General features: G+C 74.4%; 45 protein-coding genes, 2 tRNA genes and 1 riboswitch. Of the genes, 19 read left to right on the forward strand and 28 right to left on the reverse strand.

Translation table 11 applies throughout. The features are described 5' to 3' along the window. The 4 genes from ACTSKS_RS09700 to ACTSKS_RS09715 all read left to right on the forward strand — a co-directional run. A partial coding sequence (locus ACTSKS_RS09700; protein ID WP_442927497.1) for an Nramp family divalent metal transporter occupies positions 1-734 on the forward strand: 734 nt, incomplete at its 5' end. Positions 735-952: 218 nt separating this feature from the next. Further along, a riboswitch (glycine riboswitch) is annotated at positions 953-1,069 on the forward strand. 162 nt (positions 1,070-1,231) lie between these two features. Further along, a complete protein-coding gene (gcvP, locus tag ACTSKS_RS09705; RefSeq protein WP_442927498.1) occupies positions 1,232-4,168 on the forward strand; it encodes an aminomethyl-transferring glycine dehydrogenase in 2,937 nt (978 codons plus the stop codon). Positions 4,169-4,181: 13 nt separating this feature from the next. After that, positions 4,182-5,348: a glycine cleavage system aminomethyltransferase GcvT gene (gcvT, locus tag ACTSKS_RS09710; protein WP_100056587.1), complete on the forward strand. Its 1,167-nt coding sequence runs from the start codon at positions 4,182-4,184 to the stop codon at positions 5,346-5,348. A 117-nt stretch (positions 5,349-5,465) separates the two neighbouring features. Continuing rightward, the gene (locus ACTSKS_RS09715; protein ID WP_002856692.1) at positions 5,466-6,299 is read left to right on the forward strand and encodes a thermonuclease family protein; all 834 of its coding nucleotides are present in this window, start codon (positions 5,466-5,468) and stop codon (positions 6,297-6,299) included. An 11-nt stretch (positions 6,300-6,310) separates the two neighbouring features. Here the strand turns inward: ACTSKS_RS09715 and ACTSKS_RS09720 are convergent, their stop codons facing one another. Then, positions 6,311-6,994, reverse strand: coding sequence for a response regulator (locus tag ACTSKS_RS09720; RefSeq protein WP_002856693.1), 684 nt, complete (start codon positions 6,992-6,994; stop codon positions 6,311-6,313). A gap of 151 nt (positions 6,995-7,145) precedes the next feature. Between ACTSKS_RS09720 and ACTSKS_RS09725 the strand changes: the two genes are divergently transcribed. Together ACTSKS_RS09725 and ACTSKS_RS09730 are read left to right on the forward strand one after the other, a co-directional pair. Continuing rightward, entirely contained in the window at positions 7,146-7,319 is a 174-nt protein-coding gene (locus tag ACTSKS_RS09725) for a hypothetical protein (protein WP_002856694.1), read from the forward strand. Between the two features lie 21 nt (positions 7,320-7,340). Beyond that, positions 7,341-8,600 (forward strand): sensor histidine kinase, encoded by a 1,260-nt coding sequence (locus ACTSKS_RS09730; RefSeq protein WP_095353573.1) that lies wholly within the window; start codon positions 7,341-7,343, stop codon positions 8,598-8,600. Between the two features lie 250 nt (positions 8,601-8,850). On the opposite strand, the gene ACTSKS_RS09735 is transcribed toward ACTSKS_RS09730, so the two are convergent. The 3 genes from ACTSKS_RS09735 to ACTSKS_RS09745 all read right to left on the reverse strand — a co-directional run bounded on the left by ACTSKS_RS09735 (position 8,851) and on the right by ACTSKS_RS09745 (position 11,384). Next, the gene (locus ACTSKS_RS09735) at positions 8,851-9,336 is read right to left on the reverse strand and encodes a hypothetical protein (protein WP_020624818.1); all 486 of its coding nucleotides are present in this window, start codon (positions 9,334-9,336) and stop codon (positions 8,851-8,853) included. Positions 9,337-9,426: 90 nt separating this feature from the next. Next, on the reverse strand, positions 9,427-10,482 hold the full coding sequence (locus tag ACTSKS_RS09740) for a hypothetical protein (RefSeq protein ID WP_041102815.1): 1,056 nt from the start codon (positions 10,480-10,482) through the stop codon (positions 9,427-9,429). Between the two features lie 56 nt (positions 10,483-10,538). Further along, positions 10,539-11,384 (reverse strand): hydroxymethylpyrimidine/phosphomethylpyrimidine kinase, encoded by an 846-nt coding sequence (locus ACTSKS_RS09745; RefSeq protein WP_119217559.1) that lies wholly within the window; start codon positions 11,382-11,384, stop codon positions 10,539-10,541. 130 nt (positions 11,385-11,514) lie between these two features. Here ACTSKS_RS09745 and ACTSKS_RS09750 point away from each other — a divergent pair, with 130 nt between their 5' ends. The 3 genes from ACTSKS_RS09750 to ACTSKS_RS09760 all read left to right on the forward strand — a co-directional run bounded on the left by ACTSKS_RS09750 (position 11,515) and on the right by ACTSKS_RS09760 (position 13,034). Beyond that, on the forward strand, positions 11,515-11,979 hold the full coding sequence (locus tag ACTSKS_RS09750) for a DUF4126 domain-containing protein (protein WP_216880297.1): 465 nt from the start codon (positions 11,515-11,517) through the stop codon (positions 11,977-11,979). Continuing rightward, positions 11,976-12,299, forward strand: a complete 324-nt coding sequence (locus ACTSKS_RS09755; RefSeq protein ID WP_010079505.1) for a putative quinol monooxygenase — start codon at positions 11,976-11,978, stop codon at positions 12,297-12,299. The genes ACTSKS_RS09750 and ACTSKS_RS09755 overlap by 4 nt, the downstream gene beginning before the upstream one ends. Positions 12,300-12,398: 99 nt before the next feature. Next, positions 12,399-13,034: a GNAT family N-acetyltransferase gene (locus ACTSKS_RS09760; RefSeq protein ID WP_002856702.1), complete on the forward strand. Its 636-nt coding sequence runs from the start codon at positions 12,399-12,401 to the stop codon at positions 13,032-13,034. 10 nt (positions 13,035-13,044) lie between these two features. Here the strand turns inward: ACTSKS_RS09760 and ACTSKS_RS09765 are convergent, their stop codons facing one another. After that, positions 13,045-13,650 (reverse strand): TetR/AcrR family transcriptional regulator, encoded by a 606-nt coding sequence (locus ACTSKS_RS09765; protein WP_036341145.1) that lies wholly within the window; start codon positions 13,648-13,650, stop codon positions 13,045-13,047. Positions 13,651-13,776: 126 nt separating this feature from the next. On the opposite strand from ACTSKS_RS09765, the gene ACTSKS_RS09770 reads away from it, so the two are divergent. Continuing rightward, positions 13,777-14,991: an acyl-CoA dehydrogenase family protein gene (locus ACTSKS_RS09770; RefSeq protein ID WP_442927499.1), complete on the forward strand. Its 1,215-nt coding sequence runs from the start codon at positions 13,777-13,779 to the stop codon at positions 14,989-14,991. Positions 14,992-15,091: 100 nt separating this feature from the next. Here the strand turns inward: ACTSKS_RS09770 and ACTSKS_RS09775 are convergent, their stop codons facing one another. The 8 genes from ACTSKS_RS09775 to ACTSKS_RS09810 form a co-directional block, all read right to left on the reverse strand. Continuing rightward, positions 15,092-16,033 carry an endonuclease domain-containing protein gene (locus tag ACTSKS_RS09775; RefSeq protein ID WP_442927500.1) on the reverse strand — a complete coding sequence of 314 codons (942 nt, stop codon included), beginning with the start codon at positions 16,031-16,033 and terminating at the stop codon, positions 15,092-15,094. A gap of 247 nt (positions 16,034-16,280) precedes the next feature. Next, complete coding sequence (gene tgt / locus ACTSKS_RS09780; RefSeq protein WP_442927501.1) at positions 16,281-17,624, reverse strand: tRNA guanosine(34) transglycosylase Tgt; 1,344 nt, start codon at positions 17,622-17,624, stop codon at positions 16,281-16,283. 41 nt (positions 17,625-17,665) lie between these two features. Beyond that, positions 17,666-18,625 carry an ornithine cyclodeaminase family protein gene (locus ACTSKS_RS09785; protein ID WP_442927502.1) on the reverse strand — a complete coding sequence of 320 codons (960 nt, stop codon included), beginning with the start codon at positions 18,623-18,625 and terminating at the stop codon, positions 17,666-17,668. A gap of 30 nt (positions 18,626-18,655) precedes the next feature. Next, a complete protein-coding gene (locus tag ACTSKS_RS09790) occupies positions 18,656-19,450 on the reverse strand; it encodes a glutamine amidotransferase (RefSeq protein ID WP_115165427.1) in 795 nt (264 codons plus the stop codon). Between the two features lie 74 nt (positions 19,451-19,524). Beyond that, the gene (locus ACTSKS_RS09795) at positions 19,525-20,097 is read right to left on the reverse strand and encodes a GNAT family N-acetyltransferase (protein WP_442927503.1); all 573 of its coding nucleotides are present in this window, start codon (positions 20,095-20,097) and stop codon (positions 19,525-19,527) included. Between the two features lie 117 nt (positions 20,098-20,214). Continuing rightward, entirely contained in the window at positions 20,215-21,114 is a 900-nt protein-coding gene (locus tag ACTSKS_RS09800; RefSeq protein ID WP_225941407.1) for a DUF6707 family protein, read from the reverse strand. Between the two features lie 2 nt (positions 21,115-21,116). Then, positions 21,117-21,656: an NUDIX hydrolase family protein gene (locus ACTSKS_RS09805; protein ID WP_036316089.1), complete on the reverse strand. Its 540-nt coding sequence runs from the start codon at positions 21,654-21,656 to the stop codon at positions 21,117-21,119. 56 nt (positions 21,657-21,712) lie between these two features. Next, on the reverse strand, positions 21,713-22,840 hold the full coding sequence (locus tag ACTSKS_RS09810; protein WP_036339859.1) for an NADH:flavin oxidoreductase/NADH oxidase: 1,128 nt from the start codon (positions 22,838-22,840) through the stop codon (positions 21,713-21,715). Between the two features lie 123 nt (positions 22,841-22,963). Here ACTSKS_RS09810 and ACTSKS_RS09815 point away from each other — a divergent pair, with 123 nt between their 5' ends. After that, entirely contained in the window at positions 22,964-23,287 is a 324-nt protein-coding gene (locus ACTSKS_RS09815) for a hypothetical protein (RefSeq protein ID WP_101966093.1), read from the forward strand. Positions 23,288-23,299: 12 nt separating this feature from the next. Here ACTSKS_RS09815 and ACTSKS_RS09820 read toward each other — a convergent pair whose 3' ends face one another. The 8 genes from ACTSKS_RS09820 to ACTSKS_RS09855 form a co-directional block, all read right to left on the reverse strand. Next, positions 23,300-25,636, reverse strand: coding sequence for a hypothetical protein (locus ACTSKS_RS09820; RefSeq protein ID WP_442927504.1), 2,337 nt, complete (start codon positions 25,634-25,636; stop codon positions 23,300-23,302). Between the two features lie 2 nt (positions 25,637-25,638). Further along, complete coding sequence (locus ACTSKS_RS09825) at positions 25,639-26,244, reverse strand: DedA family protein (protein ID WP_060775810.1); 606 nt, start codon at positions 26,242-26,244, stop codon at positions 25,639-25,641. After that, complete coding sequence (locus tag ACTSKS_RS09830; protein WP_442927505.1) at positions 26,241-27,287, reverse strand: pseudouridine synthase; 1,047 nt, start codon at positions 27,285-27,287, stop codon at positions 26,241-26,243. The genes ACTSKS_RS09825 and ACTSKS_RS09830 overlap by 4 nt, the downstream gene beginning before the upstream one ends. Positions 27,288-27,333: 46 nt before the next feature. Beyond that, the gene (locus tag ACTSKS_RS09835) at positions 27,334-28,584 is read right to left on the reverse strand and encodes a glucose-1-phosphate adenylyltransferase family protein (protein WP_442927506.1); all 1,251 of its coding nucleotides are present in this window, start codon (positions 28,582-28,584) and stop codon (positions 27,334-27,336) included. A 76-nt stretch (positions 28,585-28,660) separates the two neighbouring features. After that, a complete protein-coding gene (locus tag ACTSKS_RS09840) occupies positions 28,661-29,578 on the reverse strand; it encodes a DNA-formamidopyrimidine glycosylase family protein (RefSeq protein WP_442927507.1) in 918 nt (305 codons plus the stop codon). Positions 29,579-29,592: 14 nt separating this feature from the next. Next, the gene (locus tag ACTSKS_RS09845; RefSeq protein ID WP_442927508.1) at positions 29,593-30,105 is read right to left on the reverse strand and encodes a VOC family protein; all 513 of its coding nucleotides are present in this window, start codon (positions 30,103-30,105) and stop codon (positions 29,593-29,595) included. Between the two features lie 135 nt (positions 30,106-30,240). Further along, positions 30,241-35,295, reverse strand: coding sequence for an ATP-dependent helicase (locus tag ACTSKS_RS09850; protein WP_442927509.1), 5,055 nt, complete (start codon positions 35,293-35,295; stop codon positions 30,241-30,243). Continuing rightward, positions 35,292-35,750: a 23S rRNA (pseudouridine(1915)-N(3))-methyltransferase RlmH gene (locus ACTSKS_RS09855; protein ID WP_174232859.1), complete on the reverse strand. Its 459-nt coding sequence runs from the start codon at positions 35,748-35,750 to the stop codon at positions 35,292-35,294. Before ACTSKS_RS09855 ends, ACTSKS_RS09850 begins: the two co-directional genes overlap by 4 nt. 105 nt (positions 35,751-35,855) lie before the next feature. On the opposite strand from ACTSKS_RS09855, the gene ACTSKS_RS09860 reads away from it, so the two are divergent. Continuing rightward, positions 35,856-36,944: a CocE/NonD family hydrolase gene (locus ACTSKS_RS09860; RefSeq protein ID WP_442927510.1), complete on the forward strand. Its 1,089-nt coding sequence runs from the start codon at positions 35,856-35,858 to the stop codon at positions 36,942-36,944. Between the two features lie 66 nt (positions 36,945-37,010). Here the strand turns inward: ACTSKS_RS09860 and ACTSKS_RS09865 are convergent. Beyond that, a tRNA-Ser gene (locus ACTSKS_RS09865) sits at positions 37,011-37,101 on the reverse strand. Between the two features lie 74 nt (positions 37,102-37,175). Next, positions 37,176-37,682, reverse strand: coding sequence for a tRNA adenosine(34) deaminase TadA (gene tadA, locus ACTSKS_RS09870; RefSeq protein ID WP_442927511.1), 507 nt, complete (start codon positions 37,680-37,682; stop codon positions 37,176-37,178). 83 nt (positions 37,683-37,765) lie between these two features. On the opposite strand from tadA, the gene upp reads away from it, so the two are divergent. From upp to ACTSKS_RS09885, 3 genes are all read left to right on the forward strand, one after another. Further along, positions 37,766-38,401 carry a uracil phosphoribosyltransferase gene (gene upp, locus ACTSKS_RS09875; protein ID WP_010079486.1) on the forward strand — a complete coding sequence of 212 codons (636 nt, stop codon included), beginning with the start codon at positions 37,766-37,768 and terminating at the stop codon, positions 38,399-38,401. Positions 38,402-38,875: 474 nt separating this feature from the next. Then, positions 38,876-39,664 (forward strand): winged helix-turn-helix domain-containing protein, encoded by a 789-nt coding sequence (locus ACTSKS_RS09880; RefSeq protein ID WP_036316068.1) that lies wholly within the window; start codon positions 38,876-38,878, stop codon positions 39,662-39,664. Positions 39,665-39,734: 70 nt separating this feature from the next. After that, complete coding sequence (locus tag ACTSKS_RS09885) at positions 39,735-40,259, forward strand: SixA phosphatase family protein (protein ID WP_002854135.1); 525 nt, start codon at positions 39,735-39,737, stop codon at positions 40,257-40,259. 79 nt (positions 40,260-40,338) lie between these two features. Here the strand turns inward: ACTSKS_RS09885 and ACTSKS_RS09890 are convergent. Beyond that, a tRNA-Arg gene (locus ACTSKS_RS09890) sits at positions 40,339-40,412 on the reverse strand. Between the two features lie 244 nt (positions 40,413-40,656). On the opposite strand from ACTSKS_RS09890, the gene ACTSKS_RS09895 reads away from it, so the two are divergent. After that, entirely contained in the window at positions 40,657-42,501 is a 1,845-nt protein-coding gene (locus ACTSKS_RS09895; protein ID WP_442927512.1) for a phosphoenolpyruvate carboxykinase (GTP), read from the forward strand. A gap of 67 nt (positions 42,502-42,568) precedes the next feature. Here ACTSKS_RS09895 and ACTSKS_RS09900 read toward each other — a convergent pair whose 3' ends face one another. After that, complete coding sequence (locus ACTSKS_RS09900) at positions 42,569-43,759, reverse strand: globin domain-containing protein (protein WP_442927513.1); 1,191 nt, start codon at positions 43,757-43,759, stop codon at positions 42,569-42,571. 94 nt (positions 43,760-43,853) lie between these two features. Then, complete coding sequence (locus ACTSKS_RS09905; RefSeq protein WP_002858036.1) at positions 43,854-44,312, reverse strand: RrF2 family transcriptional regulator; 459 nt, start codon at positions 44,310-44,312, stop codon at positions 43,854-43,856. Positions 44,313-44,383: 71 nt separating this feature from the next. Between ACTSKS_RS09905 and ACTSKS_RS09910 the strand changes: the two genes are divergently transcribed. Then, the gene (locus tag ACTSKS_RS09910) at positions 44,384-46,579 is read left to right on the forward strand and encodes a RecQ family ATP-dependent DNA helicase (RefSeq protein WP_442927514.1); all 2,196 of its coding nucleotides are present in this window, start codon (positions 44,384-44,386) and stop codon (positions 46,577-46,579) included. A 10-nt stretch (positions 46,580-46,589) separates the two neighbouring features. Here the strand turns inward: ACTSKS_RS09910 and ACTSKS_RS09915 are convergent, their stop codons facing one another. Further along, entirely contained in the window at positions 46,590-48,065 is a 1,476-nt protein-coding gene (locus ACTSKS_RS09915; protein ID WP_170748172.1) for a phosphomannomutase/phosphoglucomutase, read from the reverse strand. 141 nt (positions 48,066-48,206) lie between these two features. Between ACTSKS_RS09915 and ACTSKS_RS09920 the strand changes: the two genes are divergently transcribed. After that, the gene (locus ACTSKS_RS09920; protein WP_256748653.1) at positions 48,207-49,358 is read left to right on the forward strand and encodes an MFS transporter; all 1,152 of its coding nucleotides are present in this window, start codon (positions 48,207-48,209) and stop codon (positions 49,356-49,358) included. Between the two features lie 45 nt (positions 49,359-49,403). Here the strand turns inward: ACTSKS_RS09920 and ACTSKS_RS09925 are convergent, their stop codons facing one another. Next, a complete protein-coding gene (locus ACTSKS_RS09925; protein WP_217564868.1) occupies positions 49,404-50,768 on the reverse strand; it encodes a hypothetical protein in 1,365 nt (454 codons plus the stop codon). Between the two features lie 195 nt (positions 50,769-50,963). Between ACTSKS_RS09925 and ACTSKS_RS09930 the strand changes: the two genes are divergently transcribed. Beyond that, positions 50,964-51,815, forward strand: a complete 852-nt coding sequence (locus ACTSKS_RS09930; protein ID WP_036316053.1) for a hypothetical protein — start codon at positions 50,964-50,966, stop codon at positions 51,813-51,815. Positions 51,816-51,921: the final 106 nt, after the last annotated feature.

Here is a 51,921-nt window from a genome sequence, read left to right on the forward strand (position 1 = left end):
TTCAGCCTCCGATCGGCGACCTCTTGATGGGCATGTTCATTCCCCGGCTGCCACCCGGCACGGCGTTGCTGGCGGTCGCACTGATCGGGACCACCGTGGTCCCTTACAACCTCTTCCTGCACGCGAGTTTGGTGCAGGAGAAATGGGGGCCGGGTCTGGATTCGCGGGAATGTCTCCGAGCGGCGAGAACGGACACGGCGGTGTCGATCTCCGTCGGAGGTGTAATCACTCTGGCCGTGATGGCGACGGCGTTCGGTGGGATGTACGTCAAGGGCATGCAGGCCGAGACCGGTCGGGACCTCGCCTCCGCCCTGGAACCCCTCCTCGGGGACGCGGCTGGCTGGGTGTTCGCGGCGGGCATGTTCGCGGCCGGGTTCACGTCCGCCGTAGCTGGCCCGCTCGGCGCGGCGTACGCGATTGCCGGCACACTGGGCCAGGACACCGATCTGCGCAGCGTCCCTGCTCGCATCGTGTGGGGCGCAGTCCTTGCGATCGGTGCCCTCATTGCCCTGACGGGAACGAATCCCACGGAGGTCATCGTCATCGCACAGGCGGCGAACGGGCTTCTCCTGCCCATCGTGGCCGTATTCCTGATGGTCGTGATGAACAGTCGTCGGCTGATGGGCTCGCATCGGAACGGCCCACTGGCCAACGCCCTGGGAGGGCTTGTCTGTCTTGTCGTCATCGGGCTCGCGGTTTACCAGCTGGGCGGGCTTGCCGGGCTGTGGGATTGAGGCCCGGCGATGACGCGCGCCGCCGAATGACGTCCCTTACCGACTGTCGTGAGCCGACGGCATGCGACTGAGTCATTCCTCCCGTCACCCGTTTCCTGAACGAAAGCGCTTCGACACGCCGCCGTTTCATCAACGAAAGACCTCGACACGCCCCGTCCGGCCCCTCCCGGTCGCCCTGTGACGCGGCCTACACGTGTGGGATACTGGCGGCACGCCGCATGCCCCGCGCGGGAGAGCGTCGGCGCGCGTCCTGCCCCGGCCGGCCGCGTGAGCAGGCCGCCGAAGGAGCAAACCCTCCCCGGGAATCTCTCAGGCATCCGTACCGCGTGGGGTCAGGCGCTCTGGAAAGCGTCTCACTCCGCCGCGCCCGCGTCCGGACCGAGACCACCGACGGTGCAAGCCGCCCACCCGGGCGTCGGAAACTCTCAGGTCCATGACAGAGCGGGGAGGAGCAGACCCACGCCGTGACCACGGCAGGATCCCCCCGGAGGTACCCCGTGACCAGCCCCCAGACCACCGAGAGCACGACCGCGCTGCCCCACGAGCGCGTCGAGCCCAAGGACGCCGCCTCGGCCCCCTTCGTGGCCCGCCACATCGGCCCGCGCCCCGCGGACGTCGAGCTCATGCTGCAGACCCTGGGCTACGACTCGCTCGAGGCCCTCGTGGACACCGCCGTCCCCGCCGGCATCCGCCAGCCGAAGCCCCTCGAGCTGCCCGCCCCGCTGACCGAGTCCGCGGTCCTGGAGCAGCTGCGCGAGATCGCCGGCCGCAACGTCATGAAGACCCAGATGATCGGGCAGGGCTTCTCGGACACCGTCACCCCGGGCGTCATCCTCCGCAAGGTGCTGGAGAACCCGGCCTGGTACACGGCCTACACGCCGTACCAGCCGGAGATCTCCCAGGGCCGCCTCGAGGCCCTCCTGAACTACCAGACGATGGTCCAGGACCTCACCGGCCTGGACATCGCCAACGCCTCCCTGCTGGACGAGGCCTCCGCCGCCGCCGAGGCCGTGCTCCTCATGCACCGTGCCAACCGTCGCAGGACCGACGGCGTCACCCTCCTCGACGCGGACCTCTTCCCGCAGACCCTCTCCGTGGTGCGCCTGCGTGCCGAGGCCGTGGGCATCGACGTGCGCGTGGCCGACCTCTCCGCAGGCATCCCGGAGGACGTCCGCGCCGAGGTCGAGGAGAAGGGCCTGTGCGGCGTCGTGCTGCAGCAGCCCGGCGACTCCGGCCGCATCCACGACCACGCCGCCGTCATCGCGCAGGCCAAGGAGGCCGGCGCCCTCGTGACCGTCGCCGCGGACATCCTCTCCCTCGCCCTGATCACCCCGCCCGGGGAGCAGGGCGCGGACATCGCCGTCGGCTCCACGCAGCGCTTCGGCGTGCCCCTGTTCTTCGGCGGCCCCCACGCCGCCTACATGGCCGTGAAGGAGGGCCTGCAGCGCAGCATGCCGGGCCGCCTCGTGGGCGTCTCCCACGACGACGCCGGCAAGCCCGCCTACCGCCTCGCCCTCCAGACGCGCGAACAGCACATCCGGCGCGAGAAGGCCACCTCCAACATCTGCACCGCCCAGGCGCTGCTCGCGATCGTCGCCTCGATGTACGCCGTCTACCACGGCCCCCAGGGCATCGCCCGCATCGCCCGCCACGCCCACGCCCAGGCCGTCCGCCTGGCGGAGGCGCTGCGGGCCGGCGGCGTCGAGGTCGCCGAGGAGCACTTCTTCGACACGATCACCGTCCGCGTGCCCGGCCGGGCCGAGCAGGTCCTGCAGGCCGCCGAGGAGAACGGCGTGAACCTGCGCCTGGTGGACGCGGACACCCTGCGGATCGCAGCCGATGAGACCACCGTCGACGCCGACCTCGTGGCCGTCCTGACGGCGTTCGGCCTGGACGCGGGCTCCCTGCCGGCCTCCGCGCACGAGGGCGCCGTGGCCACCCCGGCCGTGCCGGAGTCGCTGCGCCGCTCCTCCGCGTTCATGACGCACCCGGTGTTCAACACCCACCACTCGGAGACGAAGATGCTGCGCTACCTGCGCCGCCTCTCCGGCTACGACCTGGCGCTGGACCGCACCATGATCCCGCTGGGCTCGTGCACCATGAAGCTCAATGCCACCGCGGAGATGGAGGCCATCTCCTGGCCCGAGTTCTGCTCCATCCACCCGTTCGCGCCCGACCACCAGACCGAGGGCTGGCGGTTCCTGATCGCGGACCTCGAGGCCAAGCTCGCCGAGATCACCGGCTACGCGGGCGTCTCGGTGGCCCCGAACGCCGGCTCGCAGGGCGAGTTCGCGGGCCTGTGGGCCATCCGCCAGTACCACCTGGCCCGCGGTGAGGGTGAGCGGGACATCTGCCTGATCCCGGCCTCCGCCCACGGCACCAACGCGGCCTCGGCCGTGCTGGCGGGGCTGAAGGTCGTCGTCGTCGCCACCGCCGACGACGGCACGATCGACGCCGCCGACCTGGACGCCAAGATCGCGGCGAACGAGGGCCGCATCGCGGCCATCATGATCACCTACCCCTCCACGCACGGCGTCTACGACGCCGACGTCAAGGAGGTCTGCGCCACGGTGCACGCCGCGGGCGGCCAGGTGTACATCGACGGCGCCAACCTCAACGCGCTCGTGGGCCTGGCCCAGCCGGGCGAGTTCGGCGGAGACGTCTCCCACCTGAACCTGCACAAGACGTTCTGCATCCCGCACGGCGGCGGGGGCCCGGGCGTGGGCCCCGTGGCGGTGGGCGAGCACCTCGTGCCGTACCTGCCCTCCCGCGAGGCCCTGATGACCGCGGCCCCGCACGGCTCGGCCGGCGTGCTGCCCATCTCCTGGGCCTACATCCACCTGATGGGCGCCGAGGGCCTGCGCTCCGCCACCGCGCACGCGCTGCTGGGCGCCAACTACATCTCCCGCCGCCTCGCGCCCCTCTACCCGACGCTGTACACGGGCAACGACGGCCTCGTGGCGCACGAGTGCATCCTCGACCTGCGCGAGCTCACGGCCCGCACGGGCGTGACCGCCGAGGACGTGTGCAAGCGCCTCATCGACTACGGGTTCCACGCCCCCACCCTGGCGTTCCCCGTGGCCGGCACGCTCATGGTGGAGCCCACCGAGTCCGAGGACCTCGAGGAGATCGAGCGGTTCATCGAGGCCATGGAGGCCATCCACGCCGAGATCACCGCCGTCACCCCGGAGACCGTGGCGGACTCCGTCCTGCGTCGCGCCCCGCACACCCTCAACGTCCTGATGGCCGACGAGTGGGATCGCCCCTACTCGCGCGCCCAGGCGGGCACGCCGGTGCCGAGCCTGCGTCTGGACAAGTACCTGCCGCCGGTGGGCCGCATCGACGGCGCCTACGGCGATCGCAACCTCGTGTGCTCGTGCCCGCCGCCCGAGGCGTTCGAGGGCGCCGTGGCCGACACCGCCGACGAGGACTGAGAGGATCACCCCCATGAGCGATTCGACGCGCAACTCCCCGCTGCACCCGGTCCACGAGGCCGCGGGCGCCACGTTCACGGACTTCGGCGGCTGGAACATGCCCCTGAAGTACGGCTCCGAGCTGGCCGAGCACAAGGCCGTGCGCACCTCCGCCGGCCTGTTCGACCTCTCCCACATGGGCGAGATCCGGGTCACCGGCCCGGAGGCCGGGGCCATGCTGGACCACGCCCTCTCGAGCGTGCTCTCCACGTTGAAGCCCGGCCGCGCCAAGTACGCCCTGTGCCTGACGGACGCCGGCACCGTCCTCGACGACACGATCGTCTACCGGATGGACGACGGCGAGGCCGGCTCCGAGCCCGACTACCTGGTGGTGCCCAACGCTGGCAACATCGCCGCGGTCCACACCGCGCTGAACCAGCGGGCCTCGGGCTGGGACGCCGTCGTCGAGGACGAGTCCTCGACCACCGCCCTCGTGGCCGTGCAGGGCCCGCAGGCCGAGAGGATCCTCGCCCGGGCCATGCCGGAGGCCGCGGCGCAGCTGGCCGAGCTGAAGTACTACGGCCACCTGACCCTGACCGTGCCCACGGACGCCGGTGACGTCATCGCCGTCGTCGCCCGCACCGGCTACACCGGTGAGGACGGCTTCGAGCTGTTCCTGCCCGCCGCCTCCACCGCCGAGGCCGGCGACCGCGGCTCCGCCGTGTGGAACACGATGCTCTCGGCCGCGGACGAGGCGGGCGTGGAGCTGACGCTGTGCGGGCTCGCCTCGCGGGACTCGCTGCGCCTCGAGGCGGGCATGCCGCTCTACGGCAACGAGCTGGACACCGGGCACCAGCCGCACGCCTCTGGCGTCGGCTTCGCGGTGCCCGCGAGCAAGGAGGCCGACTTCGTCGGACGATCCGCGCTGGTCGGCAGGGACGACGTCGAGGAGGTCCTCGTGGGGCTGCAGGGCGCGGGTCGGCGTGCCGCCCGGCACGGTTACGCCGTGCTGGACGAGTCCGGCGAGCGGGTGGGCGAGGTGACCTCGGGCGCCCCCAGCCCGACCCTCGGACACCCCATCGCCCTGGCCCGTGTCCGCCGCGACGTGGCCGCCGAGGGCACGTCCCTGCAGGTGGACCTGCGCGGCCGCGGCGAGCCGTTCACCGTGGTGGCCACGCCGTTCTACCGCCGGGAGCGCTGAGCCCGACGCAGCCGTCCCTCGGCCCGCCGCTCGGCGGTCCCGGGGCCCTTCGCTAGACTCGGGCTCCGGGCCGTCGTCGCGGCCCCCCGTCCCGCCGTCCACCTGCAGGAAGTCCGCATGACTCACGTCGCCGCCCGTGCCCGGGTCCCCCTGAAGGGGCTGCTGGTCTTCCTCGCCGTCGCCGCCGTCCTGCTCCTGCTGGGCATCGTCACCGTCCTCCGCGGCGTGGCCGCCGACGCCGCCCGCGTGGACATCGTCACCGTGCTGGACGGCAACACCGTGGTGGTGAACCAAGGCGGCACCGAGCGGACCGTGGTCCTCGCCGGCGTCACGAGCGCGGGCCGCAACCCCGAGGGCCTCAAGGTCGGCCCCAACCTCTGCATGGGGGAGGAGTCCTACGCCTGGCTGCGTGATCGGCTCCCGCAGGGGGCGACCGCGAGCATGACCACCTCGGACGAGGGCGCGCCCGAGGGGATGGAGAGCGCGGTCATCTCGATCGGCGGCGGCACCGTCAACGTGGCCATGGCGGAGGCCGGCATGGCCGCCCCCACGGAGGTCGCCGTCGGCAAGCGCCTGGCGGAGGAGATCGCCCAGGCCAATCAGGAGGCCGTGGGTCGCGGCGTGGGGCTCTACGACATCGAGGAGCCCTGCACGTACCAGAACCGGCTCTACGAGGCCCAGTTCGCCCTGGAGCAGATCCCGGAGGACGCGGAGGCGTCCCTGACGAAGATCGACGAGCGAGCGGTGGAGTACGCGGCCGGCCTGGACCAGGTGCGCCTGGTGCAGCAGGAGATCCGGGCCCTCGACCCGGAGAACGGCACGTTCGCCGACCTCGCCTACGGGCCGGCCAAGGAGTCGCTCCTGGCCGAGGCGGACCCGGTGGTGGAGCACGGGATGCAAGTCCTGAAGGACCTCAACACGCGGCGCAACGAGATCGCGGCCCGTGGCTGACCCCGCCGCGCTCAGTCCAGGGCGAGGGTGACGAGCCCGAGCTGGGCCGCCCGGATGATCAGCTGGACGCGGTCGCGGACCTCCAGCTTGGCCATGATCCGCGTGAGGTTGGCCTTGACCGTGGACTCGGAGACGAAGAGGTTCGCGGCGATCTCCGGGTTCGACTGACCCCTGGCCAGCAGCCGCAGCACGCCCAGCTCCCGCTCGGTGAGGTCGGAGCCGTCGGGGCTGCCGGGCTGCACCGAGGTGGGGCCCACCGTCGGCCGGTCCCGCTCGATCGAGGCGAGCAGCTTGGTCGCCACGGCGGGGGAGAGCACGGACTCGCCGCGATGGACGGCCTGAATGGCGCCCAGGATGGCCGGCGGCTCCGCGTCCTTGAGGAGGTAGCCGCCCGCTCCGGCGCGCAGGGCCGGCACGAGGTAGTCCTCGGACGTGAACGTGGTGATCGCCAGGACCCGGATCGCGGGGTGGGTGTCCTTGATCCGGCGTGTGGCCTCCACCCCGTCCATCAGGGGCATCTGCATGTCCATCAGGACCACGTCCGGCTCGATGGCGGCGCACGCCTCCACGGCTTCGACGCCGTTGGCGACCACACCCACGCAGGTCATGCCGGGGGCAGAGTCGACGAGCACGCGGAGCGCGCCGCTCATGAGCGGCTGGTCGTCGGCGATCAGGATGCGCAGCTCTTCGGACACGCAGGTCAGCGTAACCGGTGCTGTGGCGCATGCCACCTTGTCGGCGTCGGGGCGAGGCCGGGGTGCCCGCCGGCCGTCATCTGCGCCATGCCGCGGCGCGGCCTGTGCGCGGCGTGCACCATTTGTGACGGGCGTCATACATACTGGGGCCATGAAGACTCGCGCTCTCCTCGCTTCCGCTCTCCTTCTCGCCTCCACCCTCGTCGGCGCTCCGGCCGCCGCCGCCTCGGCGGCCTCGGCCGAGGACGACGTCGTCACGACCCTGGGCCTCGGCAAAGGCACTGCGGAGTGGACGTGCCGCCACTTCGGCATCTGGTGCGACTGACCCCGGGGCGGTCCGCCCCCGATGCCTGATTCGAGCCCATCGACCCCCTCCGTCCGGAGCGGCGCGCCCTCCCGGGCGCGCCGCTCTTCGGCGTGGCGTCAGGCGCGCAGCCTGCGGTGGCGCGCGTTCTGGGCCGCGGCGCCGCTGAGCCGCGTCTATCTCGCCTTTGGGTCGGCGTTCCTGCTCGCCTCGACCGCGTCCGACATCGGTCTGTTCGGCCCGGGCCACGGCGTCATCCCGGTCCTGGACGGGATCGCCATCGCGTCGGCGACCAGCGCCTTCCTCGCCCAGTGGTGGCGCAGCACGGTGGGCTTCGCCCTGCTCCTGCCCGGGGCCGTCGCGACCGTCGTCGGCGGTTCCGAGGTGCTCTTCGCCGTCGTCGCGCCCGTGGTCCTCGGGGCCGTCGCGGCGACCGCCCGTTCCTGGGGGTTCGTCGTCACGGCCGCCGTCCTGGCGCTGACCTGGGGCGTCGCCCAGCCGTTCGCGGTGGGTCAGGCGAACGCGACGTGGTTCATCCTGCTGCTCATGTCCATGGGCCTCGGCGGCGGGCTCTTCATCCGCGAGAGCTTGGCCCGGCGGGAGCGGGATCGCCGCCGGGTGTTCGAGGCGGAGGAGCGGGCCCGGCTGGCCGCCGAGGCCGAGCGTCGCTCACTGGCCCGCGACCTGCACGACGTGGTCGCGCACAACCTCACGATCATCTCGATGCAGGCTCGGACGGCACGCTACCTCGGCGCCCCGGAGGCGGCTCAGGGCGTGCTGGACGTGGTGGGGGACTCCGCGAAGGACGCGCTGCGGGACCTGCGGCGCATGCTCTCCATCCTCCAGGAGGACGGGATCGTGGACCCGAGCGGTGAGCCGGGCGCCGCGGGGGGCGCGGACGGGGCGACGTCCGCGGATCCGGTGCTGTCCGTGGCCCAACTGGCCGAGGAGCTGCGCAGTCTCGGAATGACGGTGGAGACGGACGTCCGCTGCGACCAGAACGCGATGCCGATCTCCGTGCGCTCCACCCTGCACCGGGTGCTCCAGGAGGCCACCACGAACGTCGCCAAGCACGCCGGCGAGGGCGCGCGCGTGTGCATCGAACTCCGCGACGCGGGGCCGGACGTGGTGCTCGAGGTGGAGAACACCGTCACCGAGCGGTCCGGCCCGCCGCAGTGGAACTCCTCCGGTGTGGGCCTGAACTCCATGCGGGATCGCGTGGCCACCTTCGGCGGCACGATCGAGGCCGGGCCGGGGGGCTGGGGGTGGCGGGCGCGCGCGGTGCTCCCCAGGTGCGTCTGACGAGGCCGACGCCGTCGCAGCGGCGGACCAGACCCATGTGACCTGCATCACATCAGGGCCCGAAAGTCTGCACCTTCCGCCACTGTCGGGGGCGCCGTCGTCCCTCCTAGAGTGGGTCATGCCCCATTGAGACGGTGCACAGTGCGAATCACGAGCCGGGATACATGCCTGAGGGGATGCGGGCCCCGGACGCGGTTCCGAGAAGGACGATGGCCATCCGGCCATCGTCCTTTCTCGTTGTCGGGCGTGCTCAGGCCGGCTCGGCGGGCGACGGCTCCGGGGTGACCGTGCGGACGAGGGGACGGGCCGCGGTCCGGCCCAGGGCCATGAGCACGGCGGCCGGGAAGCCGATCACCGGGATGAGCATCGGCAGGATGCCCGCAGCGCCCTGCGTGAGCACCACCAGGCCGTAGAGCATGCCGATCAGCGCGTACGCCAGCACGTGGACCCACTGGTTGAGCACGTGCCGGAACGCCCAGTTCACGAGCAGGCACAGCGGCAGCCCCACCACCAGCCCGGCGACCCCGACCACCGTCAGCAGCGGTGTCAGGCTGCCGAAGGCCTGCAGCCCCGGGACCACGGCCAGGATCGCCACCACGGCGGCCATCACGAGGTTGGGCAGCAGCCAGGCCACGAGGAACCCGTTCAGTCCCATGCGCAGCTGCGGGCGGGGGCCGGAACGGGCCGCGCGGCGACGGGCACGGGCGGCGGACGCGACCGGGGCGGGGGTGGTCATGGCGGGGACTCTCCGGGAGGGGGATCGACGACGTCGGGCGGGTCCCCACTGTAGTGGGCCGGGCTGGACGGGCCCCGGGAGAGTTCCCGGTCAGGCGCGCCGGTCGCCGTCCACGTGGAAGGTCAGGTCCTCGACGCCGGGGAAGGACTCGATCTCCTGGAACGCGTCCCAGGCGTCGCTGTCCGCCTCGGCGTCCGCGGGCAGGGTCACCGTCAGGGCGCCGATCTCCCCGTCGATCACCTGCAGGCGCAGCTCGAGTTCGTGTCCTCCGGCGGAGCCGGAGGCGAAGCGGCCGCGGACGGGCCAGACGCAGTCGTTCGGCACCGCGCGACGGATGTCATCGTCGGTCTGGACGACGAGCGGCACCCAGTCCGGGACCTCGCCGGCTTCACGGATGGCCTCGGCCACCGAGGTGACGGTGCGCGCGTGCGGCAGCTGGGAGCGCAGCGCCTCAGCCCCGGGCAGGTCCCGGCCCTCGGCCAGCGCCGGGTCGAGCAGGGTCTCGAGCAGCACGCGCACCTCCACCGGCAGCTCGGCGGTGGCCTCGGGCTCGACCTCGTCGACCGTGTCCTCGTCCAGGCCGGCGGGGCCGGTGACGGCGAGTTCGACGGCGTCGCGGCGGGTCCGGCGGGCGTCCTCGTTGGCCAGCAGCATCGCCAGGGAGGCCGCTGCGGCCAGCGCGACGCGCGGGGCGGGGACGCCGACCCGCTGGAGCCCGCGCACCACGGCGCCGTCGATCCGGTCGTTCAGGCCGGTGGCACGCAGCGCGACCGCCGCGACCGCGCCGCCGACGGCCAGTCCGCCGAGCCCGCGCAGGGCACGCGCGGCGGGGGAGGGGGCCACCTCGCCGTCGGCGATCGCGGCGGTGTGGAGGGCGCCGGCGGTCTCGGCCGCGAGGAACGTGCCGCTGACGGCGGCCTCGAGCTCTGCGAGGGCCCGGCGCTCGCGCCCTCGGCGGGCGTGCGGATCCAACAGGGTGAGCCCGCCGACCGCGGCCGCCGCCGCCAGCCCGTAGAGCCGGCCGCCCGGGGCGAGGGCGCGCTGGCGCAACGCGGGGACGACGGCCTCCGCGTCGTCGACGGGAACGGACGACGCCGAGTGGTGGACCTCGCCGGGGACGGAAGGGGCGGGGGAGGGGAGCTTCATGCCCCCAGTGTGGCGCACCGCCCGGCTCAGGACGAGTCAGCGGCCCACGTGCGCGCTCAAGCGGAGCGCAGGCCGCCCTGCCACAGGGCGGCGAACGGCGTGCGGCCCTCCACCGCCTGCGCGATGCCGGCTCGCACGAACTCCTTGGCGCGGCGCGCGGCCTCGAGCGTGGTGGCACCCTTGGCCAACTCGGCGGTGACGGCGGCGGCGAGCGAGCAGCCCGCACCAGAGACGCCGGACTGGCCGATCTTCGGGGCGGAGAGCACCTCCACGGTGTCCCCGTCCACGAACACGTCCACGGCGTCCGGGCCGGGCAGGTGCATCCCGCCCTTGGCCAGGACGGCCGCGCCGGAGATCTCGTGGATGCGCCGAGCGGCCGCCGTCAGGTCCTCGACCGAGCGCACGGTCATGCCGGAGAGCTGCTCCGTCTCGAAGTGGTTCGGGGTGGTGAAGGTGGCCAGCGGCAGCAGCTCGGCCTTGAGCGCCTGGTCCGTGTCCAGGGCGTGGCCCGGCTCCTGGCCCTTGCAGATGAGCACGGGGTCCAGGACCACGTGGTCCCACGCGGCGCGGCGCAGGGCCGCGGCCGAGGTGCGGATGACCTCCGGGGAGCCCTGCATGCCCAGCTTCACGGTGCGCAGCCGCTCCGGGTAGTCACCCTGGATGGCGTCGAGCTGCTGCTGGAGGATCTCGGTGGGCACGGGGAAGAAGCGGTGGTTCCAGTCGTCCTCCGGGTCGAAGGAGACGATGCAGGTCAGCGCCACGATGCCGAAGACGCCGAGTTCCTGGAACGTCTTGAGGTCGGCCTGGGCGCCGGCGCCGCCGGTGGCCTCGGACCCGGCGATGGTCAGGGCGAGCGCGGGGGCGGAGGCGGAGTGCTGGGGGGAGTGAGCGGTCTGGGGCATGCGCCCATGGTAGGACCGACCCCGGACGGGAAGCGCCCGACGGCCGGCGGTGTTCACTGGGGAACGAGGGTCCTCTGACCGCAGCGTCCGCCCGGGCGCCCCGAGCGACCCGCGAAGGACGGGGACGGACGTGCTCGAGTTCCTCACCGGCACGGGCCTGGCCACCTCGGCCGGGCTCAACGCCTACATCCCCCTGCTCGCCCTGGGTCTGCTGGACCGGTTCACGGGGCTCGTCGACCTGCCCGCGGGCTGGACGTGGCTCGCCGCCGACGCCTCCCTCTGGATCCTCGGCGTTCTGCTCGCGCTCGAGCTCGTCGCGGACAAGATCCCCGGGGTGGACGCGGTCAACGACGCCGTCCAGACGGTCGTGGGAGCCGACACGGTCACGGTGGGGGCCGCCGCGCCCGTGCTCTCGGCGGCCGAGGACGTCTCGGCGGCCGGCCTCGTCGCGGCCGCGCTGTTCCTGCCGGTGCTGGTCGCCGTGCTGGTGGTCGCCGTCGTCGTGGGCCTGTGGCTGCTGGCCCGGCGGTTCCGCGCGCGGCGGACGCGAGGCCGTGCCGCGGCCGTGCCGGGTGGACCAGAATGGACGGCATGATCCTCATCAACCTGAAGTTCACCGTCCAGCCCGAGCGTGCCGACGAGTGGATGGACGCCGTCGCGAAGTACACCGCGGACGTGCGCTCCGAGCCCGGCAACCTGTTCTTCGAGTGGTACCGCCCGGTGGAAGGCGGCCCGAACGAGTACTTCCTGCTCGAGGGGTTCACGGACGAGGGTGCGCAGGCCCACGTCGCGTCCCCGCACTTCCAGGAGGGCCTGGACGCGATGCGCCCGCTGCTGGCGAGCACGCCCCAGATCATCTCCGAGCAGGTCGGTGCGGAGGGCTTCGGCCCGATGGGCGAGCTGCAGATCGACTGAGCCCGCCCCCGGCCGGAGGAGGCGACGGCGCCCGCGTCACGAGCGTGACGCAGGGCGCCGTCTCTGTATCCGGGGTCACACCCTGGCTACGGTGAGCGCATGAGCGCCGAGCAGAACAGCACCCAGACCCCCGGCCACCGCACCGCCCACGTCCCTGCCGGCCAGGATCTCGGCCACCGCTGGTCCACCCGCGAGGCCGATCACGACGATCCGGCCGACCGCCGCGCCGTCCGCCAGATCGCCGAGCTCGCCTTCGCGTCCACGGCCGAGGCCGACCTCGTCGAGGCGCTCGCCGGCGGCGCGGAGGGCTGGCTGCCCCAGTACTCCCTCGTGGCCATGACCGCCGCGATCCCCGGCACGGACCTGCAGTCGGACCCGATGGGCTACGGCACCCTGGTCCGGGCCCACATCGACCACGCCGAGGTGATCGCCCTCGCCCCGCACGGCGTCCTGCCCGAGCACCAGGGCGAGGGCGCCGGCACCGCGCTCGTCAACGCCCTGCTCCAGAAGGCCCAGGCCGACGGCGAGGAGGTCGTGGTGGTCTACGGCTGGCCCGAGTACTACGCGAAGTTCGGCTTCCACCGGGCCTCCGAGCACGGCGTGCACGCGGCCTTCGCGCGTCAACCCGAGGCGCTGCAGATCCTCACGCTCCAGGACGGCGCGGAGGTGCCGGCCGGCGAGTTCCGCTACCCGCCCGCGTTCGGGGCGGAGAACGCGCAGGTCGCCGGCCGCTGAGGGCGGGGCGTCAGCCCACGAGTCGGCGCACGGCGGCGAGCGTTCGTTCGGCCTCGGCCGGCTCGGCCGTGAGCCGCGCGATGACCTCCGCGAGGTCCGCGCGCAGGCCGGCCTCGGCGTCGTCGGCCGGGGCGTGGAGCCACGCCCGCAGGGCGCGGTTGTGGACGGCCACCACGGCCGCCGCCAGCCCGACGGCGACCCCGCCGCGCGCGGGCGTGTCCGGCAGGGCCGTGGCGAGCCAGCCGGAGAACAGCTCCGTGTAGCGGTGCGAGGTGAGCAGCTCGCGCGTGCGCAGCGCCTGGGAGCCGCGCAGCAGGCGGGAGCGCGCCCGGGCCCGGTCCGGATCGGCGGTGTGATGCCGGAAGACCTGGAGGACCGCCTCCTCCAGGGCCTCCCGCACGCCGAGGGAGGTGCCGCGCAGGAAGTCGTCCAGGCGGGCGAGCAGCGCCGCGTGGTCGGCGAAGACCACCTCCTCCTTCCCGCCGAGGTGGCGGAAGAAGCTGGCCCGGCTCATGCCGGCCTGGCGGGCGAGCTGGTCGGCCGTGACGGCGTCGTAGCCCTCGCGGTCCAGCAGGTGGATCAGGGCGGTGAGGGTGTCCTCGGCGGGCGTCGTCATGCGGGCCATGGTGCCACGGGCGCGGAGAGGAGGTGAGACTGCGTCTGATTCTGTGAGATGGCGTGTCAGTTGGTGTAGGGTGATGGCGGACACACCCATCTCTCCGACCCCGCCCGGGAGGCCACCATGACCGAGACCCTGCCCACCGTCGAGCCCGAGTACGACGTCGCCACGCCGCTGGACACCGACTTCTACCTCGCGCTCGCGGACGTCTCCGACGCCGAGAAGGATGTGTGGCGTCGGGCCCGCGCCTTCGCGCTCGAGCCGGACGTGCTGCCCCGGATCCGGGAGGCGTGGGACCGCCACGAGTACCCGCTGGACCTCGTGGCCCGCCTGGGGCAGGCCGACCTGCTGCGCGACGGCGTCCCCGTGGACGGGCTGCCCGACGTCTCCCGCGTTGCAGCGGGCCTGGCCATGATGGAGCTCTCGCGCCTGGACGGCTCGATCGCCACGATGACGGGCGTGCAGGGCGGTCTGGCCATGCGCTCGATCCAGCTGTGCGGCAGCGAGGAGCAGCGTGCCGAGCACCTGCCGGCCATGGCGCGCGGCGAGCTCTACGGCGCCTTCGCGCTCACGGAGCCGACCCACGGCTCCGACTCCGTCTCGCTGGAGACCCGCGCCGAGCGCGTCGACGGCGGCTGGCGGCTGCACGGGCACAAGAAGTGGATCGGCAACGGGGCCGCCGGCGGCGTGACCGTGGTGTGGGCGCGCAGCGCCGAGGACGAGAAGGTCCGCGGGTTCATCGTGCGCCAGGAGTCCGAGGGCTACACGGCCGAGGTCATCAAGGGCAAGGTCGCGCTGCGGGCCATCGACCAGGCCCACATCACCCTCGACGGCGTCCTCGTGCCCGACGCCGACGTCCTGCCCGAGGCCCGCTCCTTCAAGGACACCTCCCGCGTCCTCTTCGCCACGCGCGTGGGCGTCGCGTGGTCCGCCCTCGGGAAGGCCGTGGGCTGCTACGAGGCGGCGGTGCAGTACGCGGGGCAGCGCATCCAGTTCGGCCGGCCGCTGGCCGCCGCCCAGAGCGTGCAGACCCGCCTGGCCGAGATGCTCTCCCAGCTCACCCAGGTGCAGCTGCTCGTGCTGCGTGCGACCCGGCTCGAGGACGAGGGCCGGCTCACCGGGCCGATGGCGTCCCTGGCCAAGTACTCGGCGACGCGCGCCGCGCGGTCCATCGCCGCGAACGCGCGCGACCTGCTCGGTGGCAACGGCATCCTCATCCAGAACGAGGTGGCTCGCCACTTCGCGGACATCGAGGCGATCCACACCTACGAGGGCACCGAGACCGTGCAGGGGCTGATCATCGGCCGCGAGATCACGGGGGTCGGCGCGTTCGTGTGAGATGACGCGAGCGGGGGCGGCGGCGTGAGCCAGAGATTTCTGCTGGTGCGCACGCCCCCCTGCCGCCGATTCGTCTGGCTCGGCGGCCGATTCGTCTGGCTCACGCAGGCAGAGGGAGCCGCAGGTGGGCGGCGAGGTCGCGCAGCAGGGCGTCGAGACCGCGCCGAGTGAAGACGCTGGCGGTCACGCGCAGCACGATCCACCCCTCGGCCTGCATCCTGCGGTCGCGCTCGATGTCACGGCGCCACTGCCGCGGGTCCGTCCGGTGATGATCGCCCTCGTACTGCACGCAGACGTGGGCCTCGCGCCACACCAGGTCCGGCCGGACGGTGGACCCGTCGCTCAGCATCAGCAGCGGATTCACCTCCGGCTCCGGCACACCCGCGTCGGCCAGCGCCAGTCGCAGGAGCGTCTCGGCCCGCGAATCCGCGCCGTCCCTGAGCAGCGGCAGGGCCGCCCGCAGGGTCCGCGTCCCTCGCCGCCCACGCACCCGGAGCACCTCCGCCTCCAGATCACGCACGGTGCACCGTGGATGGTCGCCGGGACGACGTCGGCCCGCCGGGCCGTCAGCCCGTTGCAGCAGGCTGTCCCCGGCGGCGACGACGTCGGCCAACGGCAGACCCAGCTGCGCCAGCGCCGCCCAGGTGGCGGCCGGCGTCGTGATCCGCACCCCGGTACGCACCAGCACAGGGTCCTGCGGGTGCAGCTCATGCCCGACGACGCCGCTGCGGCGCGGCGCCCCGCCCTCGGCCCGCGTGCGCGCCAGATGGATGGGGCCGCGCTCCCACTGCCGCGGCAGCCACATCTCCCAGAGTCGAGCGGCGGTGGCGTGGGTGGCCGCGGTGCTGGGGTTCGTCCGCTGGAGGGCGCGGACGACGTCGGCCAGTGAGAGCTGACCCCCGGCGGGGTGCCGCAGCCCGTGGTGCGGGGCGTCGAACCGGGGGCCGCGCAGCTGCGAGGCCGTCAGGCCGGCCTGCAGCCCCGCGGCGACCGGGAAGACGGGGCTGAGGGTGGCGTCGTCGTGCGGAGGAGGGGCGACCATGCCGCCACCTTCTCCTTCCATGGGCGGCCCCGGCGCCGCGACCGCGAGGGCCGTGGAGGGCGAGCCGGGTCGGCGGCCCTGTGCAGGAGCCGCTGAATCGTCTGGCTCACGTCCCCCACGCGTCCGAGCGGCGCTGAGCCAGACGAATCGGTCGTGACAGCCCCCTCAGAACAGCAGAAACGTCTGGCTCGCGCCCGTCGCAGCGTGCTGGCTCCCCCCCGCAGCGTGCCGGCGCACCCAGCGCCCCTCAGCCCTTCGGGGCGTAGTACCGGCCGAGGGTCTCGGCCTTGAGCTCCGCGAGCGTGCCATCCTGCATGGCCGCGCGGATCCGGTCCACGAGGGAGACCGTGAACCGCTCGTTGTGGATGGAGAGGAGCGTGTGCGCCACCATCTCCTTCGCCTTGAACAGGTGCCGCAGGTACGCGCGGGAGTAGTGGGCGCACGTGTAGCAGTCGCACTCGGGGTCCAGCGGCCCGAAGTCGCGGCGGTACTTCGCCCCGGGCAGGTTGTAGCGCCCGTCGCGGGTGTAGAACGCGCCGGTGCGGGCCACACGGGTGGGGGAGACGCAGTCGAAGGTGTCGGCGCCGTTCTCGACGGCGGTGAACAGGTCGTCGGGCTCGGAGATGCCCAGCAGGTGGCGCGGCTTGTCCTCGGGCAGCTCCTGCGCGCACCAGCCCACGATGGTCCCGAGGTTCTCCTTCTCCAGGGCCCCGCCGACGCCGTAGCCGTCGAAGCCGGACGCCACGCCGTCGAGCTCCCCCGCGGCCGGGAACTCGGCCCGCATCGCCGCGAGGTCGCGGCAGGCCTTGCGGCGCAGGTCCTCGTACTGGGCGCCCTGGATCACGCCGAACAGCGCCTGGTACGGCCGCGCCGCGCGGACCCCGGTGAGGCGGGCGTGCTCGTCGAGGCAGCGCTGGGCCCAGCGGCGGGTGCGCTCGAGCGCCTCCTCCTGGTAGCCGCGGGAGTTGTGCAGGGTGGTCAGCTCGTCGAAGGCGAACATGATGTCCGCGCCGAGGTTGTGCTGGATGCCCACGGACACCTCGGGGGTGAACCGGTGTCGGTCCCCGGTGAGGTGGGACTTGAACCAGACGCCGTCGTCGTCGACGTTGGCCAGGCGCTCCTTGCCGGGGGCGACGGCGTCGTCGGCGCCCTGCCCCTCGGGCGCGCCGGGGCCCTTCATGTCGATGACCTTCTTGAATCCCGAGCCGAGGCTCATCACCTGGAAGCCGCCCGAGTCCGTGAAGGTCGGCCCGGGCCAGTTCATGAACGCGCCGAGGCCGCCGGCCTCGTCCAGGAGGTCGTCACCGGGCTGCAGGTACAGGTGATACGCGTTGGCCAGCAGCGCCTGCGCGCCGAGGTCCTTCATCGACTCCGGCAGCACCGCCTTGACCGTGGCCTGCGTGGCCACCGGGATGAACGCCGGGGTCTGGATCCGCCCGTGCGGCGTGGTGATGACGCCCGTGCGGCCCAGCGGGGCGCCGTCGTGCCCGGGGGTCTCCAGGCGGTGGGTCACCTCGAAGCCGAAGTGGTCCGGGTGCGCGGGGGCACCGGAGGCGGGCTGCGGCGTCGGGGCGGCGGGGGTCTCAGGCATGGGACCCAGGGTAGTGCGCAGGCACCGCAGGCCGCCCCGGGTCAGCCCAGCACCACCCGCGCCACCGCGCTCGCCACCACCAGGTCCTGCCAAGGCATGCCGGTGGTGACGAACAGGGCGGGCGCGCCCTCCCGACGACGCGCGGTCCCGGCCACGAGCTCGGCCAGCGTCACCGTGTCCTCGATCCCGGCCAGGGCCCCGGAGGCCACCGCGAGGGTCACGTCCCCGGCCTCGCGGGCGGCCGAGTCCCGCGACTCCACCGCCACGGTCGCGCGGCGGGCCAGGGCGTCGTCGGTCTCGCGGGCGTCCGTGGTGTGCGAGCCCATCGCCACGACCGTCGCGTGCTCCGGCACGAGCGTCCCGTCGAACAGCGGGGCCGTCGCGGCCGTGCACGTCACCACGACGTCCGCCTCCGCCACGGCCGCCGGGCCGGCGGCGCTCGCGGTCACGCCCAGCTCCGCTTCGATGCGCGCGGCCAGGGCGCCGGCCCGGCCGGCGTCGCGGCCGACCACGGACACCCGCTCCAGCCCGAACACGTCCTGGAACGTGAGCGCGTGCTCCCACGCCTGCACGCCCGTGCCGAACACGACCAGGTGCCGGGGCGAGGTGTCCGCGAGCAGCCGCACCCCGAGCGCGGACACCGCGGAGGTGCGCAGGCCCGTGAGCTCGACGCCGTCCAGCACGGCCCGCGGGGCCTGGCCGGGGGTGCCCGGGGCGCCGAACAGCACGTAGACGCCCTGGATGACGGGCAGTCCGCGCTCGGGGTTGTCCGGCGTGAGGGTGAGCAGCTTGGTGCCGACCTCGGCCCCGCGCGTCGAGGGCATCTGCAGCAGCTGCCCGGCGGCGGTGGCCACGCGGGTGCGGGGGGCGTCGGCCTCCGGGTCCAGGCCGGCGGCGAGGGCCGCCTCCAGCGCGTCGACGGCGGCGCGCGGGCTCAGGGCGGCGCGCACGGCGGGGCTGTCGATCCAGGGCAGGGAAGCGGTGGCGCGGTGCGTGTCCATGCGGCCACGCTACGGGGTGGGCCGGGCGGCTCAGCCGAACAGCGTGCGGAAGTTCGCCAGGATCCGGCGCGGGTGCTCGGGGTCGACGGCGGCCAGCCCCGCCACCGTGGGCTCGTACTCGCCCGGCGCGAAGTACCCGTGCTCGCGGTAGATCTCAAGGCGCTCGAGGATCCCGGCCTGGTCCAGCTCCGGGTGGAACTGGGTGGCGTACTGGCGGGTGCCGAGCCGGAACATCTGCACGGGACAGTCGGCGCCCGCGGCGAGCAGCACCGCGCCGGGCGGCAGCGCGCTCATCGCCTCCTTGTGGCCGACGTACGCCGCGAACGTGCGCGGCACCCCGGCCAGCAACGGATCCGCGACACCCTCCTCGGTGAGCGTGACCTCGACGGGCGCGGCCGATTCGCCGTACGCGTTGTCCACGACGCCGCCGGCGTGCCGGCCCAGCGTGCCGACGCCGTAACAGCAGCCGAGGAACGGCAGGTCGCGGCGCCGGACGACGTCGAGCATCCGGCCCAGCTCCGCCTCCACGGCGCGCTGCACGGGGGACTTGGTCTCCTCGGGATCGGTGCCCGTGAACGGGCTGCCGGGCAGGATCACGGCGGCGGCGTCCGCGAGCTCCGCCTCCCAGTCCAGGCCGTCCGTGGCCGCGTCGGGGCGCTGCACGACGCGGTCCAGGCGCAGCACCCGCAGCCGACCCTCCGGATAACCGCCCAGGCGCTCGACGGCCTCGACCTCGGCGGCCGCGGCGTCGTCTTCGGGGCGCGTCTGGACGAGGAGGAACGGCCGTGGGTGTGGGCTTGGAACGGCGTCGGTCGGGGTGGTCATTCCGGCAGACTAGCGGGGCATCGGGCCGGGATGGCGTGGCGGCGTCGTGGGGCGTCGTCGGGGGCGGGCCGCGGTCAGCGGTCGGCCCAGGGGCGGGCGTCGGAGGCCCACGGCAGGGGACGGACCCGTTCTTCGGGCAGCGGGTCCGTGGCCAGCCGGCCGTAGCGGTGCACGTCGAGCCGCCGCCCGCCCGCGCGGAGGCGGCCGCGCTGCGTGCCTTCGTGACGGAGCCCGGCGGCCCGGGCGACGGCCCCCGCCGTCGGGCTGTCCGCCCGGTGGGCCAGTTCGATCCGCTCGAGGCCGCCCTCGGCCAGTTCGGCGTCCGCCACGGTGGTCGCCGCGCGCGACATGATCGCGTCCCCGCGCCAGCCCTGATGCAGCCAGGCGGTGAGCGCGCCGGTGCCGTGCGCCTCGTCGCGCGCGACGGCGACCAGGCCGATCAGCGTGTCCGTCCCGCGCTCCACCACGGCGACGGCGTCCGTCCCCTCCGCCTGGACCAGTCCGTCGACGTAGGCGCGGGCGGAGGCCTCGTCGGTGACCTCTGCGGGATCGGCCATGCCGACGGTGCCCGCGTGGAAGGCGGCCAGGACGGCGGGCACGTCCGTGGGGCGGAGGGGGCGGAGCTGGGCGGGTGCGGAGCCGGTCATGCCGGGAGCATAGCCCCGACTGGGGCTGGGAAGTGAGGTGTGCCACACGAGCCGCACCCCGGAGGGCGTGTCACCGGGGACGGGGCCGGCCCTCGACGCCCGTCCCGCGGCCGGACCTCACCGGCGCGTGGCGGCCTTCGCCTCGAGCTCGTCGGCGAGGGTGCGCAGCGTGCCGAGCTCCCGGGCGATCCGGGAATCCAGGTCGGCGTCCGTGAGCGTCTCCGAGCCGCCGCGGGCGCGCAGGTACAGCAGCTGGTCGAACCGGGCGCGGCGCCACTGATACTCGGCCTCGGCGTCGCGGGCCTGCAGGGCGCGGGAGATCTCCCGGTCGTAGAGCGGCGGCTCGTTGAGCTGGCGTTGGCGCACCTCGAGCACCCGGGCCGCCCGGCCCGGCTCGGAGGGGACCTCGTCCGCCTCGAGCAGGCGTCGACCGAGGTTGGCGGCGGCGATGTGCTCGCCCTCCTCGCGCAGGATCAGCGACGCCAGGGACAGCGCGGCCTGGATGGACTTCCACCGTCCCACGGCCCCGTCCCACGGCAGGTTCGTCAGCAGGCCCAGGGTGGCGAGCGTGCCCTCGGTGTCCTCGTGCAGCAGGTAGAGCCGCTCGGCCATGCCGAACACGTCCTCCAGCTGGGAGCCGGAGCGCAGGTTCAACCCGTGGGAGAGCCGGGCCGCGGTGGCGGTCAGCTCGGTGTCCTCGAGGTGGCGCTTGCCGACGGCGACGATCCGCTCCTCGGGGGAGCCCGCGTCCACGGGGGAGAAGGTGGTGTCCGGGACGGCCCTGCGCTCCTCCGGGCGGTCCGTGCGGACCCGGATCACGGAGCCGTGGGCGATCTTGACCTCGCGGCCGCCCTCGAGGGTGGCGATCACGAGCGCGGGGGTGCCGAAGTCGTCCCGCATCACCCGGGTCGAGGCCACGGGCGGGGCGGGCTCGCCGCGGCGGGTCAGGAAGCTGTCCCCGGGCTGCACGTCCTGGGACTTCAGATGGCGGAGGTAGCCGCCGACGACCGGTGCCATGCTCAGCGCCCCCATCCCACGTGGGCGAGGGCCTGGCGCACCAGGTCCCCGCGGCCACCGATGAACTCGGCCTGGATGTCCTCGCCGAGGGCCTCCTCGGGGGTGAGCCAGGTCAGCTCGAGCGCGTTCTGGCGCGGCTGGCACTCACCCGTCACCGGCACCACGTAGACCAGGGCCACGGCGTGCTGGCGGTCGTCCGTCAGCCCGGTCTCGGACGGCGCCGGGAAGTACTCGGCGACGGTGCAGGGGACCACCGACGGCGGCAGCTGCGGGAACGCGAGCGGGCCGAGGTCCTTCTCCAGGTGGCGCATCAGCGCGGCGCGGATGGTCTCCCGGTACTGGACGCGGCCGGAGACGAACGTCCGCTGGAACGTGCCGGTCTCGTCCGCCACGTAGAGCAGGCCGATCTCGGTGACATAGCCGAGGGAGTCCAGCCGCACCGGGATGGCCTCCACATACACCATGGGCAACCGACGCCGGGCCTCGTAGAGGTCCTCGTCGGACAGCCAGCCCGGATTCGGGTCGGGGGTGCGCACGCTCATGGTTCTGTTCTACCGGAGTTCCGCGCCGGGGGCACACCGGGTCCCGCGTGTTCCGCTCACCACTTGGCGCGGAAGTACTGCCGGGCCATCGGCACCTGCTCCGAAGGGACGTCGAGGGCGAGGGCGGCCGCGGTCGGCCAGTTCGGGTTCGCCAGGGCGGCGCGACCCACACAGACGGCGTCGGCGCGGTCCTCGTCCACCACGGCCGCGACCTCCTCGGCGCCGGTCAGCGAGCCGACGGCGGACACCACGATCCCCTCGGTGCCCTCCTTCACGGCGGTGGCCAGCGGCACCTGATAGCCCGGGCCCTGAGGGCCCTCGTAGGTGTCCCCGATGCCCGCGGAGGACAGGTCGAACCAGTGCACCTGCCCCTGCAGCTCCTGCGCCAGGCGGACGGTCTCCTCGATGCTCCAGCCGCCCTCGACCCAGTCCGAGCCGGAGATGCGGATGCCGAGGACCTTGTCCGCGGGCCACACCTCGCGCACGGCCGCCACGACCTCCTTGAGGAAGCGGGTGCGGCCCTCGAAGTCCCCGCCGTACTCGTCGGTCCGGGTGTTGGTCAGCGGCGAGAGGAACTGGTGGATGAGGTAGCCGTGGGCGGCGTGCAGCTGCACGGCGCCGAAGCCGGCACGGTCGGCGCGCTCGGCGGCGTCGGCGAAGGCCTGGACGGTCTCCCGGATCTCGTCCACCCGCATCGCGTGGGTGCGGATCTCCATGGAGTTGGTGGCCACGCCGGAGGGGGAGAGGGTCTCCCAGGAGTCGGGGCCCTCGAGGATCGGCTGCCCGGCGGGCGCGCCCGGGTGCATGGGGACGGTCGAGGCCTTGGCGCCGGCGTGACCGAGCTGGATGGCGGGCAGGGCGCCCTGGGAGGCGATGAACTCGGCGATCGGCGCCCACGCGTCCCGCTGCTCGTCGTTCCACAGGCCGGTGTCCCACGCGGAGATGCGTCCCTCGGGGGTGACGGCGGTGGCCTCGGCCACCACGATCCCGAAGCCGCCGGCCGCGCGGGCGCCCAGGTGCTGGAAGTGCCAGCCGTGGGGGACGCCGTCGCGCGCCTCGCACGAGTACTGGCACATCGGCGGCAGGATCAGGCGGTTGCGTACGCGCACGCCGTTGATCTCGATCGGTTCGAAGATCGCGGGCACGGCGGGGGCGTCGGTCTGCGGGGTGGCGGTCTGAGTCATGCACCCCACCCTACGAGCGGGTCCGGACACGGGAGGGCACGCGTCCGCGGCGGGCGGAAGGGGCCCGGCCCGTGCGACGAGGGAAGTCGTCACCGTTGCTGCGGCCACCCCTACCTTGGGCCCATGCCCTCCTACCGTGCCCGCCTGCAGATCGGCGACCTCCTGCCCGGCCACCGGCCCGAAGAGGTCATGGACCTGGCCGAGGCGGCCGTCCAGGCCACGCACGTGCTCGCGGCCAAGGACATCGAGGTCGTGGCGCGCGTCCCGCGGATCGTGCTGCGCTTCACGGTGCCCGGCTCGCACCGGGCCGGCGAGGACGCCGAGGCCGCCGAGGTGGCGCGGCGGATGGCGGAGGCGGTGTCCGGCGTCGCCGTGACGGGCCGGCTGGACGTGCTCCGGCGCGACGGCGGTCGGTGGGTCCCGGTGCCCGCTGGGCCCGGGCGCTGAACGGGGCCGGGCTCAGGCGCCGGCCGGGTGCGGCCGGCGGGCGGCGTCGCGCTCGATCTGGCGGGCCCAGGAGCGGCGCACGGCCGCGGCGGTGACCAGCAGGAGCGCCCCGAAGGCGGCCGCGAGACCCACCCACGCGCTCTGCTGCGCCCCGAGCGGGCTGGGCAGCAGGCGGGGCAGGGCGAGGCAGAGCAGGGTCCAGGCCATGCCCAGGGCCACACCCATGCGGCCGCGCCCGCCGAGCACGAGGCGCAGGGCCGCCAGCAGCAGGGCCACCAGCACCAGCAGGGCGAGCAGCTCGGTCGGGAACCCGTCGACGTGCACACCCCAGGCGTGGAGGGCGGCACCCACCGCGGTGGGCGCGCCGGCGAGGAGGGTGCCCAGCAGCACGCCGAACGCGCCGTCCTCGGCCACCCGTGCGACGCGGCGGGCCGCCGGGCGGGCGCCGAGCCGCCGGACCACACGGAGCATGAGGACCAGGGCGAGCAGCCACGGGACGACGTCGAGGCCCCCGGGGGCCAGGACGGCCAGGGGGAACCACAGCGCCAGCGCCAGCAGGGTCCCCGCGACCGCGCCCCGGATGCGGCGGTGCCGCGGGGACGCCCCCTGGCCCCGCCCCCACTGCCGGAGCACGTACATCCCGGTCAGCAGCCACAGCACCGGCCAGATCGCCGGGTGCAGCGGGGACAGCCCGAACACGCTCGCGCCGGGGCCGTGTCGGCCGTCGGCGGTGAACGGGTACGCGCCGGCGTCGAGCGCGCCGAGTCCCGGGACGCGCCCGGCCAGACCGAGGCCCCACGCACCGGAGAGCACGAACAGCGCCCACACGACGGTCAGCAGCGTCTGGCCGCGTCGGTCCGCAGCGGTCGGTGAGCCGGCCGGCTCCTCGGGCGGGGCGGGGGTGTAGCCGGGGATCAGGGGCAGGGCGCCCGTGACCGGCCCCGCCGAGGAGTGGGCGATGGCCTCGGCCCGGACGGCCTGCGCCTTCGTGGACAGCCGCTGCCGCCGCCGCCACTCGGGCAGGGCCACCCGGGCCCGGGCGAACAGCTCCTCATCGGTGAGCCGCTCCTCCGGGTCGGACAGCAGCGGCCGGTCGGCGGCGGCCGGGAAGACCTCGGGGCCCTCGAGCTCGCGCGCGGCCCGGGCGAGCGCGCGGGACTCCCGCTCCTCGTGCTCGCGACGGCGGCGGGCGGCGTCCTCCGCCGCACGGCGCTCGGCCTCCCGGGCGCGGTCCTCGAGGAGCCGGGCCTGGGCGAGGGCGCGTTCGGCGTGCAGCACGGTGTGGGCGCGGACGCGTGCGGCCTGGCGACGACGTCGCTCGGCCTCGCGGCGGGCGGCCTCCTCCGCCTCGCGACGGCGCCGCTCGGCCTCCTCGGCCCGACGGCGCCGCTCGGCCTCGACGCGTTCGGCCTCGAGGCGACGGCGTTCGGCCTCGGCCGCCTGCCGACGGCGCTCCGCCTCCGCCTCCGCCTCGAGCCGGAGCCGCTCCCGCTCGGCGAGCGCGGCCTCCTCGCGGGCCCGCCGCTCCGCCTGCACGCGGGCGCGCTCGGCGGCGACCTCCGCCTCCCGGCGGCGCCGTTCCTCCCGCTCCCGGCGGCGGGCCTCCGCCTCGGCGGCGGCACGTGCCTTCTCCTCGGCCGCCACCCGACGGCGCCGCTCGGCTTCACGCCGACGGCGCTGCTTCTCCTCCTCGCGGCGGCGGCGGGCCACCCGCGCGGCCTGGGCCCGGCGGGCCTCCTCGTCGAGGCGGGCCTGGAGGGCGGCGGCGTCGCGAGCCTGGGCGGCGTCGCGGGCCTGGGCCGCGGCGGCGGCCTCGGCGACGAGCCGCTCGTGCTCGGCGGCCCGGCGACGGGCGGCCTCGGTGGCGCGCTCCCGGCCGGATCGCAGGCGGGCCCGCCGGCGCTCCTCGGCCGCAGTGCGGCGGCGTGCGGCCTCCGCGGCCTTCTCCGGGTCCCGGCCCGGGGCGGGGAGGATGCGTTCGACCGTGCCGACGAGCGGGTCGGTGAAACGGGCGAGGTCCGGGCTGCCGAGGCGGTCCAGGATCTCGCTGAGGTCGCGGCGTGGACGCTGCTGGGCGGGAGCGCCCGGGGTGCGCAGACGGTCCATGGCGCGGTGCACGTCCGCGCGGCGGTCCTCGCGCACGCGGCGCTCGGCGGCGGTCTCGGGTCGGCCCGAGCGCAGGGCGCGCTCGTGACGGCGCAGATCGCGGCGGGAGATCTCCCCGGGCGCGGCCAGGGCGCGGCGGGGGCGCGCGGCGGGGGCACGCGTCGCGTCGTCGTCGGGACGGGGCGCCGAGGCGCCCCGGAGGCGCTCGAGGGCGGCGCGGGACTCGGAGGACGCGTCCTGCATGCTCACCCCTTCCGGCCCCGGCGACGGTGGGCCATGATCCCCGCGATCATCAACCCTGCAAGGGTACCGAACACCATGCCGACCACCGCGGACGCCCACCACGGCAGGCCGGTGGCCCGGCCGGTGATCCAGCCGAGCCCCACCATGGACCCGGACCACGCGAGCGAGCCTGCCCCGGACAGCCACAGGAACACGGGCCAGCGGATCCCGCCGATCCCGGCCGCCGCCATCGACGCCGTCCGCCCGCCCGAGACGAACCGCAGCACGGACAGCCCCGCCAGGCTGCCCGCCGGGCCCACCCGCACCAGCAGGCTCCGGATCCCCCGGTGGATCCGCCGCCACCACGCCCAGCGGTCCAGGCGGTCGGCGAGGCCGTGGCGGAACAGCGCGTAGAGGCCGACGTCCCCGGCCCAGCAGCCCAGCCACGCCGCCAGCACCGCGGCCACGGGAGAGACCCGGCCCTCGGCCGCGAGCGCCCCCGAGCCGATGACCACCACCTCGGACGGGACGGGCGGGATCGGGGCGTCCAGGGCCACGAGGAGCGCGGTGAGCGGATGGAACCACGCTCCGAGCGCGTCCATCAGGGCGGCCGGGTCCCCGCCCGTCACCGCGGTCGCTCCTGCAGCTCGGCGGGGGAGGTGAACTCCCGCTCCTCGCCCGTCACCGGGTCCGTGAAGCGCAGCGACCGGGAGAGCAGCTGCAGGGGCCGTGCGACGTCGTCCGGGGCGAGGTCGAGCAGGTCCGGGTAGAACGGGTCGAACGCGATGCCCAGGCCCAGGGCGGCCAGGTGGATGCGCAGCTGGTGGGTGCGCCCCGTGCGCGGGGTGAGCCGCAGGTGCGCCACGCGCCGCCCCGCCAGCGTCCCGGCGGAGACGCCGACGCCCAGCAGCTCCACCCGGGACTCGGCGTTCGCCCCGGCGTGGGGCCGGTTCGACCGCCGGGTCCGCACCGGCGCGCCCGCCCGGCGTCCCGAGGCGGCCGGCGGGATCTCCTCCACCACGGAGCGCAGGATCCCCTTGTCCTTGCGGATCCGGCTGCGCACGGTCAGCGGGAACCGCCCCAGGACGGGGTCCGCCGGGGCGCCGGGGCCGCGGGCGCCGTCGTCGGGGGCGTCCGGCAGGAGCGCCACGGCCTCGTAGGTCTTGGCCACGGCACGCCGCTCGAAGAGCAGGTGGTAGGCGCCGCGGGTGGCCGGGTTCGCGGAGAACATCACGACGCCGGCCGTCGCCCGGTCGAGCCGGTGCAGGGGCACGAGGTCATCGAGGCCGAGCTCGTTGCGCAGCCGCACCAGCGCGGTCTCCTGGACGAAGCGGCCGCCCGGGGTGGTGGGCAGGAAGTGCGGCTTGTGGATGACCACGAGGTGCTCGTCGCGGTGCAGGAGCGTGTGCGTCACGGGCAGCGGGGCCTCGTCGGGGACGTCCCGGTAGTACCAGAGGTCGTCGTGCACGCCGAGCGGCGTCGTCGGCGTCAGTGCGGTGCCGTCCGCCGCCACGACCTCGCCGCGGGCGAAGCGCGCGCGGATGCCCTCCGGGTCCACGTGACCGAACCGGTGGAGCACGTAGTCCTGCGCGGTGGGCCAGCCGGAGGTGGGCAGGCGCAGGCGCGTGGCGTTGACGCCGTTGCGCGGGGGGAGGGGAGAGGGGACGGCCACGGGTCCATCCTCCCAGCCCGGCGCGGCTGCGTCCGACCGGCGCCGCTCAGTCCGACCGGCCGGGCCGGCCGGAGCCGGTGGTCTCGTCCTCGGCCGGGCCGCGGTCCTGCGGGGTGAGCACCACGACCTCCTCGGCCGGCGCGGCGCGCCCCGTCACCTCGTGCGCCGGGACCGCCCCGCCGACGTCGACCACCACGGTGTCCAGCACCGCGCCCGCGGGGACCTCGCAGTCGCCGAGCAGGAGGCTGCCGCGCACCGTGGCGCCGGCCGCCACGACCACCCCGGGGCCGACCACGCTGTCCGACACCTCGCCCGCGATCCGGCAGCCCGGGCTGAGCAGCGAGCCGGAGACGCGGGCGTCCGGGGCCACCCACGCCGGCGGCGCCTGGTGGGGGTTGGTGATCAGCGGCCAGCCTTCGGCGGCGACGTCCAGGCCGGTGCCGTCGAGGATCTCCCGGTGGGCGCGGACGTACGCGTCCAGGGTGCCGATGTCCCGCCAGTACCCGACGAGGCGGTGCTCCCGTACGCGTCCCCGCGCCACGAACGCCGGGATGATGCTCTCCCCGTAGTCGCCGAGGGAGGAGCCCACGGGGTCGCCGTCCTCATCGGTCTCGCCCTCGTCCTTGGTGGCCGCCTCGTCCTCGCCCGCCACGAGGTCGCCGACCACCTCGGAGAGCGCGGCGACGTCGAACACGAACACCTCGGTGGCCACGAGCGTGCCCGCCGGGTCCTCCGGCTTGTAGGCGTAGTCGGTCACGGCGCCGTCGTCGTCCACCTGCACGACGCCGAAGCGCGAGGGGTCCTCGTCCGTCTCGGTGGTGACCACGGTGAGCTCGGCGCCGGAGCGGGCATGCTCGGCCAGCACGGGGCGCAGGTCCAGCTGGTACAGGTGGTCGGCGGAGAGCACGACGACGGTCTCGGCGCCGAACTGCTCCAGCAGCGGCAGCTGCTGGGCGATCGCGTGGCCGTTGCCGCGGGCGAAGCCCTCCTCGGCGCGGCCCTGCGCGGGAGGCAGGAGCCGCAGGCCGTGGCGGGTGCCGTCGAGATCCCACGGCCGGCCGCCGGCCAGGTGCTGGTTGAGCGTGAAGGGGCGGTACTGCTCCACGACCCACACGTCCCGCAGGCGCGAGTGGGCCAGGTTGGACAGGACGACGTCGATCAGCCGGTACTGGCCCGCCAGCGGCACCATCGGCTTGGCGCGGGCCGCGGTGAGCGGCATGAGGCGGCCGCCGGTGCCGCCGGCCAGCACGAGCGCGACGACGGCGCCCTCCGGGTCCTTCGGGAACGGGTCGGCCATGACTCCTCCTCGGGTCGGGGCGGGTTCAGCGTAGGGAGCGGGGACGACACGTGGCCACCGTTCGGGTGCGTCCGGGTCAGCGCTGGCAGTGCGGGCACCACCACAGCCGCCGCGCATCGTCCTCGGGGGAGCCGTAGTCCTCCTGGCGGACGGGGCCGCGGCAGCGCAGGCACGGGGCGCGGTCGTGTCCGTAGACCCAGTACGACGGCGTCCGGCCGGGTGCCGTGCCGGGTGACGGGCCGGCCGGGACCAGCACCTCGACCCCGAAGGGCCGCCCCGGGTTGGGACGCACGCCCGTGGTCCGGCGCCGGGCGCCCGTGGCGGGGGCGGCGGGCGGGACGTTGGCGCGCAGCAGGTCCCGGGCGAGCAGCACGAGTCCGGCGACGTCCTCGACGTCGCCGATCGGCCGGTGCGGGTCGATGCCGGCCAGCAGGAGGGTCTCGCAGCGGTAGATGTTGCCGATCCCGGAGACGAGCCGCTGGTCGAGCAGGGCCAGGCCGACCGGCCGCTCGGGCCGGGCCGTGAGCCGCCGCACGCCCTCGGCGAGCAGCGCGGCGCCGTCGTCGGGCGTGTCCCAGGCCGGGTCCAGCAGGTCGGGGCCGAGGTGGCCGAGGACGGTGGCCTCGTCGGCGGTGGGCACGAGGGTGAGCAGGCCCAGCTGGGCGCCGAGCACGCGGTGCTCCGCCGTCTCCAGCACCGCCCGCACCTGCCAGGCGGGGGCGCCCCACCGGGCGTCGATGGCCGAGACGAGCCAGCGGCCCTCCATCTTCAGGTGCGAGATCAGGGTGAGCGGACGGGCCCCGGGGCGGGCCGCGGGCGGGGCCAGCCGCATCAGCAGGTACTTGGCGCGCGGCAGGACCTCGGCCACCCTCCAGCCGGTCAGGTCCGCGGTGGCGTGGCGGGGCACGCGCAGATCCGCGTGCGTCAGGACCCGGCCCTCGAGCATGGGGCGGAGCCGGTGCGCGACGCGGACGAGGGAGTCGCCTTCAGGCACGGGCCGTCACCGGCTCAGGCCGCGTTGAGCTGCCAGGTCACGCCGAAGCGGTCCCCGACCCACGCGAAGCGGCGCGAGAAGCCGTCGTCGTCGGGCGGCATGCAGTCACGGCCACCGCCGGCGAGGAGCGCGTCGTGGATGGCGTCCACCGCGGTGGCGTCCGGCAGCTCGACGAACAGGCGGATGGCCGGGGTGAACGTGAACCCGTGCGGGGTGAAGGAGTCGAAGAACCGCAGCCGTTGGCCGGCGATCTCGAGCTCGCCGTGCAGGACCTTGCCCGCCCATTCAGCGCCGCGCGGGGAGGAGTCGTCGAAGAGGTCGCGGCGGACCTCGGTGACCGGCAGGTGCTCCACGAACGCGGTGAGGTAGGCGTCCATGGCCGCACCGGCGTCACCCTCGAACAGGAGGAACGGGGTGACGGAGGGGTCCGAGGGGTGCGGCAGGGAGTCCTCGAGGGCCTCGGGGGCGGGGGACGTGCCCGTGGGGGCGGTGCCCACGTCCTCGGGCGGGGCGGCGTCGATGCTCATGGGCCGAACCTACCCCCGGGACCCGCCGCCGCGACAGGCCGCCCGGGCAATGCGGGTTGAGTTGTCGCGGGTGTTCGACGGCGGGACCCGTGACAACTCAACCCGCGTTGCGGACGGACAGACGGACGTGGGTTCTCAGTTCCGGAACCGGATGCCCGACGGGCTCGAGTAGAACCCCGCGGCCAGCAGCGCCTCGGCCAGCGGCGTGCCGAGCACCGGCCCGCCGTTGACCTTCTCCAGGCTCAGCCGCTCGGTGCGGCCGGTGCGCAGCGCCCACACGAGCGCCTCCGCCGCGGCCCGCAGCTCACCCGGCTCCTCCGTGAACACGAGCAGCGTGCGCCCGCCGCGCTCCATGTAGAGGGCCAGCCGCCCCGCGATCAGCACGACGACGGCGCCCGCCTTCCGGCCCGGGCGATGGCCCGTGGGCACGACGCCGTCCGGCCCGGCCGGCACGGACGGCCAGTCCAGCGCGGCGCCGTAGGGATTCGCCGGATCCGTCGCGGCCAGGGCGAGGGCGAGGGGGGCGGCGTCGACGGCGGCGTCCTCCTCGTCCCGCTGGAACCCGCGCAGCCGATCCACGACGGCGCCGGTGGAGAACTGTGCGCCGCCCAGCCCGTCGACGAAGTGGCCGCGGCGCACCTGGCCCGCGTCCTCCATCCGGGTGAGCAGCCGGTACTGCCCCGCGAATCCGCCGGGGACCTCCTCGGCCACCACGGAGCCGCGCGTGATCACGCCGTACCGGTCCAGCAGCAGCTCGGCGGTGGCGTGGGCGCGGATCGTGGGGTCCTGCTCGGCGGCGGGCAGCAGGGACCAGCGGCCGGCCGAGCGGGCCTGCTCGGCGGCCGAGAGCCCGACGGTCCCCGCCGTGAGACCGGCCGAGCCCCGGGCGCCGCCCTCGGGCGAGGCGAGCCCCGCGTACCGGCCACGCCCGCGCACCCCGGCCAGCCGCCCGCCGAGCCCGCGCCCGGCCGCCGCCCCCGCGGCCCCGCCCGTCCGCGCGGTGCGGGCCCGCGGCGTCTGCCGGCCGGTGCGGTGCGCGGTCTTGCCGAGCGAGAGCAGGCCGCGGACGGGGGCGAACGTGTCGTTGCCGACCCGGCCGTCCCACACCAGGCCCCACAGCGCGGCCAGCACCGCGGGGCCGCGGGCCAGGTCGGCCGGGTCGCGGTGCGGGTCGGGGCCGCCCGCCCCGCCTGCGCCACCCGCGTCGCCGTCGTCGCCCGCCGCCTGCACCGCCCGCACCCGCTCCACGAGCTGGGGGAAGAACCAGGCCCCACCGCCGGCGAGCACCTCGAGCACGGCCGCGCGCAGGGCGGCGTCGGCCGGCGTCTCCTCCGCGGGCTCGGGCAGGCGCAGCGTGAGGTCCACGGCGTCGGCGGGGTGCAGGGCCACCCAGCCGTCGTTGCCGGTGGCCTCCCCGACGCCCGACCACACGTACTCGCCCGTGGCCAGCAGCTCGTCGAGCAGGGCGGGGGCGTAGTCCCGCACGCGGGCGGGCAGCACGAGGGACTCCCACGCGCTCGCGGGCAGGGGCGTGCCGGCCAGCTGGTCCAGGACGGTGGCCACCCCGTCCACGCCCTCGAGCGTGGCCGGCGGACGCCAGGCCCCGTCGCGCCCCGTCCGCGGCCGCAGGTGCTGCCAGTCGGCGAGGAACCGGGCGTACGCGGCCTGGTCCACCGGCTCGACCTCGGCGCGCAGCGCGGCGAGGGAGCGCATGCGGATCCGCCGCAGCACCTCGGCGTCGCACCACTCGGCGTCCAGGCCGGTGGCCCCGGGCGTGCCCTCCGGCCGGAACGCGCCCGTGCTCACGCGGCGCTCGGTGGCCAGGCGCTGCAGCACCGAGAGCACGACGGCGCCCCCCAGCCCCAGCGCGGCCCCCGCCTCGGCGGCGGTGAAGGGGCCGTGGGTGCGGGCGTAGCGGCCCACGAGGTCCCCGAGCGGGTCGTCGACCGGGTCGAGGAACGCGGTGGGCACTCCGTGCGGGATCGGCGTGCCGAGCGCGTCCCGCAGGCGGGCGGCGTCCTCGACGGCGGCGAACCGCTCGACCCCGTCCTGGCGCAGGCGGAACGCGCGGCCGGAGCGCTCGAGCTCCGCCAGCATCCCGGCGACGGCGGCCTCGTCCGCGGCCTCCTCCGTCTCCCCTTCGGCCCGTGTGCGCCGCGCGGCCTCGGCCACGGACAGCGGCCCCAGCAGGCGCAGCAGGTCCGCCACGCCCTCGGTCCCGCGGGCGCGCCGGTCGGGCGCGAGCCGCTGCAGCTGGGCCTCGACCTCGGCGATGACCCCGGCATCCAGCAGCTCGCGCAGCTCCTCCGTGCCCAGCAGCTCGGACAGCAGCGCGGGGTCGAGGGAGAGCGCGGCGGCGCGGCGCTCGGCCAGCGGGGAGTCGCCCTCGTAGATGAACTGGGCGATGTAGCCGAACAGGATGGACTGGCTGAACGGGGAGGGCGCCGTCGTCGTGACCTCCACGAGCCGGACGGCCCGCGAGGCCACCCGCCCCGCGAGCTCCTTGAGCGCAGGGAGGTCGTAGACGTCCTGGAGCACCTCGCGCACGGTCTCCAGGATCACGGGGAACCGCGGGTGCTTCCGTGCCACGTCCAGCAGCTGCGCGGACCGCTGCCGCTGCTGCCACAGGGGGGTCCGCCGCCCGGGGTCACGGCGCGGCAGCAGCAGGGACCGGGCCGCGTTCTCCCGGAACCGGGCCGCGAACAGCGCGGACCCGCCGACCTCCGCCGTGACGATCTCGTCCAGCTCCTCGGCCGTGAACTCGAACAGCTCCGCGCCCGGCGGCTCCGCGTCCATCAGCGGGATGCGCAGCACGATCCCGTCGTCGGCCGCCATCGCCGCGCCCGAGCCGGTCTCCAGCCCGTACCGCTGCGCCAGCCGCGCCCCCACCGCGAGCGCCCACGGGGCGTGCACCGCCATGCCGTAGGGGGAGTGCAGCACCACGCGCCAGTCGCCGAGCTCGTCCGTGAACCGCTCCACCACGAGCGTCTGCTCGGTGGGCAGCACACCGGTGGCCTCGCGCTGGTCCCTCAGGTAGGCCAGCAGGTTGTCCTGCGCCCACGGGTCCAGGCCCGCGGCGGCCAGGCGGGTGCGGCCGGCCTCGGGGTCCGCGTCCAGCTCGCGGCGGAAGCGCCCGACGGCGTCGCCCAGCTCCGCCGGCCGGCCCGCGGCGTCGCCCCGCCAGAACGGGAGCTTGCCGGGCTGCCCGTAGGCGGGCAGCACCAGGACGCGGTCCGCGGTGATGTCCACGATCCGCCAGCTCGTGGCGCCCAGCAGGATGACGTCCCCCACGCGGGACTCGTAGACCATCTCCTCGTCGAGCTCGCCGACCCGGCGTCCGCCGGAGCGGGCCGAGCCCGCGGACGCGGTGCCCGCCGACTCGGCCGTGTCCCCGGCCGCCGCGCCGCCGGGTGTGCCGTCCGCGCCGCCGTCGGAGGCCAGGAACACCCCGAACAGGCCGCGGTCCGGGATGGTGCCGCCCGAGGTGACCGCGAGGCGCTGGGCGCCGGGGCGGGCGGCGAGCGTGCCGTTCTCCCGGTCCCACAGGATGCGCGGGCGCAGCTCGGCGAACTCGTCCGAGGGGTAGCGGCCGGCCAGCAGGTCGAGCACGGACTCGTAGGCGGAGAACGGCAGCGTGGCGAACGGCGCGGACCGGCGCACGAGGTCGAACCACTCCTGTGCGTCCAGGTCCGCGACGGCGACGGCGGCCACGGTGTGCTGGGCGAGGATGTCCAGCGGGTTGGCGGGGATGCGCAGCGACTCGATGCGCCCGGCCGTCATGCGCTCGGCCACGACGGCGGTGTCCACGAGGTCGCCCCGGTGCTTGGGGAAGAACACGCCCCGGGAGACCTCGCCCACCTGGTGCCCGGCGCGGCCCACGCGCTGCAGGCCCGAGGCCACCGAGGGCGGCGACTCCACCTGGATCACCTGGTCCACCGCGCCCATGTCGATGCCCAGCTCGAGCGAGCTCGTGGCCACGACGCAGCGGATCTGGCCGGTCTTCAGCGCCTCCTCGACGATCGCGCGCTGCTCCTTGGACACGGAGCCGTGGTGGGCGCGGGCGAAGTCGGAGACGGTGCCCGATCCGGTGCCGGTCTGCCCGGCCACCTGGGCGGGGCCGTGGAAGCCGGTCGGGTCCGGCGTGCGGAAGCCGGGGACGGCGTCCGGGTGCTCGGCCGCGGCGGCCGCCTCGGCGCGGGCCTCCCAGATCTCGTTGAGCCGGCCGGTGAGGCGCTCGGCCAGGCGGCGCGAGTTGGCGAACACGAGCGTGGAACGCCGCTCGGCCACCAGGTCCACGATCCGCTCCTCGACGTGCGGCCAGATGGACCCGCCCGTCACCGCGCCCTCGTCGCCGAGCCGGCCCGTCGAGGAGCCGGGTCCCAGGTCGTGGGCTGCGGCGGGGGAGGAGAGGTCCGTCAGGTCCGGCACCGGCACCGTGACCGTCAGGTCCCAGCGCTTGGCCGAGGCGGGCCGCACCACCGTCACCGGCTGCGTGCCGCCGAGGAACCGGGCCACCTCGGCGGCCGGCTCGACCGTGGCGGACAGGCCGATCCGCTGCACCGGCGTGTCCAGCAGGGCGTCCAGGCGCTCGAGGGAGACGGCCAGGTGGGCGCCGCGCTTGGTCCCGGCGACGGCGTGCACCTCGTCCACGATCACCGTGCGGACCCCGGCCAGCGCCGCGCGGGCCTGCGAGGTGAGCATGAGGTACAGCGACTCGGGCGTGGTGATGAGGACGTCCGGCGGATCCTGCTGCAGGCGCCGCCGCTCGGCCGCCGGGGTGTCCCCGGAGCGCACACCCACCCGGACGCGCGGCACGGGCCTTCCCTGGTGCGCGGCGGTCTGCGTGATGCCCACCAGCGGGGCCCGCAGGTTCCGCTCCACGTCCACGCCGAGCGCCTTCAGCGGGGAGACGTAGAGGACGCGGGTGGCCGCCGTCCCCTCGGCGGCGGGATCGCGCACGAACGAGTCGAGCGCCCAGAGGAAGGAGGAGAGGGTCTTGCCCGAGCCGGTCGGCGCGATCACCAGCGCGTGCCGCCCCGAGGAGATCGCGTCCCACGCGCCGAGCTGGGCCGGCGTCGGGGCCTCGAACGCGCCCGTGAACCAGGCGCGCGTGGGCTCGGTGAACCGGCCCAGGACGACGTCGGCCGCGGGCGTGGGCGCGCCCGCTGCGGTCTCCGCGGGCCCGCTCATGCGTGGTGGTACGGTCGGCCGGCGGAGATCTCCTGGGCCCGGTAGACCTGCTCCGCCAGGATCAGCCGCACGAGCTGGTGCGGGAAGACGAGCGGGGACAGGGACCAGACGCGGTCCGCGCGGGCGTGGACCCGGGCGTCCACCCCGTACGCGCCTCCGATGACCATCGTCACCGGGGCGCCGACGTCGAACCGGCTCTGCAGGTGCCGCGCCAGGCCCGGCGAGTCGAACGCCGTCCCCCGCTCGTCCAGCAGGATCAGGTGCTCGTCCGCGCCGACCGCGCCCAGGATCCGGTCCGACTCCTCCGTGCGCGCCGCCTCCTCCTGCCGCGCGGAGTGCGGCAGCAAACGCCATGAGAGGTCGTAGGGCTTCTTGAGACGCCGCTCGTAGCGGTCGATCCCGTCGACGACCCACGCCTCATGCTTCTTGCCGATGGCCAGCACCCGAACAGACATGGCCCCATGATCGCACCGGCCGCGGACACGGTACGGCGGTCGGTGCCCGCCGCTCGGCTACGCTCGCCGGGGCGGGGTGCCTGGCTCCGCACCGGAAGGGGGCCCATGACGTCGACCGCACGGTCCGCGCGGGTGTCCCGCCGCGCCGCGCTCGGCCTCGGGGTCGGCGCCCTCGCGGTGGGCGAGGTGGCCGTCGTCGCGGACCTGGCCGGTGCGCCCGCCGGGCCGCTGGGCGCCAACTCGACGGCCCTGTACGGCATGCGCAGCTCCACCGGCAACACGTACGCGGCCCTGCCCGGGCGCGCCGGACGCATCGACGTGTACCGGCCGCCGGGCCAGGGCCCGTTCCCGGTCCTCGTGTGGAACGCGGGCTCCGGCTGGCGCAGCGATCGCGGCTACAGCGACGGCGCCGACGTCGCCCGCGGCCTGGTCCCGCACGGCTACGCCGTCGCCGCGTTCTCGGTGCGCAGCTCGAAGCAGGGCGCGTTCCCCGCCCAGGTGGAGGACGCGACGGCGGCGGTCCGCTGGGTGCGGCGCAACGCCCCGGGCCTGCAGCTGGACGCGGGGCGGGTGGCCGTGGCCGGCTCGTCGTCGGGCGGTTGGAACGCCCTCATGGCCGGCCTCACGGGCGGACAGGACCTGGACCGGGAGCAGGTGACGCCGCCCGGCCGGGAGGTGCCCGACGGCGGCCACGCGATCCCGGAGGAGGACCGCGTCCAGGCGATCGTGGACTTCTTCGGCCCTACGGACTTCCTGACGATGAACCGCCAGATGCTCCCGGGCGCGTGCGCGGACTACAACCGCGCGAACCGGCTGAAGCACTGCCACCTCGACGACCGCAGCACCAAGTCGGACATGCTGGGGGTGCCGGTCCTGGCCTCGGGCGGCCTGACCCGGCTGGCCTCCCCGATCGCGCACCTGCGCCCGGACTCGCCGCCCCTGCTGGTCGTCCACGGGCGCAAGGACGTCACGGTGCCGTGGGGGCAGAGCCTCGAGCTGTACCGGGCCGCGGAGGCCGCCGGACTGCGCACCGCGTTCTACTCGGTGGCCGAGGGCGGCCACGACCTGGGCATGATGACCGCGAAGACCCGCAGCGCGGAGGTGCTCCGCAGCGGTGTGCCGGCCAGCGCCGTGCACGCCACCATCTCGTGGTCCGCGGTGGCCTCGTTCCTGGACGCCGTCCTGCCACGCTGAGCCGGCGGCCGGACCCGCCCCGGCATGACGAAAGCCCGGGAGCACGAGGCTCCCGGGCTGCACATCTGGCGGTGACGGTGGGATTTGAACCCACGGTACGGGGTTACCGTACACAGCATTTCGAGTGCTGCACCTTCGGCCGCTCGGACACGTCACCAGACCAGGACACCCTACCCGAGCCGTGGCGGCGCGCCCAAACCGACCGCCCGCCGTCGTCGGGCGCGGGCGCGTTCAATCGCGCTGTGCCGCGAAGAACTCCCGCAGCAGCGCCGAGCTCTCCTCGGCGCGGACGCCGGCGCGGACCTGCACCCGGTGGTTGAAGCGGGGGTCGCGGACCACATCCAGCACCGAGCCGCACGCGCCCGCCTTCGGGTCCCACGCCCCGAACACGACGCGCGGGATGCGGGCCAGCAGCAGCGCGCCGGCGCACATGGGGCAGGGCTCGAGGGTCACCACGAGGGTGCAGTCCGTCAGGCGCCAGCCGTCGCCCGCCCCGGCGGCGGCCCGCAGCTCCGCCCCGCGACGCAGCGCGAGGACCTCGGCGTGGGCGGTGGGGTCGTGGTGCTGCTCGCGCTCGTTCCCGACGACGGCCAGGACGGTCCCGTCGCCGGCCACGAGCGCGGCGCCGATCGGCACGTCGCCGGCCGCCCCGGCCGCGCGGGCGGCCCGGAGGGCCAGGCCCATCCACGTGTGCTCTTGCTCGGCCGTGGGCGCGGGGGAGGGGACGGGGTCGGACACGCGGCCAGCCTAGCGGCGGTGTCGGCGCCCCCGCGGGCGCGGGGGCGGGCGCAGGGGCGCGCGTGGGCGGTACCGTGGGCGCCATGCGCGTCCACATCGTCGACCACCCGCTCGTGGCCCACAAGCTCAGCGTCCTGCGGGACAAGAAGACCCCGTCCATGATCTTCCGGCAGCTCACGGAGGAGCTCGTGATGCTGCTCGCCTACGAGGCGACGCGCGATGTGGCCATGGAGGAGGTGCGGATCGAGACCCCGGTGACCGAGACCACCGGCTTCCGGCTGGCCCGCCCGCGTCCGCTGGTCGTGCCGATCCTGCGCGCGGGGCTCGGGATGCTGGAGGGGATGACCAAGATGGCGCCGTCCGCCGAGGTCGGGTTCCTCGGCATGGCCCGCAATGAGGAGACGCTGGACATCGTCACCTACGCGGAGCGGCTGCCCGCCGACCTGTCCGGGCGTCACGTGTTCGTCCTGGACCCCATGCTGGCCACGGGAGGCACGCTGATCGAGGCCATCCGCTTCCTCTACCAGCGCGGCGCGGCGCGGGTCACGTGCCTCTGCCTGCTCGGGGCGCCCGAGGGCATCGAGCGGCTGGAGGCCTCGCTGGGCGACGTCGAGGTGGACCTGTACCTGGCCGCCGTCGACGAGCGCCTGGACGAGCGGTCCTACATCGTCCCCGGCCTCGGCGACGCCGGCGACCGGCTCTACGGTCTGGCGGAATGACCTGAACGGACCTCCGCGTCCTCCACGAGACGACCACGGCCCCTGCCCCCACCCGGCGGGGGCCGTGGTCGTCTCACGGGAGCGTCTCCGGCGGGGGCGTCAAGCGGGGCCGTGAATGTGTCGTCCATCTAGTGGACGTCGCGACCTGCTGTGACCCGTCATCATGGCGTCACATGGAAAACCTGGAAGTCGCCTGCATAAATATTCCGCATACTCGCTCGTCCTGCGCCGCGCCCTGCCCTGTTGAACAATGAAAGAGTCACGCGGGCGAGCCGACCGGCCGCGCGACGCTATTCCGATCCGCGAATAGTGATGTTGAGCACATTCAGAACTCTTTCTCTCAAATAGTGAGACAAAAGCGCGAACGTTACTTGCCAGTCCCCTCGGTGAAGTCACATTCTTGTCATGTGACGCCTCGTCCGCCGCACCGACCGAGCGGTGGAGGGGCCATGAGCCGAAAGAGGAGTGGTGGCCATGGGTCAGTCCGCCGGATACGTGCACATCTCCGTCCGCAACGCGCAGCGTCGGGCCGACGGCATGTCCCGCCGAGGCCAGGCCCGCGCAGGCCTGCGCCTGGCCGGTGGCACCGACGCCCCCGACTCCCAGACGGCGCCGACGCCGGTCCTCGCGCCGAACGGTATCCCGGGTCCCCAGGCGGTGGCCCGGGAGAACGAGGCCCGCGGGTTCGTCATCTACGTGGGCATGGACGAGCTGGCCGCCTCGGCCGCCGGAACCTCCCTCACGCGGCTGGCCAACGAGCTGCGCCACTACGTGGAGTCCCTCGTCCCCGGGGCGGAGTCGCACGCCGCCGTCGCCCTGGCCCCCGCCGGCGCGGAGGGCCGCGACATCGAGGTCGTGCGCCAGGTGCTCGGCGACCCGACCGTGCAGGGCGGCACCCGTCCCGACCTGGCGCAGGCGCCAGCCCCCGTGTCCACGCGCCAGCCCGGTGTGCTGATCGACCTGTCCCGGCGCGAGGTGCAGCTGGACGGCGAGTCGCTGAACCTCACCTTCAAGGAGTTCGAGCTCCTGAACTACCTCGTGGAGAACGGCGAGCGCACCGTCGGCCGCGAGGAGCTGCTCGACGCCCTGTGGCGCAACGCCGACGAGGTGCCCAACGAGCGCACCATCGACGTGCACATCCGCCGCCTGCGCGCCAAGCTCGGCCGCCTCGCGAACACCGTGCGCACCGTGCGCGGCCAGGGCTACCGCTTCTACCGCCACCCCGAGGTGGTCGTGTGGGCGGCGCCGGAGTACAGCATCTGACCCGCGCCCGCCCGTGTCCGACGACGGCCCCCGCTCACCCGAGCGGGGGCCGTCGCCGTAGCCTGGCCGCATGAGCACCGCCGACGCGAAGACCCTGATCGTCCTCCGGCACGCCAAGGCCGGCTGGCCCGACGCGGCCGACGACCACGCCCGCCCGCTCGCCGAGCGAGGCCACGCCCAGGCGCCCGCCGCCGGCGACTGGCTCCGCGAGCACGACCTCGTCCCGGACGCCGTCGTGTGCTCCGACGCGCTGCGCACCCGTCAGACGTGCGTGTGGGTGTGCGAGCGCCTGGGCGAGCTGGCACCCACGCCCTACCTGGACCCGCGGCTCTACGGCGCCGACGCGGCGCGGGCCCTGGCCGTCGTCAACGAGACGGAGGAGACCACGCGACGGCTGCTGGTGGTGGGCCACATGCCGTGGGTGCAGGAGCTGGGCATGCGGCTGATGAGCCTGGACTCGGACCAGGACGCGGCGCTGCGCATGAGCGAGCACTACCCGACGCTCGGGATGCAGGTGTTCCGGGTGGAGAAGCCGTGGGCCGAGCTCGACGGCCGCGACGCCGCCCTGACGCACTTCGTGGTTCCGGGGCGCTGACCTCCGCGGCGGCGGGCGTGGCAGAGGCGCGCCGACATGACGAAGGCCCCGCTCCAGCAGGAGCGGGGCCTTCCGATCGTGCGCCCAAAGGGATTCGAACCCCTGACCTTCTGTTCCGTAGACAGACGCTCTATCCAGCTGAGCTATGGGCGCATCATCCGATCCGTCGGAGCGGCTCGAACTCGTAGAACACTACAGGACCTCTCTGACGAAGTGCAAATCGACGGTCTGCGGCCGCCTGTGCCGGGGGTGTGGCGGGGGCGCGGCCATGATAGCCGGGCTCGGGTACCATGGCAGGACCGTGCGGCCACAACGATGTGGTGCGCGCTTCGGCGGTGCACGCATCGGAGTGGACGGGACGGAACGGCCCCGGACCCCAATGGGAGGACTCTCCACCATGGCTGACAACGCCACCACCTCGTTCGCGGATCGCGCCGTGGCGGACGCGCCCACGGACTACGCCCAGCTGCGCGAGTGGGTCGCTCAGATCGCAGAGCTGACGCAGCCGGACTCCGTCCAGTGGGTCGACGGCTCCGAGGAGGAGCGCGACCGCCTCGCGGACGAGCTCGTGGCGGCGGGCACCCTGACCCGCCTGGCCGAGGACAAGTTCCCCAACTCCTTCGCCGCGTTCTCCGATCCCGCCGACGTCGCCCGTGTGGAGGACCGCACCTTCATCTGCTCCGAGAAGGAAGAGGACGCCGGCTTCACCAACAACTGGATGGACCCGGCGAAGATGCACGGCATCCTCGACGACGCGTTCACCGGCGCCATGCGCGGCCGCACCATGTACGTGATCCCGTTCGTGATGGGCCACCTCGACGCCGAGGACCCGAAGTACGGCGTGGAGATCACCGACTCCGCCTACGTGGTCCTGTCGATGCGCATCATGGCCCGCATCGGCCAGGACGTGCTGGACAAGATGTCCCGCGAGCAGGCCTTCTACGTGCCGGCCGTGCACTCCGTGGGCGCCCCGCTGGAGCCGGGCGAGCAGGACGTGCCGTGGCCGTGCAACGAGACCAAGTGGATCGTGCACTTCCCCGAGGAGCGCTCCATCTGGTCCTTCGGCTCCGGCTACGGCGGCAACGCCCTGCTCGGCAAGAAGTGCTACGCGCTGCGCATCGCCTCCGTGATGGCCCGGGACGAGGCCTGGCTCGCCGAGCACATGCTGATCCTCAAGCTGACCAACCCCGAGGGCCGGTCCTACCACATCACCGGCGCCTTCCCGTCGGCCTGCGGCAAGACCAACCTCGCCCTCATCGACCCCACGATCGAGGGCTGGAAGGCCGAGACCCTGGGCGACGACATCACCTGGATCCGCGCCGGCAAGGACGGCGAGTTCCGCGTGATCAACCCGGAGACCGGCTACTTCGGCGTCGCCCCCGGCACCGGCTGGTCCACCAACCCGAACGCCATGCGCGCGATCTCCAAGGGCAACTCCATCTTCACCAACGTCGCCCTCACCGACGACGGCGGCGTGTGGTGGGAGGGCATGACGGATGAGGTCCCCGAGCACCTCACCGACTGGCGCGGCAACGACTGGACGCCCGAGTCCGGCACCCCGGCCGCCCACCCGAACTCCCGGTTCTGCACGCCCATCGAGCAGACGGACATGCTGGCCGACGAGTACCGCGACCCGCGGGGCGTGAAGCTGGACGCCATCCTGTTCGGCGGCCGCCGCAAGACCACCGTGCCGCTGGTGACCGAGGCCTTCGACTGGGAGGACGGCATCCTCAAGGGCGCCACCCTCTCCTCGGAGACCACCGCGGCCGCCGCCGGCGCCGTGGGCGTCGTGCGCCGCGACCCGATGGCCATGCTGCCGTTCCTCGGCTACGACGCCGGCGACTACCTGGCCCACTGGGTCAGGGAGTCCGGCAAGGCCGACCCGGAGAAGCTGCCGCGCATCTACCTGGTCAACTGGTTCCGCCGCAACCGCGACGGCGGCTTCGCCTGGCCCGGCTTCGGCGAGAACTCCCGCGTCCTGAAGTGGGTCGTGGAGCGCCTCGAGGGCAAGGCCGAGGCCGAGGAGACCCCGATCGGCCTCGTGCCGGCCTCGGGCTCGCTCGACCTGTCCGGCATCGAGGTGTCGGCCGAGGACCTCGAGGACGCCCTCAAGGTCGACGCCGCGGAATGGGCCGAGGAGAACGAGCTCATCGAGGAGTGGCTCGGCCGGTTCGGCGAGTCCCTGCCCGCCGTCGTGCGTGAGCGCTTCGAGGCGCAGAAGGCCCGGTTCGCCCAGGCCTGAGCCCTGCCGCACGCGGAACGGCCCGCACCCCGTGGGGGTGCGGGCCGTTCCGCGCTCCGGGGCCGGATCAGGCGGCGAGCCAGAGGTCCGGGCCGAAGATCTCGTAGCGGATGGACGTCGCGGGCACGCCGGCGTCGATCAGCTTCGAGCGGGTGGACTGCATGAACGCGAGCGGGCCGCACAGGATGTAGTGCCCGTCGCGGGGCAGTTCGACGTCGTCGAAGTGCATCACACCCTCGACGGTCGTGACGCCCTCGGGGTCCTGCTCCGGCCGCACCCCGAGGAAGAGGCGGGCGTCGCCGTGCGGCAGCGCCGCCAGGGACTCCGTCACCTGTTCGCGCAGGGCCACCGCCTCCCAGGACGCGTCGCCGTGGAAGAAGAGGACCTGGCGGTTCGAGCCCTGCTGGGCGAGCGCGTCCAGGATCGCGGCGGCCGGGGTGATGCCGATGCCGGCGGTCGCCAGGACCAGGGGAGCGGTGGAGTCCTCGTCCTCGAGGGTGATGTCGCCGTAGGGGTTGGACAGCTCGATGACGTCGCCGACCTCCACGTTCTGGATGAGCATGGGCGAGACCTCGCCGCCCTCGTCCAGCTTCACGGTGATGACACGTTCGGTGGTGGACTCGGCCTTCTCGGAGAGGGAGTACTGGCGGCACTGGCGCAGGCCGTCCTCGACCTTCAGGCGCACGGACACGTAGCCGCCGGCCCTGCCGCGGGACTGCGGGGTGTCGTCGGCCGGCTCGAAGCGGAAGGTGACGGCCGCGTTGCCGGTGGGCTCCTTCGCGACGACCTTCCAGTCCGTCCACATCCTGTCGTTGGCCTGCTGGGCGTAGAGGCCCTTCTCGATCTTGATGAGGGCGTGGGCCATGAGCCAGTAGACCTCGGTCCAGGCGTCGGCCACCGCGGGGGTGACGGCGTCGCCGAGCACCTCGCCGATGGCCCAGAAGAGGTTCTCGTAGACGATCGGGTACTGCTCCTCGACGATGCCGAGGGCGGTGTGCTTGTGGGCGATGCGGGACAGGACGGCCTCGGGCAGGGTGCCCGGGTTCTCGAGCAGGTGCACCGCGAACTTCACGATGGATCCGGCGAGGGCCTGGGCCTGCTCGCCGTTGCGCTGGTTGGCGCGGGAGAAGACGCCGTCGAGGAGCTCGGGGTGGGCCTCGAACATGTGGGCGTAGAACAGGGGCGTGATCTCCGGCATGTGCTCGGCGACGACGGCGGCGGTGGCCTCGATGACGGGGCGGGACTTCTCGGACAGCACGGGGGTCTCCGTCTCCTCGGTGGGGAATCTTGCGCTGATTTTGCCAGATTACACCCGGCCGTCGCCGTCGGGAACTCGCCCCCGGCCCGTTCCGTCAGTGCGCCACGGGGATCTCCGGCAGGCCCAGCAGCACGGGCCCGCCGACAGGCCCAGCGCTCACCAGATCCCGGATCCGCACGGTGTCGAGCTCGGCGAGGAAGGCCTCGCGTGCGCGGTGCAGGGCGCCGCGCAGGCGGCAGTCGCCGGCGTAGGGGCACGCCACCCCGGAGTCGCGCCCGGCGCAATCGATCACCTCGTCGCGGCTGCTCAGCGAGCGCACGAGCTCGCCCACACGCTGGTCCAGACCGGCCGCGGCGATCATGGCCCCGCCGTGCCGACCGCGCAGCACCTCGATGGTCCCGCGGCGGCGCAGCTCGGCGACCGCCTTGATCACGTGGTTGTAGGGCACCTGGATCCGGTCCGCGATCTGCTGGCTGGTGAGCCGTTCCCCCTCGGCGGCCGCGAGCGTCATCAGCACACGCAGGCAGACGTCGGTGTAGGCGCTCAGCTTCATCCCGCCATCATCCCACCGGTGCACGGCGCCGCCGCGCCTGCGGTGTCCGGGCCGGTTGGCATACTGACGCCATGGACGCCACCTCGCACCCCGACGCCGGCCCCCGCCTCCCCGAGACCTCCGCACCGGGGGGCGACACCGCGCTGCACGAGGAGGCCCTGGCCGTCCTGCGTCGGCTCGTGGACCGGCCGGACGCGCGATTCAAGGACGGGCAGTTCGAGGCGATCGAGGCGCTCGTGGCCCACCGCCGCCGCGCCCTGGTGGTGCAGCGCACCGGCTGGGGCAAGTCCGCCGTGTACTTCGTGGCCTCCCTGCTGCTGCGCGCCCGCGGCGCAGGGCCCACGCTGATCGTCTCCCCGCTGCTCGCGCTCATGCGGGACCAGGTCGCGGCCGCCGCCCGGGCGGGCGTGCGCGCGGTGTCCGTGAGCTCGGCGAACGCCACGGAGTGGGACGAGGTCCGGGCCCGGCTCGCGGCGGACGAGGTGGACGTGCTGCTGATCTCGCCCGAGCGCCTCACGAACCCCCGGTTCCGGGACGAGCAGCTGCCGGACCTCGTGGCGCGCATGGGTCTGCTCGTGGTGGACGAGGCCCACTGCATCTCCGACTGGGGCCACGACTTCCGGCCGGACTACCGCCGCATCCGGGACCTGATCGGGCTGCTTCCCGCCGAGGGGCCGCGCGCGGTGCCCGTGCTGGCCACCACCGCCACGGCCAACGCCCGTGTGGTGGCGGATGTGGTGGAGCAGCTCGGCGTCGCCTCCGAGCAGGACGTGTTCGTGCTCCGCGGCCCCCTGGCCCGCGCCTCGCTGCGCCTGGGCGTGCTGCGCATGCCCAGCCCGGCCGCGCGCCTGGCCTGGCTCCTCGACCACCTCGCGGACCTGCCGGGCTCCGGGATCGTCTACGCCCTCACCGTCTCCGCCGCCGAGGACACGGCGCGCGCCCTGCGCGAGGCGGGGCACGAGGTGGTCGCCTACACGGGCCGCACGGACCCGGAGCGGCGCGCCGAGATCGAGGAGGACCTCAAGGCCAACCGGGTGAAGGCCGTCGTGGCCACCTCGGCGCTCGGCATGGGCTTCGACAAGCCGGACCTGACGTTCGTGGTGCACTTCGGTGCGCCGGGCTCGCCCGTGGCGTACTACCAGCAGGTCGGCCGCGCCGGCCGCGGGACGGACCACGCGGACGTGCTCCTGCTGCCCGGGCCCGAGGACCGTCGCATCTGGGAGTACTTCGCCACCGCCTCCATGCCGGACGAGGAGCAGGCGCGCGCCGTGCTGGGGGCGCTCGCGGACCACGGCGGGGCCCTCTCCGTGGCGGCGCTCGAGCCGGACGTGCGGATCAAGCGCACCTCCCTGGAGCTGCTGCTCAAGGTCCTCGCCGTGGACGGGGCGGTCGAGCGGGTGGGCGGCGGCTGGCGCGCCACCGGGCGGGAGTGGACGTACGACGCCGAGCGGTACGCCCGCGTGGCCGAGGCCCGCCGGGCCGAGGAGCGGCTCATGCTCGACTACCAGACCACGGACCGGTGCCGCATGGAGTTCCTGGCCCGCACCCTGGACGACCCCACCGCCGCGCCGTGCGGCCGCTGCGACGTCTGCGCCGGCCCCTGGTACCCCACGGGATCGGACGGGGCGGCGCGTGAGCGCGCGGAGGCCGCCCTGCGCCGCACCGGTGTGCCGATCGAGCCCCGTCGCATGTGGCCCTCGGGCATGGACCGGCTGGGCGTGCCCGTCAAGGGGCGCATCGCGCCCGAGTCGCAGGCCGAGGAGGGTCGCGCGCTCGCCCGCCTGACGGACCTCGGGTGGGGCACCGTCCTGCGGGACCTGCTGGACCGGGAGGACGCCCCGGTGCCGGAGGAGGTCCTGCGGGGCGCCGTCGACGTCCTGGCCGGCTGGGGGTGGCGGACGCGGCCGATCGCCGTCGTCGCGATGCCCTCACGCACGCGCCCGCAGCTGGTGGGGTCGTTCGCCGAGGGGATCGCCCGGATCGGCCGGCTGCCGTTCCTCGGCTCGCTCGAGCACGCGCGCGGCGGCCCCACGGCCGGGCCGGGCGGCAACAGCGCCTACCGGCTCGGGTCCGTGTACGGCCGGTTCGCCGTCCCCGAGGCGATGGCGCAGATGCTGCGCACCGCCCCGGACGCCGGCCGCCACGGCCCCGTGCTGCTGGTCGACGACCTCGTCGACTCGCGGTGGTCGCTCGCCGAGGCCGCGCGGGTGCTGCGCGAGGCCGGCGCCCAGGGGGTGCTGCCGCTCGTCCTCGCCCAGGCCGGATGAGCCGCCGAGGTCAGCGCTCCGCGCGGACGATCGCCAGCACGGCGTCGCGGAGCGCCTCCATGGTGGCGGCCGTGCGGGCCTCGCCGTTGTAGCGCAGGAACGGCTCCGTGTTGGACGGGCGGAGGTTGAACCACCACGTGCCGTCCTGGGCGGCGACCGTGGTGCCGTCCATGCGGGTCACCGTGGTGGCCACCCCGGCGAAGTCCTCGTGTACGGCCCGGCCCTCGCCGACGCCCTCGCCCACGGCGGGGGCGAACTGCGCCACCACCGCGGCCACGGCGGCGTCCTTGTCCGCGACCTGCGAGTTGATCTCTCCGGAGGCCACGTACGGCTCGTACTCCTCGGCCAGCTCGGACAGCGGCTGCTCCTGGCCGCCCAGGGCCGCCAGCACGTGCATGGCCGCGAGCATGCCGGTGTCCGCGTTGAAGAAGTCGCGGAAGTAGTAGTGCGCGGAGTGCTCACCCCCGAAGACGGCGGACTCGGCGGCCATGACCGCCTTGATGAAGGAGTGGCCCACGCGGGTCTCCACGGCCCGGCCCCCGTCGGCCGCCACGAGCTCGGGGACGGCGCGGGAGGTGATCAGGTTGTGGATGACCACGGGGGTCTGCTCACCGTCGGCCTTCGCGCGGGCGATCTCGCGGCGGGCCACCAGGGCGGTGACCGCGGAGGGGGAGACCGGGGCGCCCTGCTCGTCGATCACGAAGCAGCGGTCGGCGTCGCCGTCGAAGGCCAGGCCGATGTCCGCGCCGTGCTCCACGACGGCGGCCTGCAGGTCCCGCAGGTTCTCCGGCTCCAGAGGATTGGCCGGGTGGTTCGGGAAGGTGCCGTCCAGTTCGAAGTAGAGCGGCTCGATCTCCAGCGGCAGGGCGGCCAGCTCGGCGTCGCCGAGGACGGCCGGGGTGGTCTTGCCCGCCATGCCGTTGCCCGCGTCCACCACGACCTTCAGGCGGCGCACCCCCGTCAGGTCCACGAGCGAGCGCAGGTACGCGGCGTAGCCGGGGAGGATGTCCTCCTCCGTCACGGTGCCGGTGGTCTCGGCCGCGGGGATCTCACCGGCGTCGAGGTACGCCTGGGCCGCGTCGCGGATCTCGAACAGCCCGGTGTCCGAGGAGACCGGCACGGCGCCGGCCTGGGCCATCTTCATGCCGTTGTACTCGGCCGGGTTGTGCGAGGCGGTGAACACCACGCCCGCGGCCTGCTTCACGCCCGCCGCGTAGTAGAGCATGTCCGTGGAGATCAGCCCCAGGGTGACGACGTCGGCGCCGCGGCGCGTGGCGCCCTCGGCGAAGGCCGTCATGAACGCGGGCGAGGAGGGGCGCATGTCCCCGCCGACCAGCACGGTCTGACCGGCCAGGCCCAGCACGTCCACGAAGGCCGCGCCCACCGCGCGGACGCTCTCCGCCGTGATGGACTCGCCCACGATGCCGCGGACGTCGTACGCCTTGAAGGAGTCGTGCAGGTCGAGGGAGGGGGTCGAGGTAGTCACCCGACCGATCGTAGTGGACAGCCTGGATACAGTGAGGGCGTGCCCCCGACCACTCCGCCCCCGAGCGCGGGGCCCCCGGCCGTCCCGCCGTCGGGACCCGCGCCGGCCGCTCCCGGGGAGCCCGCGTACCGCAGGCTGCTGATCGGGCTGTTCCTGGCGGGGGTGGCCACGTTCGCCCAGCTCTACTCCCCGCAGGGCCTGCTGCCGCTGGTCAGCGACGACCTGGGCGTCCCCGCGGACCGTGCCGCCCTGCTCGTCTCCGCCAGCACACTCGGCCTCGCCCTGTCGGTGGTGCCGTGGTCCGTGGCCGGGGACCGGTGGGGCCGCCGACGCGCCATGGTGGTCTCGATGGTCTCCGCCAGTGCGTGCGCGCTCACGGGCGTCCTCGCACCCACGTTCGAGGCCATGCTGGGCCTGCGCCTGCTCGAGGGCATGGCGCACGGGGGTGTCGCGGGACTCGCCGTGGCGCTGCTGGCGGAGGAGGTGGTCCCGCACGCGGTCGCGGCGGCCGCCGGCACCTACATCGCCGGCACCACCCTCGGCGGGCTCTCCGGCCGGCTCCTCGCCCTGCCCGTCGCGGAGGCGTCCTCGTGGCGCGGCGGGATGCTGGCCGTCACCGTGGTCGGGGTGCTGTGCACGGTCGGCTTCCTGGCGATCACGCCGCGTGCCCGACGTTTCACGCCGTCGCCCACCTCCCCGGCGACGCTCGTGCGCATCGTGCGCGGTCACCTGCGCTCGCCGGAGCTCGTCGCCGTCTACCTGCAGGGGGCGCTGCTGATGGGCGGGTTCGTGGCGCTGTACAACTTCGTGGGGTACCGCCTGCTCGACCCGCCGTTCTCCTGGACGCCGACGGCGGCCGGCCTCGTCTTCCTCGCCTATCTCGCGGGCACGTGGTCGTCGCCGCGCGCGGGTCGGCTGGCCGCGCGGGTGGGCCGGCTGCCCGTCCTGGCCGGCGCGACGGCGGCCATGGCGGCGGGCGTCGCCCTCACGTCGGTCCCGCATCCGGCGGTGCTGGTGCCCGCCCTCGTGCTCGTGACGGGCGCGTTCTTCGCCGCCCACGCCGTGGCCTCCGCGTGGTCTGGGACGGCCGCCCCCACGGGCCGCGCCCAGTCGACCTCCCTGTACAACTTCGCGTACTACGCCGGCTCGAGCCTCTTCGGCTGGCTGGGCGGCGTGTTCCACGAATCCCATGGGTGGCCGGGGACGGTGCTGATGGTCCTGGCCCTGGTGCTGACCGCCCTGGCGAGCGCCGTCGTCGTGCTGCGCGGGCGCGGGACGGCCCCGGCGCGCTGAGCCGGGGCCGTCGTGGGGGCGGGTGTCAGCGGGCCGACCCGCGGGTCACCAGCCGAGGGCCTCGGCATCCGTGCCGGTGGCGGACCGGGCCTGGTCGCGCCAGGCGGCGAGGACCTCCGGGTCCTGCAGCTCGAGCCACGCGATCATCTGCTGGTAGGTCACGCAGTAGGTGTCCTCCTCGACGCAGACCTCGCGCATGACCTTCTCCACAGCCGGGTTGAACGCGTTGAGACCCCAGTCGTTGAAGTGGTTGCCGAAGACCAGCGGGGCGCGGTTGCCCGCGAACGCCGAGTCGTACATGTAGCGGTAGGTGCGGTACTGGAAGTCGGTGAGTCGGGCGACGTCCTCCGGGATGTCCTTGCCGCCGTTGCCGGAGATCCAGAAGTTGTAGTCCATCGCCATCACGAACGGGCTGGCCGCGTCCTTCTCGGCGAGCACGGGGGACCAGGTCATCGGCATCTCGAACTCCCAGATCCCGTCCTCCTGGTAGGGCCAGGCGACGCCGGAGGCGGCCGCGGCACGCGACGTGTCGTACTCGAGTCCGTTGTCCTTCCACATCGGGACGAGCTGGTCCCACTCCCCGTCGAGGCAGGGCAGACGTCCGCCCTTGACGTCGTCGGGGGTGACCTCCAGCGCCGGCAGGGAGCTGCCCGGGTTGTAGGCGCCGGGGTCGGAGAGGATGTCCGTGAACGAGCCGTACTCCTGCTTCCATTCGGCCGTGGACCAGTGGTCTGCGCCGTACCTCGTGGGCGCGCACAGGTGACCCGCGTAGTGGGTGCCGATCTCGTGGCCGGCGGCGTGGGCCGTGTTGATGTTCTCGATGCGCTGCGCCACCTCGGCCTCGTCGCCGCCGAACTCCGTGCCCACGTAGCCGGGCTCGTTGCCGGGCGCCGTGTAGTTCTCCCGGTTGGCGGTCTCGATGAGGTTGATCGCGGACTGGAACACCGTGAACTTCGCGTCGGAGTCCGCCGCCGCGTCCAGGAAGGTCTTCCAGCGAGCATCCTGACGGCCGCCGTCGAAGGAGAAGAGGACGAACTGCGGCGGGCGCTCCTCCGCCGTGAAGGCCCGCATCGGCACGCCCTCGTGGGAGCGGGCGGCCAGGGCGAGCGCGGGGTCCGCGGGGTCTGCGGCGGCCGACGGCGAGCCCCCACCGGACGACGCCGCAGCCGGCGAGGAGGCCGCATCCGAGGACCGTCCCTGTGACGACGAGGCCTCGGATCCGTCCGCAGATGCGGGCGACGAGACGGCCGCGTCCGTGGCGCCGGAGGACCCGGCCGCCGTCCCCTCGTCCCCCTGCGGGGCGGCACAGCCGGCCAGCACGAGGGCCAGGGCCACCGACGTCCCCCACCAGCGGCGTCGCCGGGGCGAGGGGGTGTCGACGGTGCGGGCGGACCGGCGGGGGAAGGACATGCGGTCTCCTGGCTCGGTCGAGTGGCGGGCGGAGTGTCTCCTCCATGGCCGCCGTGACCAGACACGGAGGACTCCACGTTCCACCGTAGGGGAGGCCCTCGGTGACTCTGGAGCCCCGGCAGAACTGTGACCAGGTTGTGATGTGGCGCCGCGGCTGCCGACATGGCCCTCGCGGGCCACATCTAGACTGGAGGCATGGAATATCTCGTCCCTGTCCTCGCGGTGGTCGTCATCGGCGCCCTCGCGTTCGCCGCCGCCCGGTGGATGTCGGCCGGTCGAGCGCGTCAGGCGGCGGACCAGCGCACGCCGTCCGGTCGCGGGCTGGACATCGGACCGGAGCGGGCGCGTCTGGCAGCGGGGCTGCTGGACGAGGACGCCCATCGGCGCGTGTACGGGCACATCGCCCAGAGCCGCGTGATGGAGGCCGTGCGCGACTACCGCGCCCACACGGGACGCGGCCTGAAGGACGCCGTCATGGACGTGCAGTCCCTCGCCGTGCATCCGCAGGTCTACTCCGAGCCGGTGCAGGAACCGGACGCCACGTCCGCCGGAGTCGCGGGGCCCGTTCCCGGCGGCCATGGGGAGCCCCATCGGGACGACGCGGCCCCGGCCGACACCCCCGGGCCGAAGCGGCCCGGACAGGATTCGAGCGGGCGGGGGGAGCCGGACGCCCAGACGCCCGATCGCGAGACCTCTGACGCCGTGGCCGAGGACGACGCCCGGCAGGACAGCGACCACGCCTCGGCCGCGCCGCGTCCGACGGCGCCGTCCGCCGACGAGTTGACGACCCTGACCGTCCCGGCCGAGTGGACCGCCGCCCCCGCTGAGGAGGAGCTCCCCTTCGAGGTCGAGGTGATGCGGGGGACGGAGTCCGTCCGGCTCTCCTCGCGGGACCTGCCGCCGTGGCTGCGCGACCAGCTCGCCGCCATGGTGCGGGACGGCAACCTCGAGTCCGCCGCCGTCCAGCTGTCCAGCCACTCGGAGCTCTCCGTGCCGGAGGCGTACGAGCTGCTGCGCCGCATGCGCGAGCGTCGCGGGGAGGGCTAGTTGTTGCGGGTCATGAGGTTCTTGGCACGAGGGCCGGACTGAGATGAGACGAGTGGGCCTCTCCCGCAGGATGGAAGTTCCTACACCACCCATCCGCGCAAAGAGA

Origin of the sequence: Micrococcus sp. TCR-5 (genome assembly GCF_052220525.1) — a bacterium.
In the GTDB taxonomy this organism is placed as follows: domain Bacteria; phylum Actinomycetota; class Actinomycetes; order Actinomycetales; family Micrococcaceae; genus Micrococcus; species Micrococcus luteus.

Bases quoted from the DNA above. Each gene is read 5' to 3' on its own strand.
- gcvT (WP_100056587.1), top strand. From the start codon at position 4,182: ATGAGCGATTCGACGCGCAACTCCCCGCTGCACCCGGTCCACGAGGCC.
- ACTSKS_RS09715 (WP_002856692.1), top strand. From the start codon at position 5,466: ATGACTCACGTCGCCGCCCGTGCCCGGGTCCCCCTGAAGGGGCTGCTG.
- ACTSKS_RS09725 (WP_002856694.1), top strand. From the start codon at position 7,146: ATGAAGACTCGCGCTCTCCTCGCTTCCGCTCTCCTTCTCGCCTCCACC.
- ACTSKS_RS09730 (WP_095353573.1), top strand. From the start codon at position 7,341: ATGCCTGATTCGAGCCCATCGACCCCCTCCGTCCGGAGCGGCGCGCCC.
- ACTSKS_RS09735 (WP_020624818.1), bottom strand. From the start codon at position 9,336: ATGACCACCCCCGCCCCGGTCGCGTCCGCCGCCCGTGCCCGTCGCCGC.
- ACTSKS_RS09740 (WP_041102815.1), bottom strand. From the start codon at position 10,482: ATGAAGCTCCCCTCCCCCGCCCCTTCCGTCCCCGGCGAGGTCCACCAC.
- ACTSKS_RS09745 (WP_119217559.1), bottom strand. From the start codon at position 11,384: ATGCCCCAGACCGCTCACTCCCCCCAGCACTCCGCCTCCGCCCCCGCG.
- ACTSKS_RS09755 (WP_010079505.1), top strand. From the start codon at position 11,976: ATGATCCTCATCAACCTGAAGTTCACCGTCCAGCCCGAGCGTGCCGAC.
- ACTSKS_RS09760 (WP_002856702.1), top strand. From the start codon at position 12,399: ATGAGCGCCGAGCAGAACAGCACCCAGACCCCCGGCCACCGCACCGCC.
- ACTSKS_RS09765 (WP_036341145.1), bottom strand. From the start codon at position 13,650: ATGACGACGCCCGCCGAGGACACCCTCACCGCCCTGATCCACCTGCTG.
- ACTSKS_RS09770 (WP_442927499.1), top strand. From the start codon at position 13,777: ATGACCGAGACCCTGCCCACCGTCGAGCCCGAGTACGACGTCGCCACG.
- ACTSKS_RS09775 (WP_442927500.1), bottom strand. From the start codon at position 16,033: ATGGTCGCCCCTCCTCCGCACGACGACGCCACCCTCAGCCCCGTCTTC.
- tgt (WP_442927501.1), bottom strand. From the start codon at position 17,624: ATGCCTGAGACCCCCGCCGCCCCGACGCCGCAGCCCGCCTCCGGTGCC.
- ACTSKS_RS09785 (WP_442927502.1), bottom strand. From the start codon at position 18,625: ATGGACACGCACCGCGCCACCGCTTCCCTGCCCTGGATCGACAGCCCC.
- ACTSKS_RS09790 (WP_115165427.1), bottom strand. From the start codon at position 19,450: ATGACCACCCCGACCGACGCCGTTCCAAGCCCACACCCACGGCCGTTC.
- ACTSKS_RS09795 (WP_442927503.1), bottom strand. From the start codon at position 20,097: ATGACCGGCTCCGCACCCGCCCAGCTCCGCCCCCTCCGCCCCACGGAC.
- ACTSKS_RS09800 (WP_225941407.1), bottom strand. From the start codon at position 21,114: ATGGCACCGGTCGTCGGCGGCTACCTCCGCCATCTGAAGTCCCAGGAC.
- ACTSKS_RS09805 (WP_036316089.1), bottom strand. From the start codon at position 21,656: ATGAGCGTGCGCACCCCCGACCCGAATCCGGGCTGGCTGTCCGACGAG.
- ACTSKS_RS09810 (WP_036339859.1), bottom strand. From the start codon at position 22,840: ATGACTCAGACCGCCACCCCGCAGACCGACGCCCCCGCCGTGCCCGCG.
- ACTSKS_RS09815 (WP_101966093.1), top strand. From the start codon at position 22,964: ATGCCCTCCTACCGTGCCCGCCTGCAGATCGGCGACCTCCTGCCCGGC.
- ACTSKS_RS09820 (WP_442927504.1), bottom strand. From the start codon at position 25,636: ATGCAGGACGCGTCCTCCGAGTCCCGCGCCGCCCTCGAGCGCCTCCGG.
- ACTSKS_RS09835 (WP_442927506.1), bottom strand. From the start codon at position 28,584: ATGGCCGACCCGTTCCCGAAGGACCCGGAGGGCGCCGTCGTCGCGCTC.
- ACTSKS_RS09845 (WP_442927508.1), bottom strand. From the start codon at position 30,105: ATGAGCATCGACGCCGCCCCGCCCGAGGACGTGGGCACCGCCCCCACG.
- ACTSKS_RS09850 (WP_442927509.1), bottom strand. From the start codon at position 35,295: ATGAGCGGGCCCGCGGAGACCGCAGCGGGCGCGCCCACGCCCGCGGCC.
- ACTSKS_RS09855 (WP_174232859.1), bottom strand. From the start codon at position 35,750: ATGTCTGTTCGGGTGCTGGCCATCGGCAAGAAGCATGAGGCGTGGGTC.
- ACTSKS_RS09860 (WP_442927510.1), top strand. From the start codon at position 35,856: ATGACGTCGACCGCACGGTCCGCGCGGGTGTCCCGCCGCGCCGCGCTC.
- upp (WP_010079486.1), top strand. From the start codon at position 37,766: ATGCGCGTCCACATCGTCGACCACCCGCTCGTGGCCCACAAGCTCAGC.
- ACTSKS_RS09880 (WP_036316068.1), top strand. From the start codon at position 38,876: ATGGGTCAGTCCGCCGGATACGTGCACATCTCCGTCCGCAACGCGCAG.
- ACTSKS_RS09885 (WP_002854135.1), top strand. From the start codon at position 39,735: ATGAGCACCGCCGACGCGAAGACCCTGATCGTCCTCCGGCACGCCAAG.
- ACTSKS_RS09895 (WP_442927512.1), top strand. From the start codon at position 40,657: ATGGCTGACAACGCCACCACCTCGTTCGCGGATCGCGCCGTGGCGGAC.
- ACTSKS_RS09905 (WP_002858036.1), bottom strand. From the start codon at position 44,312: ATGAAGCTGAGCGCCTACACCGACGTCTGCCTGCGTGTGCTGATGACG.
- ACTSKS_RS09910 (WP_442927514.1), top strand. From the start codon at position 44,384: ATGGACGCCACCTCGCACCCCGACGCCGGCCCCCGCCTCCCCGAGACC.
- ACTSKS_RS09925 (WP_217564868.1), bottom strand. From the start codon at position 50,768: ATGTCCTTCCCCCGCCGGTCCGCCCGCACCGTCGACACCCCCTCGCCC.
- ACTSKS_RS09930 (WP_036316053.1), top strand. From the start codon at position 50,964: ATGGAATATCTCGTCCCTGTCCTCGCGGTGGTCGTCATCGGCGCCCTC.